We start from the raw sequence: 57,671 nt of genomic DNA, 5'->3' as shown, positions 1-57,671 counted from the left end.
GGGGCTAGGACCATTCCGGGAAGGAAGAACCACATCGGAGAGCATTCCATCATCGGTGCAGGCAGTCTCGTCACTGGCGAAATCCCCGCCCGCTCCGTCGTCAAAGGCACTCTCACGCAAGTCCTGAGACCAGAGCCTCTGGTGTCAGTCATCTGCACCACTTTCAACCACGAGAAATACGTCAGAGAATGTCTGGACAGCATTTTGGCACAGGAATGTAACTTCCCTTTCGAAATTCTGATACACGATGACGGCAGCCGTGACAACACTCCTCAAATCCTCAGCGAATACGAGAAGTCACATCCGGACATCATCAGAATCTTCTGCTCACACGAGAACCAAAGCAGCCTCGGACGCGACCCGTGGGTGGACATACTGTTCCCGAAGGCACACGGAAAATTCCTCGCAATCTGCGACGGGGATGATTACTGGACCGACACGAAAAAGCTTCAGAAACAGATAGACATCCTAAAATCTGACCATTCTCTTGCCGGCTGTGCCGCCAATATATCCATCGTTGACGCAGACGGGCAAGCACTCGAAGAGAGGCATTGCGTCGAAGGCGGCCGTTATACAATCAGGGACTTCTTCGCCAAAGGCGTGAGCTATCCCACATCGACAGTCGTACTCCGTAACAGTGGGATGTCGGACATCACCAGACTCACCCATATCATGAAGAACAAGTATATGGCCGACTGGCCGCTTTGGATTGCGGCGCATCTACAGGGAGATTTCCATTGCATCGGAGATGCACTGTCGGCATATCGCATGAGCCCCGACTCCCTCACCCACACTAATGCACGACAGCGCCGACTCGGCCTGGCCAAGGACAATTTCAGGCTGATCCGTCAAGTCCTTGGAATCCTCCCGGAAGAGTACGCAGACATTCGCGGAAAGCTCATGGACAAGTCCTGGATGTGGATGGAGCTGGCCAAGGCTTATAAGCATTGCGGAAAATATCTGCGATGCATCTACTGCCTGATCCGTTCAAAAATAGGATAATGCGCGTCATAATTTCAGGTTGGAATTTCGTTCACTTTTGCATTCCTCTACCACGTTTTCACCATAGACTGAGAATCTATGAGTCAGAACAATGTGCATTTATAGCAGAGTATCAGTAGATTTCAGGTCTTTATTGTGACTTTTAGTGCAAATGTTGGCTGGTCCCCTTTTATTGCGCCAAGCGTAAAAACAGCTTGTTTTTAGATTTCGGCACAGGATATGCAACCGAGTACAACGGAGTATACTTCAGCCTTTCAATTGGATATGCCATAAAAAGACTCGAAATTGACACAAAACTTTATTTTGACGGTTGCGCATCGGCAAGCATAGATTTCCGCTATCGTTTCAATTTCAAACGCTAAACGACAAAAAGCCTCCCGAAATGTTTCGGGAGGCTTTTTTGTGTTTTATGGCTTCAACGTTGCCAGCGGAATAATCTTAACACCGTCTTGCCTTGTGTAGGCCATCGGGCCACCTGTCAAGACCATCAGCAAATCGGGCTCGCGGATAGGCACTTGCTGCGGCTTCTGGTTGTGTTCGCGAATGAGGCGGCAGATTTCCAGTAGGTGCTGCGCGCCTTCGTCAATTTCACAGCTACCCAACTTACACTCTATCAAGGCGAACTTGCCATTATCCAAATGCAGCACCGCATCAGCTTCAAGGCCATAACGGTCGTGATAATACGACAAGCGACCACCTAAAGACTGCGAATAGACCCTTAAATCACGGAAACACATGGTCTCAAAAAGAAAACCAAAAGTCTTCAAATCCAAGTGAAGCATTTCGGGTGTCAAGCCCAATGCCGAAACCGCAATGGAAGGATCGGTAAATTCGCGTTTCACACTGCTACGGATTGAGGTTGCCGAGCGAATGGCAGGGCTCCAAGCCTCCATGTCTTCAATCACAAAAAGACGCTGAAAAACCGTCAGATAATCATCAAATGTCGGCATTGACAATGACTCGTTATTAGCCACAACATCAGCCAAAAGACTGGTTTTTTTTGCCAAAGTGGAGCTATTCCGTGCGTAGGCTTTCAATATGGCACGAGCCGTCGATTCGCTACGCGACACGCCATCAATGGAAGAAATGTCATTCTTGCACAAACTGTTGAAATAGTTTTTCGCGGTTTGCAGTTGAACAGATTTCTTCTGCGGTTTCAACGAAGCCGGCCAACCGCCACGGCAAGCGGCAAAAATCAAGTCCTCGACCTTCATGGGGGAAGTCACGCCGTCAATGTTTGCATTGACATCTTCAAAGAGGTTTGCCAATGAAATGGCACCATTCGACTCTCGCGATTCATACAGACTCATCGTGTACATTTTGAGCGAAGCAATTCGGCCTGTACCAGAATGCATGATTTGAGATTTGTCAACGCTGTTTGAACCAGTCAAAATGAACTGGCCCAAATCTTCGCGCCTATCAACAGCCACACGCACTGCATCCCACAAAACAGGAGCAACCTGCCATTCGTCAATCAAGCGAGGCGTAGCACCTTCCAAAAGCAACGACGGCTTTGTTGCTGCCGTTGCCAAATATGCCTCCCTCGTATCAGGATCCTGCAATTCCAAAACACTTGCCGCCTGCTGCCTTGCAGTCGTGGTTTTTCCACTCCATTTCAGGCCTTCAATAATCACCGCTCCAGAGGCTTCAAGAGCATCTCGGAGAACTTGGTCTGCAACACGAAAATAATAGTCCATTTTTAACACATTTGAAAAACGCCGCAAAAGTACTCATTTTATTTGAATTACAAAACATATTTTGTGTTTTTGGGGCATTTCACTTTGTGTTTTTGCGGTAAAATCAGCACAACAGCTTTATCTCACTGGTCGTATTATTAACCTTTTCAACTGAAATCTTGACAGGAATCCTTTCGCGCAAAGTCTCGACATGACTAATAATGCCAACACGCCGGTTTCCTATTTCGTGCAGACGGTTCAAGGTAGCCATCACATCTTCCAAAATGGAAGCATCCAAAGTGCCAAAGCCCTCATCGATAAAGAGGATGTCAGCAGAGAACGTGTTGTTATTCAACGAGGACAGGCCAAGAGCCAAAGCCAGCGAAACCACAAAACTTTCGCCACCCGAAAGCATGTCGGCAGGACGCTCCACATTGCCGTTATAGCGGTCACGCACCAAGATAGTTAAGGAATCAGGCGGACAATCCATCTCGTAGCGCTCAGAAAGCTGATTGAGATAAAAATTAGCCTTTTCCAATAACTCACCCAACACATAACTTTGCGCGATTTTACGGAATTTTGTGCCTTCCTTATCACCGAAAATCTTCGACAGACTTTCCCATTTATTTGATTCCGAAGCCAATGCTTCAACATTTTTCTGCAATTCAGCAAACTGCCGCTTGTTCTTTTGGTCGATATTTAAACGCTCGCTTACGCGGCCAATCTGTTCCATGACAGCAGAAACCGAAACATTCAAGGCTTCAATGGCATCTGCCAAAGATTCCAGATTCTCCCCTTCCGCAAAATCCGGTTGTTTTTGCAAATGTTTTTCAAAATCAGACCGAATTTGATTCATAGCACCTTTGAAAGTATTTAAAGTTCCTTCATGGTGCTTGACAACACTCTCTTTTTCATCAATTTGAGCATTCGTAACAGCTGCAAGCAATTTCAATTGCTCCGCGTCAATCTCAGGATGAGAAGCATAAAAATCATTCAAAATTGCTTGACATTTTTGCATTTCATCAGAAGCAGAATCCATTTTCGTCTTCAGTCGAGCCGATTCGGTTTGCAAACCCGTCCATGCTTCGTTCAGGTTTTTCACTTCAACAGCCGTTTTGTTCGATGTCCAATTCGGGAAAGACCTCATAATCAAGCCACACTGCTGACGAGATGCGTTTTGCGAAATGCGTTCACGCCCCAATTCGTTCTGCAAATCCTGACACTGTTTTTCACAATTTCTGTAAGTTTCAGCTTCTTTTTCCAAAACATCCAAAGTCGAGTTGACATCCTTTTGCCAATCAGGATAAATGATTTTTCCACTCACCTGCTTCATGGCTTCATTCGCCTTTGACGCATTTTGCTTGGCAAGACTATCGAATTTTTCAACATTTGCAGCTTCGGCATCCAGAAACTTTTGAGCCTTTGTCACACTTTCGATAGCTTTTTTCACATTTCCATTCAAATCAGCCAATTCCCGATTTAAGCCATCAATCCGTTTTTGCAAGACATTTGTCTGCCTGATTTGGGTGTCTTTCAGGCTTTTTCCCGTTTCCAACTGATTTTTCAGTTCATCCATCTTTTGCGAGACTTGTTCGTCAGAAGCATCCAAATTCAGTTTCTTGCAAGCTGTTTGGGCATTTTCCGAGACCTCTGCCACTGATTTTTCCGCAGAATCCCTTTCCTTATTTGCATCTGCCAACAGTTTTTGATTAGCGTTGATTACAGCAAGCAGCTTATTAAACTTCTCATTCAGAACATCATACTCGTTTCTTTTGGTTTCCATCGACTGCTGAATAGGCTTCAAAGCCTGCTCAAAAGCCTCGTCATGTTCGACCGACTCCACGATTTGACCACACACAGGACATTTGTCGCCAGCATGAAGTTTGGCACGCATGGCTTTTGCGGCCTTATCTACACTATCTTTCAATTGCTCATACAAAGCCTCCGCCTCGGTTTTCGCTTTTAATGCCAAATCAATTTGAGGTTTCAAGGCCTCCTTTTGTTTTTCCGAATCAGAAATAACCTGCTGAATTTCAGCACACTTCACTATTGCTTTCTGTAAGGTTTCCGTTACATTCCGAGCCGTATTCAATTTTGTCTTTGCCTCAGCAATAGCGCCCAACATATCGTTGATTTCCGACAAATCATCCATCAGCCTTTGACGGTCAAGGGCATCAAGTTCGGCTTGTTTTTCCTCGATTTCACTCTGTTTATCAGCTGCTTTTTTTTCGGCCTCGGATTGAGTCTTCTCAGCAGCTTTCAATGAACTTTCAAGATTTGGGAGCTTGCCTTTACACGCCAAAGCCTTATTTGCATTTTCCTTTTCAAATCTCTTTTCCCTTAAATACGATTTCAAAACCTCAGCAATCGACTGACTTTCAGTAAACATTGCTTTTTTGTCCTCCTGTTGTTTCAGCCAATCCAAAAGATTTTGCAATTCAGCATTTTTCCGATTTATCATTTCTTCGCGGAAATGCTCGCCGGAAACCAATTCAGCAAAACGTAACGACAAATCCGATTCATTGCGTTGATTTTCATCTATTTGTTTCGCAATTTCGCCTAAATTCAGCAAAGCCACACGCGCATCAGCTGCATTTCGCCAACGCGCAATCAAAGCCTTTGCCTCGGCATCAGCATCGGCCAAAGCCTGTGCTTTTTCAACATTTTCCTTAGTCGATGCAACAGCTTTTTCCAAATCCTGCTTTCTGTCCATCCATTCCTTTTTCGACTTGGCAATTTTCAATTCACTGTCTTTCAAATCTTTCTGTTTAGTCAAATCGAGCAAATTTTCGTTGCAAGCCGCAATTTCTTCATCAGAAAGCAAGGAAACGCCCTCCATTTTGGCTTTTTCAAACTTATAAGCGTCATCCTTTTCCTTATAAACAGCATAAATCTGCCTGCCAATTTCGGAGTAAATCCCAGTACCCGTGAGTTTTTCCAAAATGCCCGTTTTTTCGGCATCCGAACTCTTCAGGAATTTTGTAAATTCACCTTGAGCCAACATGGTCGTCCGGCAGAACTGGTCGAAATCCAATCCTGTAACTTTCAACACTATAGCATCGATTTCCTCTTTTTTAACAAAGATTTTACCATCAGTTTCAAGCGACCAATTGACAGGCTTAAGATTGTTGGTCCGCGTATAGCCAAACGACAAGCAAGCCTTATATTCTTTGGCATCATTACCCTCGAAAGTCAGAAAGACAGAACCTTCAGAAGCGCCTCGACGCAGATACTGACGCGGGTCATCCACCTTAATGACCTGCTTTTCGTCATTCTTGATAATAGTCAGTGAATCATCAATATACGCTTCACTTTTAGACTGCTCCATGCGAGGCGTTTTCTTGTATAAAGCCAAACAAATGGCATCCAAAATGGTGGATTTTCCTGCTCCCGTTTCGCCACAAATCAGGAAAAGCGGCTCGTTGGCCAATGTCGGATTTTCAAAATCGATGGTGGCATCGGCAATAGATGCGATGTTATGGATTACTAAAGTCTTGAATTTCATAATTTTATTGTTTTATTATTGTCTTTTCATTTCATTCAAACTCTCGATGGCTTCAGCCAGCATTTTTTCTTTTTCCTGATCCATTTCGGTGCCAAACCGACTCTTGAAATAGATTTTGGCTAATTCCAACGGATTGATTTCCTTCATTTTATCGACATCAATTCTTCTTCTCTCGCCTTGCGCAAAAGAATGTTCACGTTCCAACTTGACATAACAGAACTTCAAATGCGGGAATTCGCTCATCACAGACTGAATCTGAACCAAGTTGTTGCCAGGCATTTCGCCTTTAACCATAAGCCGCACATAACCAGGCTCTTTCGGAGCATTGTCTTTCAAATATCGAATCACTTCATCGAAAGGTTTAGACTCGAAAGGAATACTGTACAAGTGCATTTTCTGGTTGATACGGCACTCATTTACAACAGGTTCCGCGCCGTGGGAAGCTATCTCGACAAGCGAAATCGTATGCGGGAAAGCCTCATCGAAACTGACATGAATTGCGCTCCCGCTGTAACGCGCTTTTGCATTGGCAAGCGTTTGCGGACGGTGAATGTGACCCAAGGCCAAATAATCATAACCATCGCCAAGATTTTTCAAATCTTCCGACTCGAATCCGCCGACCAAGCGCGACACATCGTGCCCCTGAAAATCACAACCGCTGACTGCCATGTGAGCCATCATTACGACGGGAAGATTATTCACATTACGTTCATTTACAACATCTTGAAGTTTAATAAAAACATCATTGAATTTGCTGTTGACAAAAGGAACGGCTATAATGAAGCCTTTGCCCTTAATTTCGATAATGTGACGTTCCAAATCATAATCATCGTCAATTCGCCCAACACCACCGATGACGGTCACATTTGCCAAACGCCAGACTTCGTCAGTAGATTCAAGCCGCGAGCAGCTATCGTGGTTTCCCGCCGTGACAATAATTGCCATCGATGGACAACATTCGTGAATCCTGACCATATTGCGCGTGTAGAGTTTCATGCTCGCGTTGGAAGGCGTTGCCGTGTGATAGATGTCGCCACTCACAAGCAAAGCGTCAGGTTGTTCATTTTCAACGAGTTCGCAAAGTTGGTCAAAGAAAAATTCGTGTTCTTCGGCACGGTCGTAATGATAGAAATCCTGTCCGAGATGCCAATCAGATGTGTGGATGATTCTCATATTTTTTTATTTAGGTTTTGCAAAAATAACGATTTAGTGAGAATTAAAAAATAACCTGTAACGATAATAGTTGTTTTTTTCGCTTCGCTGAACGCAAATTATCATAAATGAATCATAAATTAGTAAAAGCTGTAATTAGATGTATATCAGTTAATTCACATTAATTTTTTGAATAATTTGTGGCGATTTGCGTTTAACAAGAAAAACAATTGCTAACGTCGAAATGTGTTACAACTTATTTTTTAAGCGTTACTTATTCAGATTATACCACCTGATTGTTGGAATTGCAAGGACGAAAGAATACTTTTTTTTACTAATTTTGCAACAATTATAAATATCAAATATCATGGCATTAAATTGTGGAATCATTGGTTTGTCGAGCACTGGCAAGACTACCATATTCAATTGCATATCAAACACTAAGGCGGAAATCGGTTTTGCATCGAAGTCAAACATCGGCATGTGCGAAGTCGTTGACGACCGTCTGAAACTGATTGACAACATCTCACATTCAAAGCGTATCGTCCCTGCAACAGTCGAAATCGTCGATTTGCCAGGCTTGAGCAAAGGCGGCCAAGGCGTGGGCAACAAACTGCTGGCCGAAGTGCAGACCATGGATGCCCTCATCCACGTTTTGCGTTGCTTCGACGACCCGAACATTCCGCACAGCGAAGGCAGCATCGACCCCGTCCGCGACATGGAACTCGTTGACCTTGAACTGCAAGTGCGCGACCTCGACCTCGTCACCCGCAAACTGCAACGTGTGGAAAAACTGCTGAAAAACGGTGAAAAAGACAACAAGAAAGCCTTTGAAGTGCTGACGGTTTACAAGGAAGTGCTTGAAAACATGGGCAATGCACGCGATGCCAAAGTCGCCGAAGAAGACAAGAAATATGTGCAGGACATCCAACTGCTGACTGCGAAGCCAATCATTTACGTCTGCAACGTCGATGATGCTTCGGCAACAACCGGCAACAAGTATTCCGATGCCGTAAAGGCCGCCTTGAAAGAAGGTCAGGACATGCTAATCATCGCCGGCAAACTGGAAGCCGAAATCGCCGAACTCGATGCCGACGACCGCGCCCTCTTCATGGAAGACGCTGGATTGACAGAACCCGGCGTAAACAAACTGGTCCGCACTGCCTATCACACTCTTAACCTTCATTCTTTCTTCACCACCGGTCCCGACGAGACCCGCGCCTGGACCATTCATGTGGGCGACACCGCTCCTATCGCCGCCGGCGCCATTCACTCCGACCTGCAACGTGGATTCATCCGTGCCGAAGTCATGAGCACCGAAGACTTCCTGCAATACAAATCGGAAGCCGCCGTTAAGGAAGCCGGCAAGTTCCGCGTTGAGGGAAAGACTTACGTCGTGCAGGATGGGGATATTCTGAATATTAGATTTAATGTATAAAAATTAAAAACTACAGATTTTACAGATTAAACAGATTTTGTCAGCCCAAATGATTTGATGCGCAAGCGCATTAATTTATACAAATTTTTGGTTCGAAATGCAGGAACAGACTTTTATATATTCAAAAGAAACCTATGCCATCAACGGCGCAGCCATGGAGGTGCATTCAACCCTTGGCCCTGGATTTTTGGAGTCTGTCTATCAAGAAGCGTTGGAAATTGAATTGACGAAGCGAAATATTCCTTTTGTGTCGCAGCAAAAACTACAAATTCAATATAAAGGAATCCAACTTCATCAGTATTTTATTGCAGATTTGGTTTGCTACGGCAAAATTATTGTAGAATTAAAAGCGGTTTCGTCTATTCTTCCGGAACATCAAGCTCAAATAATCAATTACCTGCATGCGACGAATCTAAAGATGGGAATACTTTTCAATTTCGGAGAAGAGAGCCTGTACTTTAAAAGATTTCCCAATTATTTACATTAAGGCCGCAATCTGTAACAATTTCAGCGAAGCTGACCAAAATTCTATCTGTACAAATCTGTAAAATCTGTAGTTTCATTCAAAAAACAGCAAAAACATGGAACAAGTAATCCTCGTTGACGAACAAGACCAGCAAATCGGGCTAATGGAGAAAATGCAGGCGCACATCACGCCGCACCTTCACCGCGCCTTTTCCATTTTCATTTTCAACAGCAACGGCGAACTGCTCTTGCAGCAACGCGCTTTCTCAAAGTACCACTCCCCCGGCCTTTGGACCAACACCTGTTGCAGCCATCCACGCGAAAACGAGACGATTGAAGAAGCCACAAGCAGACGGCTGATGGAAGAGATGGGCATGAAATGCGACATGAAAGAAGCCTACACATTTATCTATCAGGCACCTGTGGGGCAAGGCCTCACCGAATACGAACTCGACCATGTCGTCATCGGACACAGCGACGACACACCTATTATCAATAAGGAAGAAGTCGCGTCATGGAAACACATGAACCTTACCGACCTTGAAAACGACATCCGGCTGCATCCGGAACGTTACACCGAATGGTTCAAAATCACTTTCCAGGATTTGTTGAAACATATTTGATGACTGAAACCGCAAATTGACATATTTTGGTCAGATTGGCCTTATCGGCACACCTCATCCAACAGAAACGAGCTGCCAAACCGACAAAAGGCCCATCTACATCAAGCCAACCTTGGAGTGGGAACTCGGATAGTATCAATCCAATGGTTCAGGTTCGTCTTCAACAATATTCTCCCCGACCGAGGCATCGAAGGCCAGGAAAACTTCCAGGAATGCCGTTTCGCGGAAGAAATAATTGGGGTCGTCGATAAGCTTGTCTTCCATGAAATGGAAACCCCAGAAAAATGAATTAATTATTTATGCACCTCTCCACCAAACTTTTCGATAACAAACTATTATATATATTATTTCCTTGTAACAATGTAACAATGCGTTTCCTTTCAAATACCAAATAATCATTTTCTATTTCATTTTCATAAAATTTACCGACAATGACATTAATTAAAGAGTACGGAATAAACAACGTATGCAGTGGTTTCGTTCTATAAAATTTGAAATAGTTTTCAAATCTCCTTGTGTCATGTTGTTTTGGGCTATATTGCTTCCCACAGGCGCATTGGCCTAAAAACACCACCTTATTTTGACAATTATCTTCAAAAGGCAACCATCCAATAACATCAAGTCCTCTTTCTTGATGATTTCTATCTCCGATTTGATCTACTTCATAATCGTCTATATCAATCCCAACATCTTCTGAAAGTTTTTTGATTTTTTCTTTTGCACTGCCTTTATATTCAGTGTTTTTTCCAAACTGTTTAACAATCGCATTGGGAAGATATGCTTTTAATGTCTCAAATGAAAGGGTTTCAAAATCTGTTGTTAAATCAGAGTTAAACGAATCGAATATGCTGAGTTGCGAAGCTGTTAATAAAAGCACATAGTATTTCTCATTTTCAGAAATATTCTCTTTCAGTAACAAAGTATTGTCTTTTTTTTCAAAAGGATAGGAATTAACATATAAAGAAATCCTCTCGTCAATTCTTGAGAATACTTCTTTCAAAAAAGCCTCGTCTTTATCTCTTATTTCTGCATCTGTTTTTTCATCTGGCTCTCCAAAAAATTGATCTTGAATATCTCCATAAGAAACACCATCTTTTCCAGAAAAAAGTGCCAACAACTCTACGAAATCCGCATAATAATCTAGTTGATGACGTGGATAATCAGGCTTTCCAATCTCCTTCAACCGTTTAATTGCATCTGTATATTTTTCATCAAAACTCATCCCCATTTTCTTCTCTTTTTGTTTTGAAATCATTGATTTTCTTTGCAATCATTCGGATTCCCTTTAAATCTTCATACAAATCATCATAAAACATCTTGACCTTATTCGATAATCTGTCAGCTTGTTCAAGGGCTTCATAAGCATCTTTGATTTTTTTCTCAAATTGATTGTCAAGATCATTAGTGAGCTCATATGCTTGTTGAATATTCAATCCATTTCTAAACGCAGACAAAGCATCAGCGTTCCCTACAACTTCATTTAACAGCCTCATACCCTCACTATCACCTATCACACGAGATACTCCCTCTGTCTTTTTGAACCACCAAGTGACAATTTCTTTCAAATGCTCATCATTTATATGTTGTGTCGGATTCTCAGAATCAAAATCGACATTCAAAAAAACTCTAATATTTTCTTTTTGCAATCCATCAGAAAAATAATTCAAAAAGAAAGATTCATCCGACAAACCATCAATATTATAAAACTTTTCGTCCTCAATTTTTAGGAATAACAGGTAACTAACTAGAAGCTTTTTTACGTATGGGGATTTGCTGCCTATTATTCTTGCAATTTCGACACATGCATTTTGAAAAGACAAATCACGAAATTGTTCACTTTCTCTAATTTCGGATAAATACCGAGCTTTTTCCAGCATTCTCCATGATTTCTTTCCTGTAATATGAACAAAACCGAGATACTTTTGGATGTCTCTCCTTTCGCTAAAAACTAAACATGGTATTTCGTGAGGATGATATTTTGCCTTATCATAAATCTCCTTTGTTGCCACTTTTTTAACTGTAGTGAGTTCTGGATTATTTAACAACAATACTGCTGTTAAACGCCTATTGCCTTCAACGACGATATACTTACCTTCATTTGCCGAATCAGGAATAACCAGCAGCATCTCACCAGCGAAGAAGTCGTTTTCTCCGATGGCTTCCATTAGTTCCAAAGTGGCGGCTTCCAAGAGCAAAAACTCTATTACAGTGTTTTCATCAGTTCCTTGTTTTGATTTTGGAAGACGAGGATTAAATAAATCCAACTCCAGATTGCTAATGCCTATTTTTTCTATTCTTTGCTCCATCTTTTAGTCTTTATAAAATTGTTTGATTTCAAACAATTCACCTTTTGTGAACTCTTTGATGTTTGATATGGCTTGCCCTTTTTTTATTTTTTCAAGACTACGATATGCCTTGTTTCCATCAGAATCGCTTAAACCCAAAAACTTGTTTATGGCTTTAGTGTTGTTTTTATCCTTGACATCAAGCATAAAGGACATTTCGCACATTGAAGAAAAATCAAATGAAGATTGGTTATATTCTTCAACACCTTGAGAAAGCAGAACGACAGAGACCCCTTTAGAGCGTATTTCTCTAAGAATTTTTTCTAGTATATCGTGATACTTTTTTTCTTTGAAGATAACATGCGCTTCATCTATTAAAAGTACATATCGCATCGCTCTACATCCATTTTCCACTACTGTGTTTTCCATATTCATAAATATATTATACAAGTAGTTTACTATCAAAAACAGCGATGTGAATCTTACTGAAGCAGATAAATCACCTGATAGCGATAAGTAAATATTTTGGTTGATGAATTTGTTGGCATTTATTTCTGATGAAAATATATTGTATCTTGACAAGTCATCAATTATTTCCGTCAGAGAATCCCTTTTATCGCCAACATTTTCGAGTAATTTTTCATTGATTTCAACAAAATTAGGATATTCACCTGGTTTCTTTTCTTCAAAACACTCCTTAATTGCCGAACGAAGACATCCCTTCTGCTTTTGTCCTAAATTTGAATATTTGCAAATTATATCCGTGAACTTGTCTATTCCCATTGATTTATTTGTATCATTAATACAATCAATGAACGATAGCGGATTAATCGGGAATGGATTGTTGGGAATGTCGATGAATGTAGTGTGTGTTCGCTCAAAAAATGAGCTCATTTGTTTGACGTCGTCATCTTTTAATCCTTTAAAGTCAAGGTAAATGAAATTGACAAGGTGATTCGATAATTCACTTATTTCTCTTAATAAATAAAGTGCGAATTGAGTTTTACCAGTTCCCGAGTTTCCAGCAATAGCAATGTGATTATTGTTGTACAGTTCGGTATTGTTGAAGCCTAAGACTATTTCTTCATTTGTATGCAAATTGTTACCGACTGATATTCTAATAGGTTCGTTAAATGTGGATTTTTCAACATTTTGGCTTATGTTTTTGACGGAGCTGAAAGCCGACGTTCCCTCCAAGTGTGCAATTCCTTTTTCCAAACTTTCTATTAAGAAATCAATAATCGTATAATTATTGTTATTGCTGAACAATTTGTCCATCAGTTCAAGTCCGTGGTCAATATGCAACTTTACATATTTTGGAATATTGTCATCAGTTTTATATATTCCGTAATGCTGGCAAATGAGAGAAATATATAAGTCTCTGTATCTGGGATCAAAAAGAATATGTTCTTTGTATTCCTTGCCTTTTGAATCGTAATTGTTGAATTCCGATGAGGAGAATTTTTTCCCACTCTGTAAAGAATATCCTAAAGCGATTCGTGCTATCACATTTTCACTTGTCCCTGTTGGAAGCTTTGCTGTTAATCGCCGTACAACTTCTTTATTTTGTTCCGATGTTTTTATATTAATTTGCTGCATATAACTTGTTATATTCTTGAATTAAATCACTCGGCTCTATTTCAATAAATTGAGATTGATAATTATTAACGTTGTGGATTATATATGTCTTGCAAACATTTGGTTTTAATAATCCATACTCAAGTTCTGTTAACTCTTTATGGATTAATGGAAAAACAACCACTTGTTTAGACACATTGGGATAATACTCTTTGATGACGTTTTCTGCATGCTCCTTGTCAAATTTTTGCATTGGGCTGTCAATAAACACAGGGAATTCAATGTCTGATTCATCAACCAACGATTTCAATAAGGCAGAAGCGTACATCTGGCTTTCTCCTTTTGACAAGCTGCTCTTGTCTATTTTATGACCGTTCCCGTCCAAAAGATTTATATCCACATCATTACCTTCTTGATTAATATCAACAACAACTTTTTTTATGAAACCCTTCTTATGCATCAAAGCATTCAATTCATTTAGAATATTCTCTGATAACTTTTCTTTGGTTTCATTTCTATATTTGTTTATGAAATCTTTCAAAACGGCAACAATCTCAGCCGTCTTTTTATCTTTAGCAGTATAACTTCTTGTTTCGTCTAGCTTTTTCCTTAAGTTTTCCTGTTTCTTTTTTGCGGCAGTAATTTCTTCGTTGACATGCCTAATTTCCGATTCCAAGCTGCCGATTTCTTTGTCGATAGTTGTTATTCTTTCATCTAAATCAAATTTCTTTCGTCTCAAATTCGCAGTATATTCATCATCAGCATCTTTTTCAGCTTTTTTAATGTTTCGGCGAATTTTATCTATTTCAGTTCGAGCTCTTTGATAAGCTCCTGTGATTTTGTTAAAGTCGTTACTAAAACTACCTTTTAAGTTGTTAATTAAAGTTCCTGTTTCATTTATTTGTGTATCAGTAAATTCATGTAAAGTCTGGAAATCAGATGGCAAATCAGGGACTTCGGAATAAAAGTATTTTTTCACCAACTTCCGTATCTGTTGTTCATAAAATTCACGAGCTTGAGCGGGAATTACACCATCTATTTTTTTCTTTTCAAGTTCAATTTCATCTAAAATTGAATTCGTTTTTTCTTCTACATCATCTTGCTTGAACTTGTTATCAATATATGTTTTTTCAATCCGAACTTGATTATATACTTCGTTTAATATTTCGCCTGAAAGTCCGAATGGAATTAAATCGAATAGCTCCTTCAACTTAGATTGTAAAGCTAAAATTTCATTTTCCTGTTCTTGCTCATCTTTCTTTAGTTGGGCAAGCTGTTCAGGAGTAATAACGCTCCCATCTTGAATTAAACGAATCTGTATTTCATTAGATTCGCCTTTCTTCTCTACCTTTTCATTGTGTAATCTGTGGATAGTTGATGTTTTATTCTCGATTTCAATCTGTTTGTTCTTTATATCTGTCTCAATTTGGTTGAACTCTTTTTGCTCCTCTTTTGTCGCTGATTTTTTTCGGTAGTCATCTTGCAAAATTTCGAGTTGTTCTTTTAAGTCCTCGTATTTTTTTATACCTAGAACTTCAGTGTAGGCTTTACTTAATAATTTCCGTTGCTCCGGTGAATTGTTTTCTGCAATAGATACAATTTTCTCTGCGTCAAAGAAGAAAAACTTAGCCACCTCTATCGGTAATATGAAATCACGTATAAAGATCTCTTCGCCATCTTGCTTACCTTCAGTTGTCAATTCTCTAATCAATTCATTAGGATAGCCGTCAATAAGGACTTCAACTTTATCATTACTTGTAAAGTCGTCGTATGTTCTTGTAATACGCACTTCATTACAAGTAATTTCCGGTATCTTTACATCTTGAAACACTATAGAAACTGAAAATTTTGAGTGTCCTTCTATTCGGGCTTGATTATTCAGCGTTTTAGTTATGTATTTGGTATAACCGCCACTTTCATCAATAACTTTTTTGTACATCTCGTCAACATTTTCCATTTGACGTCCGTACAAACACCACACGAGAGACATTAAAAATGTTGTTTTTCCAAAACCATTTTTACCACTAATAATAATCACGTTCTTATCGCCATTTGGCAATAGATTTATCGTGTTTGTCCCTTTGTACAGCCGAAAATTATTCAGTGTTATCTCCTTAATCAGCATCGTTTTCTTTATTTAAATAGTTTTCGATACGAGTTTCAATGTCTGTTTTAAGCCCCCGTTTACGATTCAACAGTGACTTGCTTTTCTGAAGAGTCAGTAACTCTTGTATCAAATCATAATTATCCTGATTGTCCTTGCAAGATTCTTTCAACAAGTCAACTTCCTTTTGAATTTTATCATTACTTTCTTTCATGTCGAAATTGCTTTTATATGTCTTATGATAAACCTCCGATACTTTATAGTCAAAAATAAAGTCGCGATACCAGATTGTTTGGATTGCAATAAGTTCCTGATTTGTTATAAGTTGTACATTCGGATGATTTTGCTGTATTTCTTTTTGTGTTTCTAATAATTTTTCCAACATTAAAGCCCTAAATGAAGGAGTATAGCACCCCATATCATTAATGGCTTTTGTTCCATTTCTTCTAGTGTTCATTCGATTGCTTATGTTGTTTCGCTCAAAAACAATCCAATCTCTGTATATCAGCAAAGGTTTTAACCACTCGAAACCATTGCTAATTAGAGCAGCCATAGATTTATCCTCTTTTACGACTGTGCAAAGCCAGCAGCCGAACCGGCTTTGGCCACAAGACACGTGTGTTGTGTCCGTAACGACCTCTGGGCATTCATAATCATCAGCAGATGCATTAGCGTAAATCTTAAATAATTGATGATTGTCTGCACCCCATGGAGAAGCCATTGTGTTAATAACATACCATACTTGTTCCAGCGACAAATATCTTATGGGTGCATACATCCATGTATTAGGCTGAATAGGATGTTTGGTTAGCCGTTTTCCTTTTATCGAATGGCTTTTCATCGTTTTAGCTCGATTAGCACTTTCTGAGTAACGAGTGCCTATAAGAATAATTGCCTCACCAAAAGCATCAACCTGTTCCGTAATAAAACGAGCAGTTGGCTTTATTTTTAATCGTTCCGTACACCAGCGAAATGCATTGTTTGGCGCAGGATAACCTTTCCCTATCATATTCACCCATAAAGAATCCTCTAGCCGAGGAATCGTTCTAACCACATGGATTGGCATGTCTTGTTCTACGGCGGCTTGTTCAATCATATCGAGGATTCCGCAGAGATACTCAACGATAATTGGATTTTCAATCATTGTATCATTGCTTACAACATAGACATCCCGACCAACAAAGCCATGAAAATGCTTCGCCTTTTCCAAAGCTTTCCAAATTAATTGAAGCATGACTGTCGAGTCTTTCCCTCCACTAAAACCAATAATCCATGGACGTTTGGAAGAATCTGCAAACATATATTGGTCAAGTATTTCGTCTATGATGTTTTGTACAAAATCCATGATTTTTAATTATATCAATTTTGGCATAATGGATATATATCTTTCGTGTTTTCGTTTCTCATTGCTAAAGGTCCAACTCCCATTCGCCCTGTTGTGTATTGTGCAATTACCTCATCGTTGTCATCAAGAATGTATAATCCATAGCAGTCACAAGAGTCCAATCGTTTTCCTTGATACAATTCTTTCAGCTTTTTTTGAGCTAATTCGAAGCATAACACGATATGAGGATCTACATCCCCAAAGTCAAAAGGCTTATATTCAAGTATTTTAGAATAATCCATCTTATGGAGCTTTTTATCAAAATAAACTGCAAATTTACAAATTCATTCAAAATAAATGCAGTTTTGCTTTGTTAATTTTGAAAAAGATGGTAATTGCCACAAACCAGTAATATTTATATGTAGCCGTAGTGTTGCTGAATATTCCCGCAAGGCAGGAAATCGGAAGCCGGTTGTTTTGCGGTAGTGCCATGGTCGCGTTTTATTTTGATATTCCCAGTATATGTCTAACGTTCGTCATTCCAGGATTTTTTTTAGGTCGTCAATATCCGGCAATGCTTTCCTTAAGTTTTCCGGAACATCGGCAGAGGTGGAATATGTTGCAACACCCATAGGTTTGTTATAGTCGCGAATCACAAATTCCACATACTCGCGTTTCGCCGATTTGCAAAGAACAATTCCTATTGTTGGATTTTCATGCGATTTCTTCACTTTGGCATCAAGAATGCTCAAATAACTCATCAGTTGTCCCAAGTAAGAAGGTTTGAATTCTCCTGTTTTTAACTCAACGACCACCATGGCATTCAGCTCCCGATTGAAAAATAGCAAGTCGGGAAAATGTTCAATGCCATAAATTTCCAGATGGTATTGATTGCCGATGAATGCGAAATCATGACCAAAGGTCATAATGAAATTTTTTATGTTTTGAACGATTTGTTGTTCTATAACCCGTTCGTCAACATCCGCCATGTCTCGTTCTCCTATCTGCTCTGTATTTATGAAATCTAAAAAATAAGAATCCTTAAACATCGTTACAGCTTTCCGCATCGTGACAGTACTGTGTATGGTCTGTTGGAAATTGGAAGGAATATTTGTCTGATGGCTGTAAACATCTTCTTTTATCAGTTTTTTAAGAATATCCACAGACAAATGTTCTTCTGCTGTGCGCCGGATATAGTAGTAGCGGGCGGAAATATCATTGAGTTTATTGATTTCAATGTGATGGGTAAAAGGTACACGGAAAAAATCATCAATGGGGAAATCCTTGGTGGCTGGGATATGTAAAGTGTGATAGACATCAATCTTTGTTGATTCATCAGTTGCAACTGATGAATTTACAATTAGTTGATTGTTAATATATTTTGTTTTGGTATTTGTATTCTTCGAGTTTTCATCAGTCATAACTGATGAATTTGAATCAAGCATTTGCCATGATTCATAAAACAGACGCATGTTTCTCAAATTTGTTGCCGAATATCCTCGCAGTCCCGGTAATTCCTTATGCAAGTGTTCACTGATGGATTCCAGAATGTTAGTCCCCCAACCACCTTTACGAGTATGGTTGGAGATATACTTGCCTATGCTGAAATATATAGTAAGCTGGATGCGATTCACATCTTTTGATGCTTCATATTGCCCTTGTAAAATGGCGGTTTTTATAATCTCAACCGCTTCTCTTATTTCTGATGTTTCAATGTTCATTCTCTGTTCATTTTCTTGTTTGATATTTCCAAAAGCGTGCAAATGTCCACATTGTCATTCACGAAATATTGCTGTTTCAGATAAATGGCAAGTGCCGCACTGTCTTTTCCGCGTGATATTCCCAATATATGTCTAACGTTCATTATTATTTGTTTCAGAGTAATTGTTTTTCAGATATTCACAATATACGGCAAGCCATTGCAGGCGACATTTGTTTTTCTTTGCTCATAACGGACTCGAAAGTGTGGTTGATTATGCAACGGCGCAATTCCTCGGCTTTCAGATGATTATGAGCCGCATACAATATGTAGAAAATTCGTTCATCGAAATTTTTGCAGCGGTTGAATATCTCGATGTGATTGGTGAAAGTTGTAATACAAAGAATTTTAGGCAATTGGATATTGCTTAATTGTGCAGTCGGCAACTGCATAATTGGCGATGATATTAATTGTGCAGTTTGCGACTGCACAAATTCATCTAATTCAAGTTTGCCTATGAAAACTGGAAATTCTGCGACAGAATATGTGTCGAAGAACTTCACCATATTATAGAGATTGCGCTTGCTGTAACCACGTCTGTGTGGATTATGACGTTTAAGGTAATCGACCAATTCGTCAACAATGTGTGTGCCCCACGCTGAACTTTTCAGGCGCTGTGAAATATATTCACCCACTTCCCAATATGTTTGCAGAGCTTCAGCATTAACTTTTGCAATGGCGCTATTGGTGTGTGTCGATATGATGGAATCGATATAGGCGAATTCCTGTTCTATTTGCTTGGTTATTGCCAAATTCATATTGTCATTCTTTTGCTTCATTGCTTCATCTTTTTATTCAGAATCTCCAAGAGCACTTTCAAGTTCTTCAATTGCGGGAAGCGACGACTTGAAGCTCTCAGGTAACAGTTTGGATAGCTGATATGCCGAAACGCCTATCGGTTGTGACGAGGATTCCAACGCATATTGGGCTTCCACACTGTCTTTATACTTGCAAACCAGAAGTCCGATGGTCGGGTTGTCATTTTCGCCCTTTAGTTGATGATTTACGGCAACAATGTATCCGCCAAGTTGTCCGACATTTGAAAAATCAAACTTCTCCACCTTCACTTCCAACACCACATAACAGTGAAGCTTTATGTTGTAAAACAACATATCTATGAATTTTTCAGTTTCTCCAACTTCAATACGAACCTCTCTGCCTACAAAAGCAAATCCATTACCCAGTTCGAGTAAGAACCTTTGAATGTTATCCATAAGGGCATCCTTGAGTTCCTTTTCGGTATATTTTTTCGAGATAGACAGAAAATCAAAGCAATAAGGATCCTTGGTCATTTGTTGAGCCAAATCACCATTGGGTGCCGGCAGTGATGTTTTAAAGTTTGTTATTGCCTTTCCTTCGCGTTCGAAGAGGTCCGTATCAAGGAAATTGAGCAACACAGCCCTGCTCCAATTGTTTTCAATGGTCTTTTGCACAAAAAACAAGGCTTGGGGCAAATTGTCTTTGCATTTGTTGATGATTTGGACATGATGTCCCCATGGAATACGAAACAACATTTCAAAATCGTCAACAGCCTGTTGACGATTTTTGCTAATTGCAGAATCGTCTACATGTTGTAGACAAATTTCAGCATCTTGAGAATCAGCAAAATCATGCTCATTGGTTGCGCCAATAGATTTTTCACATAATTCATCCGCAGCTTGCGGAAAATTTCCAAGTAAAGGGGAATACAACTCGTAAAAATACTTGCAGTATTTTATGTTTGTAGGCGAAAGTCCTTTTATATCAGGAAGTTCATTTCGCAAATCAGCACTGACTTGTTTGAAAAATCCACTTCCGTATGTGTTCAGAAATTGCTTTTGGTTCAAATCCCTGCCAATGCTCCAATAAAATTCGAGCATGGTGCTGTTCACCCTCACCGCTGCCTTAACCTGACTTTGGCGGAAACGGCTGCTGAGTTCGCTAATCCATTGTTTGTAATCTTTGTCGATGAGGGTAATATTGTTCATTCTCTGTTCATCTTTTTATTTAAAATTTCCAAAAGCGTACAAATCTCCATTCAAGTCCATTTAACCCCGCAAATATACAAAAAACTTCATATTCCATACATGAACCAAATCTATTTGAATCAACAATTAGAAAGACACGTCGATTCCCATTCATAGCAATTCCCCAACAGCGTCTTTCGGGCGGAATGGCAATTCAATCCCGCCGCCTTTTCCCCTGTTGTTTTCAACAAGATTGAAAATGTACATGCGACATTTTTTGTTGAAAATTTGCAGCATTTAATCGAAACATGGGAAAAATGGTGGTTTTGCAAAAGGCAGTCCGTTGCTTTTAACGTTTTAACATTTTAACATTCCGTAGCCCTGAAAAGGCCAAAAATGATTTTCCTAGTTAGAGAAAAAAATTTCTCTAGTTAGAGAAATGAAATTCGGCTGTTTTCCAATGCAGCAGGATAGATGTTAAAACGTTAAAATGTTAAAACGTTAAATGGCCTCATTTAACGCTTTCAAAATCTGCTTACGGACATTTAACTATCTTTTTATCAATATTTTACAAATACATTCTTCTTCTTTTCTTTCTTTTAATCGGAATTACATTATATATATCGCGCGCGCGAAAACCAGTGTCAATTTATCAATTTAACGCATGTTGTGCCGTTTTTTTGGAGGTCGATTTAACATTTTAACATTTAACATTTGGTGTGTAAGTAGGTGAGTAAAATTAGTTTACATATTAGTTCGGTGCTTCGACATCGTCACACCCTTGGAGAAGGGTGTCAACAACTTAATTTGCAGCTCATTGAGCCTGTCGAAATGAGTAGATATTTATGCAGTTTAAATGAATGTTTATTTATTAAAACAGACTATTCAGTATCAATTCAGCATATTTCATTATTTTTGCCCAATCAAATCATCGACATAATTCTTATGGCCACAAAATACGGAAAAACATGGTGGGGCGAGCAATGGCTTGGCGCACTGAAGAATATAGATTACAGCAACCGGTTGCCGCGCGGCGCGTCGTATGCACGCAATGGCATGGTTCGGGAGATAAATTTCAATGGAAATGTGATTAATGCCAAAGTGCAAGGCAGCCAGCGGACGCCTTACAAAGAGACCATCAAGTTGCCGGAATTTACGGAAAAAGAAATTGACACGCTCATCGAAATGATTCAGCAACAGCCGATTGTGCTGAGCAAACTTTTCAACCGCCAATTAGACGAATCATTGGCTAAGATGGCTGCCAAGGCAGGAATGAACCTGTTCCCCAAGCAGTGGAAAGACCTGAAAATGGAGTGTTCATGTCCCGACTGGGCTGTGCCCTGCAAGCATCTGGCCGCCGTCATCTACAAGACAAGCATGGAAATCGACAACAATCCTTTCCTCGTTTTTTCACTCCACGGCATTGACCTGATGAAGGAATTGGAAAAACGCGGCATTACTGCCGCCAGCTCCATCGATTTAATGGAAGTTGAACACATCTCGGCCGTGTATGGTCAGGACGAGGCTATGCAACTCAAGGAAACGACATCGCAAATGCCCGACTACACCTTGCTTTCCAACCTTACGCTTCCGCTTTCCAACCTCCTGCCCTCCTCCCCTGCTTTCTGCCATGAATATGACTTCCAACAGGCCTATCAGAAAGAATTGATTCATATTGGCAAGTCTGCCACGAAAGTACTGCAAGGCAAACTGAAGTTTTCCTATGGCTCTTCGGAACCTATTGGCAGACACGACATCGTCACCGTCGACAACACACAACAAGCTGTATTTCAGCAGTTGCTTGACATCGACACCGATTTACTCAACGACTATCATCCGTCCGTCATCGTCCTTCGCAGTACACTAATCTGTGCCTTACAGCTAATCGCTCACGGTTGCATCGTGCCGCAGATTTACCATGATTTGATGACGATAAAAGGGCGCGGACGCAAACCATCAACTGAAGAAAAGGAATATTGCATCGTGTGGCAGCCAGCCCTAATCGACGAAGCCACACGGAGCATTGTCAACAGATTGGGGCAAGACGAGAAACTGCTGTGCAAAATCATTTCAAACCTTGTCCCGTTGCTTTCGCACGAATATTTGAACGACCAGTTGCTTGCAATGTTCTTCAATGCAGAGCGTTATTTCTTCAAGGCCATTGGCGAAACAAACACTCCTGGAGGCATACGCTCGTGGCTCGACCGCTTTTTCATGCAAAACAAACATCAGGTGACATTCCTCATCAACGAAGCGGATGATGGCTTTGCCGTGGACGTGTTGACTGACAACGTTCCCCTGCACGACGTTATGACGGAGAAGACCTTTGCTTCCTCGCGCATGGAAATTTTGCGTCAGCTTGGCATTCTCTGCGACATTGTCGACGGACTTGACAACTACATCAACGGCAATGGCAGACATAGCATCCTTTTTTCCATGTCCAGTTTCCCCGAGTTTCTGTTTCAGGTGATACCTGTCACGCGCTTGCTCGGTGTGAACGTCATCATGCCAAAGGCATTGCAGACGCTCATCCGCCCTCAGGTTTCGGTGAAGCTGAAGTCGAAATCGAAAGAGTCAAACGGATTCCTCTCCATGGAAGATTTGCTCTACTTCGATTGGCAAGTGGCTGTGGGCGACGAGTTTCTCTCGCCAGAGGAATTCGACGAATTGCTCGGCCATGCCAACGGCCTCTTGCGTTTCAAGGAAATGTATGTTTATATCGACGAGGCTGAATTGGCCAAACTGCACAAGGTGCTCAATGCACCGCCAAAATTAAAGCCCGGCGAATTGTTGCAGACGGCTTTGTGCGGCGAATACAAAGGCACGCCCGTGGAACTCAGCGATGAGGTGCGCGAACTCATCCGACGGTTCACTACGCAAAGTGTGATTCCTTTGCCCGAAGGCATCAATGCACAATTGCGCCCATATCAGGAACGCGGCTATTCATGGATGTACCGAAACATGAAGATTGGCTTTGGCAGCATCATTGCCGACGACATGGGTCTTGGAAAGACGCTTCAAGTCATCACATTACTGTTAAAGATAAAGGAAGAAGGTGCTTTGGAAAAGAAAAAGGCACTTGTAGTAGTGCCTACAGGATTACTCTACAACTGGCAGTCGGAAGTGAAACGCTTTGCCCCACAGCTGCTTGTGGGCGTTTATCACGGTCCGTCACGCGACCTTAAAAGCACTGATTGCCAGCAGGCCGACATCATTCTTTCCACCTACGGTGTGGTGCGCTCCGATGCCGATTTGCTCAAGAAACAGAAATGGCAGGTGCTTGTCATTGACGAGGCGCAAAACATCAAGAACAGCGATACCGCCCAAAGCAAAGCCATACACAGCATTCCTGCCGACACCCACATTGCAATGAGTGGCACGCCTGTCGAAAACCGCTTGTCGGAATTCTGGAGCATTATCGATTTCACCAACAAGGGCTATCTTGGATCGGCAAAGGATTTCTCAGAAACCTACGCCCAACCTATCCAAAAGCTCGGCGACGCCCGAGTGGCCGAGCGTTTCCGCAAGGTGACGGCACCTTTCATGATGCGCCGTCTGAAAACCGACAAGAACATCATCAGCGACTTGCCCGACAAGGTTGAGCGCAACGAGTTGGCCACGCTCACTCCCGCACAAGCCGCACTCTATCAGGAGACGGTGAACACTTGCATGACGGTGATAGAAGGATTGGAAGGCGATGACAATCAGACACTTTTCAAACGTCAAGGCCTCATTCTGCAAATGATGCTCGCGCTGAAACAGATTTGCAACCATCCGACGCAATATCTGAAAGACAACCAGTTGGAAGCCACGCTTTCAGGAAAGACGGTAATGCTTTTGGATATGCTGAGAAGCATCATTGATGCCGATGAGAAAGTGCTTGTTTTCACCCAATTCAAGGAGATGGGCGAACTTCTCCAGCATTTCATCCGCACAACGCTCGACGAAGAACCGATGTTTTACCACGGCGGCTGTTCGCTGAAACAGCGGCAGGAAATGGTCGACCGTTTCCAGAACGTTCACAACGACCGCATCTTCATTCTTTCGCTCAAAGCCGCAGGAACGGGCCTTAACCTTACGGCAGCCACACACGTCATACACTACGACTTATGGTGGAACCCGGCAGTGGAAGCCCAGGCAACCGACCGCGCCTACCGTATCGGTCAGCACAAGAATGTACAGGTGCATCGTTTCATCACGCAAAACACCTTTGAGGAACGCATCGATGCCATGATTCAGGAAAAGAGACACCTTGCCGACCTGACCGTTTCAACCGGAGAAAACTGGATTGGCAAACTCTCGAACAAGGAACTTAGGGAGATTTTCCGATAGGAAACAAAAATGGATATTCCAAAGTTCAACATTTTTCCAGCCTATGCCCGCAAAAGGCACACCTAAAACACTATCTTTGCAGTCGCAAAGCGCAACACATAACAACGACACATGGCACTGAACCAGACAAACAAACTCGCTTGGATTGTGGAGACCATCCATAAAGCCCGCAAGATCACCTTCGAGGATCTCAACCGCAAATGGCAGGAGAATGAAGACCTTAGTTTTGGCGAGCCTTTGCTGAAACGAACCTTCCACAAGTGGCGGCAGAACATCGCCGACACCTTCGGCCTCGACATAGAATGTGAAAAGGCGGCACCCTACCGTTATTACATCGAAAACGCCGATGATTTGGAACAAGGCAGCATCGAGAAATGGCTGCTTAACACTTACGCCGTCACCAACTCGCTGATTGAGAGCAAATCCATCAAAGACAGGATTCTGCTTGAGGAAATCCCAAGCGGTCGCGAACACCTCGCCCCCATCATCGATGCGATGAAGAAAAACCGTTTCATTCACATTACCTATTACAACTATTGGCGCGAAGACGAGAGGGAGCATTACCTCATGCCCTTGTGTGTGAAGCTTTTCCGTCAACGATGGTACATGGTCGGACGGAAATGGCCCGCCAACGAAGACCGCGTGTTTTGCCTCGACCGCATCCGCGATTTCCGGCTGTCGAGCCACTCATTCGAGTATCCAGAGGATTTCAAGTCGAAAGAGTTTTTCGATGGCTGCTTCGGCATCATTGCGGGCGGCAAGACCAAACCCGAAACCGTGGTGCTCAAGGTGTCGCCAAAGCAAGCCAACTATCTGCGCGACTTGCCCATGCACGAATCGCAAGTGGAAACCGAGCGCAACGAACAATTCAGCATTTTCGAGCTGAGAGTCCGCCCCGAATACGACTTCATTCAGGAGCTGCTGTGGAACAACGAAGAGTTGGAAGTTCTTGAACCTCAATGGTTACGCAAGGAAATAGCAGGTAAGATAAAACGGATGTGGAATAAATATAAGGAGGACAAGAAATGAAGGTTTATACTCACTATGCAGAAGTGGACGGTACAGGCTTTAGGTGGAGAACCTTATTGCAGTTCGGCAATACTTGGAATATAATAGGTTCTGTAGTGATGAAGAATCCAGGCACAGCAGCACCCAATAACATGGTTACAGATAAGAATGTGTTAATCAAATTGTCAGCATTTAGTGATGATTCTTACGACTGGTTCGAGTTTACGGCAGACTCGACCATGAAATGTGTAGGAGATTTGTTTGCATACTATTATGAAAAAAATAGCAAGAATGAATTAGAGGGTGTAATACAAATATTCAACCTATTCTATCTCCGAGAAGGTGATTTGGGCAAAGCTTTGGAATTGCACAGACAGAATAAGTTCCCTTTTGCCTCTGAAACAGAGATTACAGAACAGGACATAAGTCATTTGAAGGCTCCTGTATATCTTGGATTTGCCAATCTGGCTTCTGATGCCAATTATGCTAATAGAGCTAAACAATTTCTTGATGCATCTTTGTCATTGGGAATGAATTATCTTACTGAAAACATAAAGGACAACAAGTTTGTTCACCCACAATATCTGATGCTATTTGGAAAATATACTCCAACAAGCATTAGACAAAGAATGCAATTTAAGCAAAACACACTAAGTCCAGAAGGAATAGAGAATGCGTTAGCAAATCTTCCTATCGGTCTCACAAAAGCAGATAAAAAAACAATTGCAGAGATGAGCACAACCCAACTTAGGGAGAATCAGTTCGATGAATATGAAACTGGTCGTTTTGTAATCAATGATGTAATTGGAGTGTCTGTTATGAAAGACGGCACAATAGGTTATCGTCCTCAAAAACAGAGGCTATTCAACTACAATTCAGAAGGTGGCTATAGTAAATATACAGAATTTCAGCCGATTATAGATATATTGAATAATTTTGAATTTGATACATCTGAGGAACAACAGAAACACTCCTGGTTGGGGAAAAAGCATTTTTCTGACTACGGTCATTCAAGAGAGAGTATTGTTTCCAACATCATGAAGGAAATTTCAGAAATAAGAAATACATTAAATGTATAAATATGAAAGACTTTGCAGCCATAGATTTTGAGACCACCAACTGCGAGCGTTCCTCCGTTTGTTCGGTTGGCGTCGTCATCGTTCGCGACGGCGAGATTGTCGATAGATTCTATTCGCTCATCAAGCCCGAACCGGATTATTACAACTACTGGTGCAGTCAGGTGCATGGGTTGTGCGCCAAAGACACCGAAGATGCCCCCGTCTTCCCTTTCGTGTGGGAAAAGGTGGAAGCCCTGCTTGAAAAGTACGGCATCGAAGGCGTCAATAGCATGAACGGAGAGCGCGGTCTGCCTCTTGTGGCTCACAACAAATCCTTCGACGAGAGTTGTCTGAAAGCCGTCTTCCGCGTCTATCAGATGGATTATCCCGATTACGAGTTTTATTGCACCTGCATCGCTTCGCGCAAAGTCTGGCCGGGCGGCCATCATAATCTCGACATCATCGCCGCCCGCTGCGGCTACGACTTGCAGAACCATCACAATGCCTTGGCCGATGCCGAGGCTTGCGCGGCGATTGCCAAGGAGATTTTGTGAATGAGAAAAATAAAGTCGTAGATTTGCAGCATCTAATGATATCAAATAAAACAAAATATCAAACAATGATGGAAAACAAAATCAAACTTTTCGAGAGTAAGAAAATCCGCACTGCATGGAACGAAGATGAAGAGGAATGGTATTTTTCTGTTGTGGATGTGGTTGATGTACTGACCGATAGCACTAATCCTTCTACATATTGGAGAAAGCTGAAACAGCGATTAAAACAAGAAGGAAATGAAACCGTGACAAATTGTCACGGTTTGAAAATGCAAGCTATTGATGGGAAAATGCGTATGACAGATGTAGTTAGTACATCCAATCTTTTGCGTCTCATCCAATCCATACCCTCGCCCAAAGCAGAACCTTTCAAGATGTGGTTGGCACAAGTAGGCAGCGAACGCCTCGATGAAATTGCCGACCCTGAAAAAGCCATCTTGCGCGGTGCTGACTTTTACCGAGCCAAAGGCTACACAGAAGGTTGGATAAACCAGCGTCTGCAATCCATCGAAATGCGCAAGGAACTGACCGATGAATGGAAAGCGCGTGGCATCGAACTTGAAAAAGACTACGCCATCCTGACCAACGAGATGACCAAAGCTTGGAGCGGATTTTCGGTAAAGCAATACAAGCAATTCAAGAATCTGAAAAAGGAAAATCTGCGCGACAATATGACCAACATTGAACTGGTGCTGAATATGTTGGCTGAGGTTACCACTACCGCCATTTCCAAATCGCGCGATCCTGAAACATTTGAAGAAAGCCGACAAATTGCAATTGAAGGCGGCAGCGTGGCAAAAGATGCCAGAGAAAACATAGAAACTCGAACAGGACAATCCATTATTTCACCTTTGAACGCCAAAAACAAGAATGCCCTTGAAATCAAGTGAGATAATGAAGCGACAAACGCTCATCATTATCTCAAATCGCGAAAAAAAAATAATGACAATATAAAACTCGAGATATTCATCAATCCAACAGAGGTGCGCCCACATTTGGCACACCTCTGTTTTTATTTTGCAGCCGAAAAAACATCGAGACGATGGACGCGGTTCCGAAAAGCGTACAACAGAGTAGGAAATAACAGAAGTTGCGCCCGACACGGATTTAGGGCTGAAATGATGTACACTTTAAATTTTCCAAATGGCAATGTCCAAACTTACAGTAGTTCAAGTGAGTTAAAAGAAGCCGCTCATCTGCTCGGCGGTGAGGCAAAATTGATAAGAGATAAGACTTACGCTTTTGTGCCTAAAAAGTGAGTTGCTGGCTTGGGAAGAGTATTCATAGTACTCTTCCCTTGACATTATCCCAAAGAAGACGCAAAAATGCAAATGTTTTTCAAGACAATGTAAAGGAAAGTAGTATTTTGTTATTTTTGCACTTATTACGAAAATAGCTGTTGCATTAAGAAAACCATAACTTTATGGAAGAAAAGATAAAAGATATTGTTAATCAGGTGCTTCTTATTTCACAAAAAGAAAAAATCCTCAAACAGGAAAAATTCAAACGGGGGGATTGCTTCAATATATTCGAAATAATGCGTGCTCAGCATGATGAAGTTACGACCCATTCCGCAATGCTTGCATCGCTTCTCAATCCCAATGGCTCACATGGTGCCGGATGCGTATTCCTCGACTTGTTCATGGAACATGTCGTAACACCACTTGTCAAAGGCGAATCATCCAACGGCAACAGTTTCTCCTTTGACATGGCCAATTCAAAAACAAAAGTGGAATATCAAATCGGAGATAAAACAAATGATTTTGAGGAAGGCGGCCGTATTGACATTTTAATTGAGAACGAGGATTCGAAGAAGGCAATAATCATTGAGAATAAGATTTACGCAGGCGACCAGAAAAAGCAACTGTACAGATATTATAAATTTGCTGAAAAATATGGTCTTGGGAATTACATCCTGTTGTATCTGACGCTTGATGGCCATGAACCATCCGAAGAGTCTATTAAAAGTGATTCGAAAACGCTTGAAAAAAACAAAGACTTCTATTGCATTAGTTATGCTGATGATATAGCCAAATGGATTGGTTCTTGCAGAGAGAAAGCAGCAGCAAGACCTGTTGTCCGCGAAACAATGACACAATATCTCGATTTAATCCTAAAACTCACTAATCAAAATATGGAAAACACAACAAAAGAAGAACTTGTTAAATACTTGGCGAAACGCGAAAACTATGATGCCGCATTCAAAATCCATGAAGCTTATGATGCTGTTCGAAACGAAATTCTGAATACCGAATTAGAGCGGCAAGTTATAGAAATAGCAGAAAAAGAGGGCATGATACTCCAGCCTGAATTCCCAAAAAACGAGAACTGGTGCAAAGCGTATGAAGGACAATTCTCCTTCTACAAGCCTGTATGGGAAACATTCTGCATCTGTTTTGAATTCATGAGTGATGGCCTTAAAAATTTCAATTATGGCATTAAGTATCGGAATGAAAATTTGCTTGGAACCAAACCAGAAGTAATAAATAATAAAGCTTTTAGTAATTACGCCTCATGCCGTTCTTCAAAATGGTATGTTTTCTATAAGCCTTTCCCAATACAAGATTGGAATGATGAAACTATTTTTGAAAAACTGTTTAATGGCAAAATAAAAGAACTTATCGAAGAAAAAGTAAAGGAGTTGAAGGATTTGCTGGATAACCCTCCATTCGATATAAAGATAAAGCTATAATTTCTCATGAAAAAACAGTTGTAATGGAGGTGTACCCACATTTGGCACACCTTTGTTTTAGTTTTGCAGCCGAAAAAAAACACTTCGTTACGATGATACTGAGATGCAATTATATTTTAGCGGCACAAGCGAAAACAGAAATTTTTGTATTTTTGCAACCATTCAAAAATTTGAAATAAAAATGTATGATGTTAATATCAAAAACAATACGTGAAAACATGAGCACCATTAATTTAACCACAAAAAAAGTTGGAGAAATCACCGGTGATTTCATCATCCCTTCGTATCAGCGTGGATACAGATGGCAAGTAGAAGTGAAAATTCTTCTTGATGACATAAACGAAATTCCTGATGGAGAGAATTATTGCCTTCAGCCAATAGTCGTAAAAAAAATAGATGATAACAAGTACGAATTGATTGACGGACAGCAGCGATTGACTACCTTGTTCTTGATCTTAGGCTACATTCGTACTTTTAGGCCAAAACTACAACAGAAATACACGATAGATTATGAAATAAGAGAGAAAAGCAAGGAATTTCTATCAAATATTGATTTTGACGACATCAATGACGATGCGGAAAACATTGACGAATATTTTATAAAAGAAGCTGCAAAAACAATCAAAAACTGGTTTGACAGTAGCACTGATGCCGACAATACGGCCAGTTTGATTGCAAATAAACTGAACAACAAAATAAGTGTCATTTGGTATGAGATAAACGGCACTGAAGATGCCATATCGCTTTTTACCCGCCTTAACATAGGCAAGATTCCATTGACAAACGCAGAACTGGTAAAAGCCATTTTCCTAAGCAGGAACAACGGCATTGACGAGCGTTATCAGCTTGAAATTTCAACACAATGGGACGATATTGAGAAAGAACTCCACGATGAGAAACTCTGGTATTTTATCACAAACAAAAAAGCCGAAGATTTTTCTACACGTATTGAATTGTTGTTTGATTTGATGGCTAATAAGACTGACGGAGATAAAGAACGCTACAGAACATTCTTTTGGTTTATGGAACAATCAAAATCTAATGATTACAAAGAAAACAAGATTGAACTTTGGAAAAAGGTTGTTGAAACCTTCCAGCGGATTAAAGAATGGTATAACGATTCTGAATTGTACCATAAGATTGGTTATCTGATTTTGGTTGACCAATGTTCTCTGCAAACTATGATCGAAGAATCCTCCCAAAAAGGCAAATCCGATTTTAAGTCGACACTCAACGAATATATTGCCAATAGTATCAACTTCAATAAAGAGTATCATGATTTGTCATACGACAACAAAAGCGACTACCCAAGCATCGAAAAACTTTTGCTTCTTTTCAACGTGCAAAGTGTTTTCCAAAACGGTGACAAATCAATGCGGTTTCCATTTGACAAACACAAAAACAAAAAAGGCGGATGGTCGCTTGAGCACATTCACGCCCAGCAGTCGGAAGGTTTGAACACAAAAGCATTGTGGAATGAATGGCTTGACCTGCATGTGCAATCGTTGAAAAACATTGACGGCACACAAAATGCTGCATTAATTGAGGAAATTGAAAGCAGAAACAAGGAAAACATCACAGAAAAGTCGTTTGATGCATGGTTTAAGAAGATGATTCAAGCATTGAATTTGGAGCAGAATATTGATTATATTCACATGCTCTCAAACATGGCTTTACTCGGAACATTTGACAATTCGGCATTGAATAATTCAACGTTTGACGTTAAACGGGATAAAATTATAGAAATGGACAAAAATGGCGACTACATTCCGATTTGTACGCGTCGTGTTTTCTTGAAGTATTATACTCCTTCAGACAAAAACCAGCTTCATTTTTGGGGTAAAGCCGACCGTGACGCTTATGTCGAAGCGATGAACGCTACATTAAAGCCATATTTATCAATCATCAACAAACAAATCTAAGATGGAAACAAACCAATATTCATTTCGAAGCCTATTCCAAGAAATAAAGGAAATAGAAATACCAATTATCCAGCGAGACTATGCCCAAGGTCGCAAAACCGACAAAGTCAATCGTGTCAGGGAGCGTTTTTTGGATACAATTTTCGAAGCTTTAAACAACAAAAAACCACTCACTCTGGACTTCGTTTATGGCGAAGTTGAAAATGGAAAACTCATTCCTCTCGACGGACAACAACGTCTGACCACGTTGTTCTTGTTGCATTGGTTTGTTGCAAAAAAGGAAAACATTGAAGAAGACGATTATGAGTTTTTAAATCATTTTTCCTATTTCACCCGTCCGAGTTCACGAGATTTTTGCAAGAAATTGGTAACACACACACCTACTTTCAGCACGACAATTTCAGAAGAATTGAAAGACCAATCATGGTTTCAGTACCAGTGGCACAATGATCCGACAATCAATGGAATGTTGGTAATGATTGATGCTATCAATCAGAAATATGGCAATTCGTCTAATTTTTTATGGGGGCAATTAGAGAACATAACCTTCTACTTTTTGCCAATTTCTGATATGGGACTTACCGATGAACTGTATATTAAAATGAACTCCCGAGGCAAACCGTTGACTGAATTTGAACATTTCAAGGCGGAATTCGAGGGGATGATTAAAGAGTATGATGAAGAAATATCGAAAGAATTCAATCGCAAATTCGATTTAGATTGGACGGACATGCTTTTCCCATATCGCGGTGAAAACAGGATAATAGATGATGAATTTATGCGGTATTTCTTCTTTATCAGCGACACAATCTGCTATAAAAAGCAAATACCGTTGGAGAAAGACGCATTTAAACTGTCGAAACTGCTTTATGGCAAAGATAATCCCGAATCGAAAGCAAATCTTGATTTCCTGAAATCATCATTTGACTGCTGGTGTGGATTCGATATTGATGTTTTCTTCAATTCGATTTTCGCCAACAACACATACGAATCGGGCAAGGTGAAAATCTATCAGGAAAATCTGAATATATTCAAACAATGCTGCGATGATTATGGTGACGACAATGGAAGAAACCGTAAATTTCCATTGAACCTGACTTTGCTGTTATATGCAGTCGTCGTTTACTTACAAAACAAACAAGATGTTCAAGATGCTGATTTCAAGCGTCGCATACGAATTGTAAGGAACCTGATATGGAATTCACGAGACGAAATTCGTGCTGATGGACAGAGAAATAACATGCCGCAATTGTTGGCTGAAACGGAGGAAATAATTCTGAAGGGGACAATTCCAACAGGCATTGGCTATAATAAACGCCAAAAAGAAGAAGAGCAAGCTAAAATAGATTGGTTGCCTTCTAATTTAGACAAGCAAGATGCCTTGTTCCATTTGGAAGACCATTCACTTTTGTATGGCTGCATTGCTGTTGTCGGGTTGGATAACTTCGCCAATTTTGATAAGTTCAGAGAACTTTTCAACAACTGTAATTGGGATTTGGTTTCACGAGCGTTACTTGCAAAAGGTGATTATTCACAAGGGGTTGGTTGGCGTTGGCAATTAGGAACAGAGAACGATTCAACTTGGGAAGATTTATTACATCCGTCCAACCAGCGTACAGGATTTGAAGTCCATACCAAAGCAACGTTAAATGCCTTGTTATCATCATTGACAAAAGTTGATGAACCTAATCTTCAACAAATAATTGACAATTTTTTAAGTGATGAAAACACACAAAAAGATTGGCGTTATTATTTTGTAAAGTACAATGACACGATGTTGTCATACACATTCGGTTATTATTATACTTATGATGGTGATTATCATATTTTGAGAATGCATACTAAAGAACGTCTTAGTGGAAGGAACTGGAATGTGTTTATTTTGGCTTTGTATTACCAAATGAATGAGGAGTATGATCTAGGAGATTATGCTTATCAAGGTGATTGTCTAATGCTATCAGACACTTTGGCTTTAAATTGTGAAAATGATAAGTACATCTTGTACGAATATATTAATGATGAATGGAAGGTTAAACAAAAATTCCTTATTCCGCAACAAGATGGCATCGACACGGAGGACAGAGTCGAATGGATGAAAAATAAATTGAAAAAATTAGGATATTAAATGGGCAAGCATTGCAAAACTTGCAAACGACGCGAGTTTTGCGGCGACCCGATAGCATAGAAACCGCTTTTTTTCAGCAAAACAAACATTCAACAGAGGTGTGCCCACAAATAGCACACCTCTGTTTTTATTTTGCAGTAAGTATTAACGCAATAAACATATCATTATGAACACAGAAATTAGCAGGGATTATTATTTCGTATTGTTTCCCAATGAAGATGGCTGCAACTATCCCGTCGAATTTTCCATCACCGAATTACTTGACTCTCAACTTGATGATGACTATTCAAAAGAGCAGAAACTCTCTATCATCGACGGCTTGATTCTCGACATTCAGGATTATCGGAAGAAAATTGAAGAACAAGAACAATAAAAACATAATGCACTATGATAGAACAAGATAACAGAAAACGCTATCGTCACAACGAAGACTTGCTGTTTGAAGAACTCAGCGGAGCTGTCGAGACCATCGATGCCGTAGCCCATGCCACGGGCAAAACCTTCAACCAAGTGTCGAGCGTATATCACTCGCAAGCCATCAACCGCCTCACTGAAATCCTGATTGATGCCGGAGATGCTTTCGACTGGAATGTGGACGACATTAAGACATTCATTTCCGAACAGATGTCATATCATCGCAATTGGTGCTACGACAACCAACCGCTGAAGGTGGAAATAAAGAAAAATTGAGTGATTTTTAGCATAAAAATGTGAAAAAAACAGGAATATGATGTATGTTTACAGTTCGCTTTTCCACGCCAACTTTTGTCAAAGGATTCTTCGAAGGTTTTGGAAATGAAAAAAACGACAAAAAATAGAGACCATATAAATTTTTAAGGTTCTAGTTTAGTTAATGACTGATTTTTCTGTCATCACAATTATAGATTCCCGCCGCAAGCGTCGGGAATCTATATAAATTCTATTCGCTATATAATCAGTCATCTGTTATAGTACAGCCATCATTTTTAACGCACAAACAAACTTTTCAACGGAAGACTCGGAATAACCGCAAATCCTACAGTTTCACCCGATAAAGACTTCTTCTGTCGCCGTTATGTTTCCTTGAATCCAGAAAGAGATAATAGGCGTAGCCATCGTAAACCTGAATCTTTGTCGGGAAATAATGCTGGTCCAATTTATAGGCCTCGCCGACATTGCCGTTTTTCAGGTTGATTTCTTTCAGCGTCACCATGCCGTCCGTGATGAACTGTCCGTAGCATTTGCCTTTGGCGACATCCACAATCACGTTTTCATCCCAAGGGTTGGGATTGTTTATTTTCAGATTCTTTCCATAGCCAGATTTTCTATGAAAGGCAATGACACTTTTCCACAAAAACTCGCCCAAATTGTCGTAGACATACAAATTATCATTTTCAAAATCAAACAGATAAAGCCGATTATTGATTGAAATCACGGGGCTATAGACAGGCTTAAAAAACAATCGCATTTTAGGATTATCCCGATAATCGAATTTCTTTGCCTCTTCCTCTTGGGTAATTGGATCAAACGCCGCCGGATTATTATAAAATTCTATTGGCTTGTTGGCGTTAGCATATATTTTCCCTGACCTGATTTGCTCTTGTTCGGCTTTAATCACTTGTATCCATTCTGTTCCCAGCCCTTTCTCTAACGCACCTCCTTTCAAAGCTTTCGCTTCACGCAAATTATCCGATCCCCAGTTTTCCAATATTTCAAGTTTCTCACCCTCAATAGGTTCAAGCAAATGTTGTTTCCTTGTATTTTTATTTGCGACCACATAAACGATATATTGGTTAAGCATCATATAGTTTTGCTGCACAATGACGCTATCGGTCGCGGCAACAATCGGTTTCAACACCTTATTATATCTGTCGATGTCGTTACCATAGAGCAGATGCAAATCCTTGCCGTCGCAATAAACCTGATAGATTGAGTCGGCACTCAAGACCTGCACATTGCCGAAAACATCGCGATACAGCTCTTCGTATTTCTGCGCCAAAGGGCACTGCGAAATGGTGTCCTGTTCAAGACTCAAATGCAGCAAATTCGATTTTGTGCCCGTGCTCGTAATGGCATAAATGCCATCCGAACCCACCAGATAGTCAATCACCCAGACGATTTCATTATCGTAAGCCAATTGCGGCACATTGGCCGTAACCGTCACTTCCTGAATGTTTTCCACCTTGCTTTTCAAAGTGACGACAGTTTTGTATACGCCTTTTTCATCGGCCTGCAACTGCTTTGGATCCATTTGGACGACTTTCCTATCATAGCCGACGTGCGAAAACACAAGCGTCGCCGCCGATTTCAAATCGACCCTGAAAATGCCGTTTGCATCGGTAATGGAGAGCAACAGATTCTGCGAATTGTAAACGCCAACGCCTTCAACACATTCGTTTTTCGCATTGACCACAACGCCTTCCAATTTGAAGGCGACATTCTTTTGGGCAAAAGCGGAAATGCCTGCAAAGCCCAGTAAAAACAAAGTAAAGAGCAATTTATTCATAGTAAATAAGTTTTAGGATTACGGCTTATTCATTACAAAAATTGCGCCAAAACAAGTATTTATCTACTGATTATCAATTTCTCCAAACTCAGGATGCAATTCCGCAAACTTACGTTCATACTGGCGGATGCGCGTCAGAGTGCGGCGCGTCCATTCCAAACGGAGTTGGTCTCGGTCTTCATCAGGCAGATGCCAGTCAATGTCGGTGGATTGGTGCAGACGTTCCGTCAAGGCATACATCATCAAGGCTGCCGAAACACTGATATTGTAACTTTCGGTAAAGCCGAACATCGGGATACGGACGTGCATATCGGCGTTTTCAACAGCATAATCGGAAAGGCCAAGTTTCTCAGTACCAAACACTAAGGCAATCGGTTTGTCCAAAGGCAAGGTATCGGGCGTAAAGTCATCGCGATGCGGGCAAGTGGCAACAATTTTGTATCCTTTTTCGCGCAATCTGGCAAAAGCAGCCGGCGTGTTAAACTCCTCGCCATTATATTTATAAAGGTTGAGCCATTTCGTGCTGCCCATCACCACATCAGGATTGACATCATACTCGTAACGGTTTTCGATAATGTGAATATCCTGAATGCCACGCAAATCGCAACTGCGCAAAACGGCACTTCCATTGTGCGGCTGAAAAATATCCTCAAGCACCACGGTCAGGTGGCGGGTACGGTAATCCAACACTTCTTCGAATCTTTGCTTGCGCTCATCCGTAATGAACTGACTCAGAAAATCATATAAGGCTTTGTCTCTTGGCGTCATCGCATTTTCTTTAAAAACGGCTGCAAAAATAAGACTTTCTGCGATAGAAAGCAAAAAAGCAATTTTCAAAAACATAGCAAACAACTATATATCAACACATTGCAAAGAAAAATCAAAAATTAAATCCAAAAAATGAAAAAAATGTAATTCGTATAAGTAAAAAGCGTAATTTTGCAACTCAAAATTTTGAATTGATATGGCAACAACACAGAATGTAAATCAAGGAGACGAAAGACTCGAAAACGTAGAAGAAGCATTAAGCAAAACTGAACTTTGGATTGAAAAGAATCAGAAGACTTTATGGATCATTTTGGCAGCCGTAGTGGTCATCGCTTTGGCCATTTGGGGCATTTCGAAACGCAACCAAAAGCGTAACGAAACCGCAAGTTCACAGATTTTCACAGCCCAGCAGTACTTTGAAAACGAGCAATACGAAAACGCTCTGAACGGCGACGGCAACAACCTCGGTTTCCTTGACATCATCAGCGACTACGGTTCAACAAAGACCGGTAAACTCGCTTCATATTATGCAGGCATCAGCTACATGAAGTTAGGCAACTATGCCGATGCTATCAACTACCTCAAGAAGTTTGACAGCGACGACCAAATCATTGCTCCTATGGCTCTCGGCGCTATCGGCGACTGCTACATGGAACTCGACGACATGAACAGCGCTGTCAGCTACTATGGCAAAGCCGCTGCCAAGAACCCTAACGATTTCACCTCGCCAATGTTCCTCCTCAAGGAAGGCATGACCTACGAAATCATGGGCAACTACGCCAAGGCTCTCGAAGTTTACAAGAGCTTAAAGAGCGACTTCCCTCTGAGCAACGAAGCTTTCGACATCAACAGAAACATTGCCAACATGGAAGAAAAACTGAAATAAGTTAGACTGTAATCATGATACTTTTTTAAAGCCTGACTTTCGAGTCGGGCTTTTTTGTTTAAACAAACCTTAGTAACAATAAAAAAACAAGTTGAGACAATTCTAAAACATATCAATTTCGCTTTTATAAACATGAATTTCCATAAATTAACTGATATATAAACGATTATAATTTTTGATAATTTACGATAATTGACTACGTCGAATCTTCGATTTTGTGTTCAGCAAAGCGAAAAAAACAACTGTTTTCGTTACAAGTTATTCTTTAATTCTCACTAAATTTGCGCCATGGAAAAAATGAGAATCGTATATTTCGGTACGCCCGAATTTGCCGCTTCGCAGTTAGAAGCGATTTTGGCAGCAGGATATGAAGTTGCCGCCGTAGTCACCATGCCCGACAAACCTGCCGGAAGAGGGAAAAAAATACAGTTTTCGGATGTCAAGAAAACCGCATTGGAACACAACCTGCCTTTGCTACAACCCGAAAAACTGAAAAATTCGGAATTTTTGAAAGCGTTGGAACCCTATCAGGCGAATCTGTTTATCGTGGTGGCATTCAGAATGTTGCCTGAAACTGTCTGGAAAATGCCAAAATACGGCACCTTCAACCTTCACGCCTCACTCCTGCCCCAATACCGTGGCGCAGCACCCATCAACCACGCCATCATCAATGGTGAAACCGAGACCGGCCTGACCACGTTTTTCCTCAACGAGGAAATCGACAAAGGAGCCGTCATCATGCGCGAGAAAGTCGCCATCCGCCCCGACGAAAATGCCGGTGAACTGCACGATGAGCTGATGCTTTTGGGCAACAAGGTCGTTGTTGAAACCATCCAGAAAATCGAAAAAGGCGAATATCAGACCCTGACACAGGAAGAACTGGCTGGCGACACCTTATTAAAAGATGCCCCGAAAATTTTCAAGGATTTCTGCTACATGAAATGGGAATCCGACTGCCAGACGGCTTACAACCACATTAGGGGATTGTCGCCTTACCCTGCCGCCCATGCCACGATTTGCTCGGAAAGTAACGACAGCATTGACCTGAAAATTTATGCTTCCGAAATTGAAAGTTGCGAACCATCAGAATCCATCGGCACAGTTGTCACCGACAACAAGAAATATCTGAAAATTGCCTTGAAAGACGGTTACCTGCATCTGACCATGGTTCAACAAGCCGGCAAAAAAGCCATGCCGATTGCCGATTTCCTTCGCGGCCAACACCTTGATGGAAACTGGAAAATCGTTCCATACTCGACTCTGAATTGATTAAAACTCTGTATAAAACAGGACTTTTTAGAGAAATATTGCATTTTTTTAGAAAATATGATGTTTTTCGGCAAAAAAAGCTTGGAATATCGAAAAATAAATTACTTTTGCCCCGTAAACGTTAAACCTTTAAACACTTACAAAATGAATAAAGTAGAATTAATCAGCGCAATTGCTGAAAAAGCAGGAATGACAAAAGTAGATGCCAAGAAAGCTCTCGATGCTATGGTCGAAGTTACAAAGGCCGAATTGAAAAACGATGGCAAGATTACTCTCGTTGGTTTCGGCACATTGGGAGTTTCTGAACGCCCAGGCAGAAAAGGCCACAACCCAAAGACTGGTGAAATCATTGACATTCCAGCTAAGAAAGTGGTTAAATTCAAGCCAGCTACAGACCTCATCTAATCGATTTGCGATGAGCTATTCATAAAAAGGAACTGAATATCAGTTCCTTTTTTCATTTCTTAGACTTTATGTAGCCCATTTTGTCTATCGACAACACACCTTCGTCAACAAGCAAACGAATCGCATCAAGGATTTCCTCATCGGAATTTCCGGCACACAACTTCACGGCATCTTTCATGTAAAGATTGCCCTCATGCGCCGCAGTGACAATTTTACTGCTCATTTGCTCATAATTCATGCCTGAACGACTTGATTTTCCATGCTTCAGGCACACATCGCAACGGCCACAACGCTTGTTGGTCTTTTCGTTGAAATAACGCAACAGCTGCACACTCCGACATTCATCATCATTGTTGACAAACGCAATCACCGCCTTGATGCGTTCTTCAGCATCCTTCTTCCTATCGTGATAGTTTTCCTTTGAAAGGTTAAAATGCTTTGTATCAACAAATTCATGCAAGAAAAGAATCTGAGGTTTATCGTTTCGCGGTGCGTAGGAAAGGAAGTGATATTCATCGAGTTTCTTTAGTTGCGAAATCACTTTTTCAAGCGGAAGACCCGTCTTTCTTGCCACGGTTTCCTCGTTGATTTTCACAAAATCAGTCAAGACGCCCGGCAGATTGCGCAGCAGATATTGAATCAAGACATCATATTGAGCATTAGCAAGTTGAAAGCCATAAATATCATCGCGCGAAGCCTTAATCATAACTTTTGAAGGTTCATCGAAAGCCTCGGAAAGCACGAAAAAGCCTTCTTTTTCAAGGATTTTCAAGGCATGGAAAACCTCCAAAACCGAAAAACCGTAACGGTTGGCAAAATCAGCAATAATGAAAGGATATGAAATGTTTTCGCCTGCGCCGACCGGAATATTGAAATAATTTCCTAAAGCAGTATAAATCAATTTAATGCGCTCAAGCTCAGGAAAAGATTGTACAAAATCGTCCTTCAGTTTCTGAATGTCGGCTGGCGAAACCAAAAGGAAAGCCTCCGACGGCTGCAAATCGCGTCCCGCACGGCCTGCTTCCTGAAAATACGCCTCAATGCTGTCGGGCAAATCCATGTGAATGACCAGACGCACATCCGGCTTGTCGATGCCCATGCCAAAAGCATTGGTCGCTGCTATGACTTTCACCTTGCCTTTCATCCACAAATCCTGACGCTCGTCGCGCAGTTTTGAATCCAACCCCGCATGATAGAAAGTCGACGGAATGCCAACGGAATTCAGCCAATCCGAAATGATTTGCGTTTTCTTGCGGTTTCGGACATAAACGATAGCACTGCCCGACTTCATGGCACTCAGTTTACGGAACAAAACGCCATATTTATCCGCCTCATGGACAACATTATAAGTCACATTTTTCCGTTCAAAACTGCTTTGAAAGACATTTTTCTGCTTGAAGCCGAGACGAAACTGTATGTCGTCAACGACTTTTGCCGTAGCCGTGGCCGTCAAAGCCAGAACAGGTGTTTTCGGAATATATGGCCGAATTTCAGCAATTTTCAGATACGGCGGACGGAAATCATAGCCCCATTGGGAAATGCAGTGCGACTCGTCGACAGCAAGCAGGCAGACTTTCATGCGTTTCAAAGCCTCCATAAACTGGTCAGTTTGAAGCCTTTCGGGAGAAACATACAGGAATTTCAAGCGTCCGAAAACCGCCTGATTGTAAGCCAAGGCAATTTCATCAGTGTGCATTCCCGAGTAGATTGCCATGGCAGAAATGCCTTTTTCAACCAAATGAGCGACTTGATCCTTCATCAAGGCAATCAAAGGCGTGATGACAATGCAAATGCCATCCATTGCCATCGCCGGCACCTGAAAGCAAATCGACTTTCCGCCGCCCGTGGGCAAAAGTGCCAAGGTATCGCGACCGCCAACCACCGCATCCACAATGTCTTCCTGCATGGGACGGAATGACGGATAGCCCCAATACTGCTGCAAGACCGCTCTTGTTGTTTCGCTCATTGTTGTTCGTTTTTGCAAAAATAGGCATTTTTGGCAAAATTTGATTTCACAAGCCAAAAAAAAGTAAAACACACATTCGCCACAATTCCAATTTATTGACTATTTTTGCGCAATGATAATTCGCATCTCGCAATGGAAGAAAGCAAGAAAATAAGGTTTTCAGTGTTCGTCATACATCAGTTAGCCGAAAAATGGCACAAACTCCCGACAGAAGTCTACGCCATTCTCGACCGAACAGGAATCCTTGACAATTACATCATCAAACATTACGACACGCTTCACACTTTAGGCATGGAGTATCTTACCGAAGACATTAGCGAATACGTTGAAGAAAAGGGAGTTAGGTTATGAAAGGCATGAAGTCATGGTAGACCACGAAACACTCACAAAATTCTATCGCGAAAGGTTGGCAGAGAACATCATCAATTGCATAGCCGAAATCAAGCAAATTTCCGAACGGGAAGCAATGAAGATTTATTACTCGAGCCGTTTAGCCAAGATGATTGAAATCGGGAAATATGGCATCGACAACCTTGATTACAGAAATCTCGCCGAAGATCTTATTGAAAACGAACCGGATTTATTTGCTGAATAAATCAAACTGCAAACCTCAACAAAACTTTTCCTTTCAAATTTCAGTATTTTCCGCCAAAAATCACTACCTTTGCAGCTTCAATTTTTGGAGAAATAATTTTTACAATATGCAGAGTATTAGAAACATAGCCATTATTGCTCACGTTGACCACGGCAAAACCACTTTGGTTGACAGGATTCTTCACCAGTCGAAACTCTTCAAGGAATCGGAAGAAACGCCCGGTCAGCTCATTCTCGACAACAACGATTTGGAACGCGAACGCGGCATCACCATTCTTTCGAAGAACGTTTCAGTCAGATATAAAGACGTAAAAATCAACATCATAGACACTCCTGGCCACGCTGATTTCGGTGGCGAAGTGGAACGCGTTCTGAATATGGCCGATGGCGTGCTGCTTTTGGTTGATGCTTTTGAAGGCCCGATGCCACAAACCCGTTTCGTGTTGCAGAAAGCCATCGAATTGGGTCTGAAACCTATCGTCGTCATCAACAAGGTCGACAAGCCGAACTGCCGTCCTGACGAAGTTCAGGAAGCTGTTTTCGATCTCATGTTCAACCTTGGCGCCACCGAAGACCAGTTGGATTTCCCGACCGTTTACGGCTCATCGAAACAAGGCTGGATGTCAGACGATTGGAAGCATGAAACGAGCGATGTTTCACACTTGCTTGATGTCATCATCGACACTATTCCGGAAGCCAAATATGAAGAAGGCACACCACAAATGCTGATTACCTCTTTGGATTATAGCTCCTACGTTGGCCGTATCGCTGTGGGCCGTCTGAAGCGTGGGACTCTGCAAGCTGGTCAAAACGTTTCGTTGGTGAAGCGCGACGGTTCATTGGTGAAATGCACCATCAAGGAACTTTACACTTTTGAAGGTCTTGGCAAGGAGCGCACAAAGAATCCGGTTCAAGCCGGCGACATCATCGCTTTAATGGGTCTCGACGACTTTGAAATTGGCGACACCGTTGCCGACTACGAAAATCCTGAAGGCCTCCCGCCTATCAAGGTTGACGAACCCACGATGAGCATGTTGTTCACCATCAACAACTCACCTTTCTTCGGCAAGGAAGGCAAATACGTTACTTCGCGTCACCTTCGTGAAAGACTTTACAAGGAAACCGAGAAGAACCTTGCCCTGAAAGTTGAAGACACCGATTCGCCTGATTCACTGATGGTTTACGGTCGTGGTATTCTGCACCTCAGCATTCTGGTTGAGACCATGCGCCGCGAAGGTTACGAATTCCAGTTGGGCCAGCCTAAGGTCATCATCAAATACATCGACGATGTGAAATGCGAACCAATCGAATGTCTGACGGTTCTCGTTCCTGAAGATTTCTCAGGCCGCGTCATCGAACAAGTCACCACACGCAAGGGCGAAATGACCCAAATGGAGCCAAAGGGCGACCGCATGTGTCTGGATTTCGACATCCCGTCAAGAGGCCTTATCGGTCTGAGAAACACGCTGTTGACAGTTACCGAAGGTGAAGCCATCATTTCGCACCGTTTCAAGGATTACGAACCTTGGAAAGGCGAATTGCCGACCCGCAACAATGGTGCCTTGATTTCGATGGAAACTGGTCAAGCCATTCCTTACGCCATTTGGAAATTGCAGGACAGAGGCATTTTCTTCGTCAATCCGAATGAAGACGTTTACGCCGGTGAAGTCATTGGCGAGAACACACGTTCCAATGATATCGTATTGAATATCAACAAGGAAAAGCATCTTACCAATGTGCGTGCATCAGGTTCAGATGAAGCCATCCGACTGATTCCGCCTGTCAGATTCTCGTTGGAAGAATACATGGAATACATTCGCGACGACGAGTATCTCGAAGTCACGCCAAAGAGCCTACGCCTGCGCAAAATCATCCTCGACGAACTGGAACGCAAGAGAGCCAGCCGTCACAATGAGGCATAAGATTATCAAGGCTTTATTTTATGGAAAAATAATTCCAAAAGTCGGATGTTTCATCCGACTTTTTTGCGTAATATTGCAAACTTATTGAACACCGCCTGGCGACATTTATCGGCAGTCATAGAGATTTTATTGGAAACTATTGATAATCAAAAAGAAAACACCATGTCAAGAATAAGAAGGACACTCATTATCGTTTTCATAGCATTAGGTCTTTCATCATGCGAAGCACTTATCGACCTCGCTGACCAAGCATCACAGATGTACAATATGGTCAACTGCACGTTTGATTTCAACAACGTCAACAACATCCAGATGTTAGGCATCAACCTAAACAAAGGCATGACCAAAAACGACCTGAACGTTTCGCAATTGCTCAGCCTTACCAACGCATTGATTAACAAGAGTCTGCCGGTATCATTTAATGTAAATCTAGATGTCAACAATCCCAACTCCATTGCTGCAGCCATGACGAAAATGGACTATGTCCTCACCCTCAACGGGAAGCAAGTCGTCAGCACCACGCTCAACCAAGGCGTGAACGTTCCAGCCAATTCGAAAGGTTCGGTCTCAATTCCGATTACCACCGATTTATTCCAGCTTTTCAGTGGCGAATCGGCTGATGCCATTGTAAATCTGGCATTTAAACTGGCCGGTGCAAGCAGCGAGCCTGTCAATGTCGGCCTGAAGGTCAAGCCTTACATCAACATCAATAACCAACAGTTGGCTTATCCGGATTTCATTACCTTAAACAAGACCTTAAAATAACCCCAAACAAAAGAGACAAAAATGGATAAATATTCTGAGAAACACTTCTGCATCGATGCCGGTGATGGTGAAAAAATGGACGGCTGCCCATATTCACTCTACGAAGACGGTCACGATGTACAAGATTATATCATACCACCTAAAGGATTCAAATTCACGGGCTTCAAATGCGTCATGCTGCCCGAGAACCGCATTTATGATGGCAAACTTATTGCACAATACGAGAAAGAGCCACTTTCAAACCGAATTCAATCAAACCTGAAATACATCATCCTCGGCGCAGCAGCACTTGTGATCATCATCGTCCTTATCGCATTGGTTGCAAAGCCTTCGGGAAGCAAAGAAAAGGCAAATAAAAAACAGGATGTTGTAGAAGTCGTAGAAACGCCTGAAACAGTTGAAGTCCCTGAAACTACAGAAATTGAAACTGTAGATTCAGATAGCATTAATGTAATCGAAAACACACCAGAAGTTGCTCCTGTAGAAGAACCTGTAACACAGACACCAGATGAAATGTTCAAGCAGGAATTCTGGGGATTGATTCACCAAAAGACACTTCAAATGGATCCTTACACCGATTTATATAATAAGTACAAGAGCGAAGGTGTCAGCGGAGAAGAATTTGAATATCTGAGACTTACGATATTGAAAGATTGGTCTACCTATAAAGAATGGTATCCGAAACTCAAGAGAATTCCAGATTCCGACCTGACCAGCATTAACACTGTAAACGATTTGATTACAAAACTCAACGAATAATAACAATTCAAAACATAACACAATGATTAACAACAACTTCATCAACCGCCACAATGGTCCTACCGCATCAGATGCTGAAAAGATGCTGAAGGTCATCGGCGTTGCATCACAGGAACAGCTCATCAGCGAGATTATTTCTCCTGAAATCCGTCTGCCACAAGACCTTAACATCGGTCGCGGCATGAACGAATACGAGTGCATCAGTCATCTGAAAGCCATCGGTGCCAAGAACAAGCAGTACAGAACCTACATCGGCTTGGGCTACTACAACACCATCACTCCAGGTGTCATCATGCGCAACATCCTTGAAAATCCAGGTTGGTACACCTCATATACTCCTTATCAGGCTGAAGTTTCACAAGGCCGTCTCGAAGCCCTGCTGAACTTCCAGACCGTGATTAGCGACCTCACCGCCATGCCTCTGGCTAACGCTTCCCTCCTCGACGAAGGTACGGCAGCGGCCGAAGCTATGCTGATGTTCTGGCACGCCCGCAGCCGCGCTCAGGTGAAGGCTGGCGTGAAGAAATTCTTCGTTGCTAACGACGTGTTCCCACAGACCATCGAAGTCATCAAGACACGCGCTCATTTCATTGGCATTGAAGTCGTTGTCGACGACCTCAACAATTTCACCTGCGGTGAAGACTTCTTCGGCATCCTGATTCAGTGTCCTAACCAGTTCGGTGAAATCGTTGACAACCGCACCAAGGTTGCCGACTGGAAAGCCAAAGGCATGCAAGTTGCCGTTGCCGCCGACCTGCTCAGCTTGACCCTCATCACCCCTCCAGGCGAATGGGGTGCTGACGTCGTCCTCGGTTCCAACCAGCGTTTCGGTCTGCCAATGGGCTTTGGCGGTCCTCATGCCGGTTATTTCGCCACCACAGAAGATTACAAGCGCGAAATGCCAGGCCGTATCATCGGTATCTCGAAGGATGCCCTCGGCAATCCAGCTTACCGTCTCGCCCTGCAAACCCGCGAACAGCATATCAAGCGCGAAAAAGCCACATCCAACATCTGCACTGCACAGGCTCTGCTGGCCATCATGTCAGGTTTCTATGCCGTTTACCACGGCCCGGACGGACTGAAGGAAATCGCCCAACACATCAACTGCCTTTCTTGCAAGCTCACTACCGAAATGGAGAAATATGGTGTCAAGCAACTCAACAAGAACTTCTTCGACACCTTGTTGTTCGAAATGCCTGAAGGTGTCTGCACTTGCAAAGTCAACGAAATCGCCTTGCAGCACAAGATGAACTTCCGCATCATCGACAAGCAGCATTTCGGCATCAGCATCGACGAAACCACCGCTAAGGAAGACATCAACGAAATCGTTGCCGTGGTTTGCGAAGCCATGAACGTGAAGCATGAAGACCTCGTTTGCGACGGTTCATACAAGAGCATGTGCGGCATTCAGGAAGGTATGCGCCGTACATCAGCCTACCTGCAAGCTCCTTTGTTCTTCAACTACCGCAGCGAGACCGACATGATGCGTTACATGAAGAAACTGGAAAACCGCGACCTCAGCCTCAACCGCTGCATGATTCCGCTCGGTTCATGCACCATGAAACTGAATCCTGCCACATCAATGTACGCCCTCAGCTGGCCTGAATTCGGCAACATTCACCCATTCGTTCCTACTGACCAAGTGGAAGGTTATCTCGAACTCATCGACGAAATGACCAAAGACCTTTGCGAAATCACTGGTTTCAAGGGCATGAGCTTCATGCCTAACTCAGGTGCAAGCGGCGAATATGCAGGTCTGCTCACCATCCGTCGTTATCAGGAAGCCAACGGTGAAGGTCACCGCCACATCTGCCTGATTCCTGCTTCGGCACACGGCACCAACCCTGCTTCGGCTGCTATGGCTGGTATGCAAGTCGTGGTGGTTGCTTGCGACGAACACGGCAACATCAACCTTGAAGACGCTAAGGCCAAGGCTGAACAATATAAGGATGAACTGGCTGCCTTCATGGTAACATATCCATCAACCCACGGCATTTATGAAGATGGTATCCGTACACTCGTGAAGATCGTTCACGACAACGGCGGTCAAGTCTACATGGACGGTGCCAACATGAACGCTCAGGTCGGTCTGACCAGCCCTGGTTTCATTGGCGCTGACGTCTGCCACCTCAACCTGCACAAGACCTTTGCCATTCCTCACGGCGGTGGCGGTCCTGGCGTTGGTCCTATCGGTGTGGCCGAACACCTCAAGCCATATCTGCCTTCACACATCCTGTTCCCAACCGGCGGCGAAAAGCAGATGAGCGCAGTTTCAGCTGGTCCTTTCGGAAGTGCCCAGATTCTCACCATCACCTACTGCTACCTCAAGATGTTGGGCGGCGAAGGTCTGAAGAAAGCTACCATGGGTGCCATCATGAACGCAAACTACCTGAAGGACAGACTGAAGGATTACTATCCAATCCTTTATACCGGCAACAATGGTCATGTTGCTCACGAAATGATTCTTGACATCAACGCCATCAACAAGGCCACAGGCGTTGCCGCTATCGACATTGCCAAGCGTTTGATGGACTTCGGTTTCCACGCTCCAACCGTAGCATTCCCAGTCCACGAGACCTTGATGGTTGAACCAACCGAAAGCGAACCTCTGGCCGAACTCGACCGTTTCGTCGATGCCATGATTCAAATCCGTAAGGAAATCGCAGCCATCGAAGAAGGTAAGGCTCCAAAGGGCGACAACATCATCTCACACGCTCCTTACACAGCCGAAATGTTGATGAGCAGCAACTGGGAATTCCCATTCACCCGCGAGGAAGCCGGCTTCCCGATGAAGAGCGATGTTCAGGACAAGTACTTCCCGCATGTCACCCGCATCGACGATGCATACGGCGATAGGAATTTGGTTTGCAAGTTCATTGAAAAATAACCGCATTGTTTGTTTGACTTTGCAGAGATGCACGCATCTCTGCAAAGTCAAACGACTAAACACATAAACAAATGAAGAAAAACATAATCTTTCTTTTCTTATTATCATTTACTTCAATAGGAATTCATTCTAATTGCTTCAGTCAAGAGATTAACTCTAGTATTACATATGGACCCTATGGTGAGTTTTATATCAATGGGATTTGTTCGACTCAAGATATTGGTGGAGTTGAAGCAGATTTTGTTTATCGTCAAGAAGATTGCCTAGAGTTAACAAACTACAACAATTGTATGGTAACGGTTTTATGCGCAATAAAGTATAGAGTATATTGTGGTGGTGGCGACTTGGGAGGTGGAGGAAAACGTGAGTACATAGAAAAAGTATTAAATGTTGTTCTTGATGCAAAAGAAAGCAAGAGTTTTCCCCTTCCAAAAGGTTTTTGTTTTAGCATTGATCGTGAAACTGTCGAAGGCATGATTGTCAGAAGAGTAAACAATTAGTCATACATTATTAACTACATCGACGATGCCTATGGCGACAGAAACTTGGTCTGCAAAATCACTATGGAATAAGTTTCATCAACACATAAACTGATGACTTCGGGGCGAAGTGTTTTTTCGTCCCGAAGTTTTTTTGTGGATCGTTTAATGTTCGTTCTTATCAAACGCCTTTTACCGGACTGCCTATTAATTAATAAGGTGTAAATTCAAGTCATGTTTGGTGACTTACTGTGGTTGAAAAAAGAAAAGGAAATGCTTGTCATGCTCAAGTGAGAGAAGCTGAAACAAACCCCTCGGAAGCGCAAGCCGAAAAGGCCGCCAGCTTTTGAAAAAAGCACGAGCGGCAAATTTTAAAAGCCCGCCTGCTTTTTCAAAAAGCAGGCGGGCTTTTGGGTAAAAGGCGGCGTGCTTTTCACCAAAAGGCCGCCGCCTTTTTACCGAAAGGCCGAAAGCACTTAACAAACATCCCCATTCAAAATTTCTCGGCGTAGAATTGCACCAATTGTCTTATTTTGTAGTTTTGCATACTCAAACATCCTTTCTATGGCAACTCGTTTTTTCACCAACAGAAGAGATAATACATTGATGAATGAATTTGAGAATATTCTCTCAAATAATCCTCATATTCAGAATTTCGATGCTGTCGTCGGATTTCTTCGGGCTTCAGGCTATTTTTCTTTAAGGCCTTTCTTAGACAGTATCCATAAGGTACGAATCCTTATCGGTATTAATGTTGATAAGTACATTGCAGATGCTGCAAACAGAGGTCTCTTGTTTTTCGGAGATAATGAAAAGGTGAAAAGCGATTATCTTCTTCAATATCAGAAAGACATTGAATCTTCCGAGTATTCGGAGCAGGTGGAACAGGGAATGTTTCAAATGGTTGAGGATATTATTGAAGGAAAATTGGAACTTAGGGCACATCCGAGCAAATCCATTCATTCCAAGATATACATTCTTTATCCTGATGGACTGAATGAGCATACAATAGGTGCAGCCGCCATTACTGGCTCAAGCAATCTGACAGGCAACGGACTTGGTGTTTCTTCGGAAAGCCAATATGAGTTTAATGTTTTGGTGCAAGAAACAAATCTTGTTCAAGATGCGGAAAAGGAATTTGAAGAATTGTGGAAGGAAGCAGAAAACTGTCCGATAGAGGCGGTTGACCTTCAAAACGCCAGAGACAAAACCTACTTGAAAGGAGATGTAACCCCATACGAAATATACATCAAAATGCTGATGGAATATTTTGAAGACAGGGTAAAGTCAGCCGAAATGGAAGATCCGCTTTTGCTGCCTCAGGGATATACCCGATATGAATATCAAATAGATGCCGTAAATGAAGGCTATCAGAAATTGCTCCGTTACGATGGTTTCTTCCTTGCTGATGTGGTTGGCTTGGGCAAGACCATTGTCGCTACTATGATTGCAAAAAAATTTCTCATTGAAAACGGAGCGGAAAACACGAAGATTCTTGTGGTTTATCCTCCTGCGGTTGAACAGAACTGGAAAACTACATTTGCCGATTTTGGCATAGATAAATATACCAAGTTTGTCAGCAATGGCAGTCTTAGCAAGGTTCTTGACGAAGATAATTTCAACTATTGGAATGCTGAAGATTACGACCTTGTGTTAGTTGACGAAGCGCACAAGTTCCGTAACCATGACACGGGAGCGTTCAACCAGTTGCAGGAAATCTGTAAAATGCCGAGAGTGGAAACTGGCAATATAACAGGATACAAGAAAAAAGTCATGCTGATTTCTGCAACACCAATGAATAACTCGCCTGAAGATATTTATCATCAGATATTGCTTTTCCAAGACCCGCGCCGTTGCACCATTGATGGTGTGAGCAACCTGACCAATTTCTTTAGTCCGCTGGTCGTTGAATTTAACAAACTAAAGTCGAATCCCGAATATGATTTGCAGGCTTTCAAGAAATTGGCTGAGAAGGTTAGAGACAGAATCATCAAGCCGCTGACGGTCAGGAGAACCCGTACCGACATCGGAAAAATAGAACGTTATAAGGTTGAAGTAGGCAATTTCCCTAAAGTGGCAAAACCGAACCAAAAGAGCTACCAGTTGAATGAACATCTGGCCAATTTGTTTGAGAATACAATGAAGCATTTGGTGGAAGATTTGGTTTATGCACGTTATCAGGCAATTGCTGGTTTGAAGGAAGAAGTTTCACAGGGATTGTATGACAATGCGGAATTGGTATCCAAGTCATTGGCCTCCATTCGTAAAAATGGTATGGTAAAACGGTTGGAGAGCAGTTTCCATGCTTTCAAGATTTCCCTTGACCGATTTGCACGGGCAAACCAAAACATGATTGACATGTTTGCCAATGGGAAAGTGCTGATTGCCCCTGACATGGATATTAACACTTTGCTTGAAAAAGGACTTTCCATTGATGAGATTGAAGAAAAGCTGAATGAAAAAGCAGTTGAAAATCCTAAGAATGCGGTTTTCACTCCAGATGATTTCAAACCAGGTTTTTTAGAGGATTTGAAAAAAGACCAATCAGTTTTGAATGTTTTATGTTCGGAATGGAACGATGTTTCAGATGCGGACGATTCCAAGTTTGATGTGTTTCAGGATATGTTGCAACACGAACTGTTTAATAGGAAAATCAATCCCGACCAGAAATTGGTCGTGTTCTCCGAATCGTTAGACACCGTGAATTATCTTGCCGAGCGTATCAACAGAAAGGATGTACTTGTCGTTTCATCCGACAACCGTAATGCCTTGTTTAAGACTATCCGCGCCAATTTCGATGCCAATTTCAAAGACAAAAAGGACGACTACAACATCATTCTTACTACTGATGTACTTGCCGAAGGCGTCAACCTGCACCGAAGCAGCATAATTGTCAATTACGACACGCCTTGGAATTCCACCAAACTCATGCAACGCATCGGGCGAGTCAACCGTATCGGTTCTGCTCACCCTTGGATTTACAATTATGTGTTCTATCCCTCAAGGGAAGGCGATAAGGAAATCAGGCTGAACCGCACGGCCTTGTCGAAGATCCAGACTTTCCACACCACTTTTGGCGAAGACAATCAAATCTACTCTACGGAAGAAATCATCGATTTTGACCTTGACAAACTGTTTACAGAAGGAATGTCAAGCGAAGAAATCAATCAGGAATTGGCTTTCTTTGAAGAATTGCGCGATTTGTATTTCAATAACAGAAAGGAATACAACCGCATTCGTAGGCTTTCGCTGAGAAGCAGAACGGGCAGGGAACCGAAAGAATTCGATGGCATCACTTTGAGCAACGACACCATCGTGTTTTTCAAGACCAATTTCCGCAAGGCGTTTTATCGTGCTAATGATGTTGGAGAACCAAATGAACTGACGGTTGTGGATGCACTAAACTTCTTTAAGGCATCGCCTGATGAACAATCTGTGCCGAGAATCCAGAACCATCATGCCCATGTGCAAAAGGCGTTGCTGAAATTCCGCACCGACATGAATAAGGAAATTGTGATGGAAGATACGGCGGCAACTTCAGCAAAAAGCAATCTGGGTGCTCAGGTGACAGTGGCGACAAGCCTTCTTAATGCCTTTATGAATGAGATTCAGGATGCCACCATGCGTTTACAGGTCGAGCAGTTGCGTATATTAGCGGAAAGGGGCGTGATTTCCACCATTGCCAAAAGATTGCAACGCATGTCGAAACAACTGAAAAGTGGAAAAATAACCCACGATGATGCTTTGGAAGAGGTCATAGAGATGTCCAATAAATATAACGCATATTTCGTCTCGGAAGAGAATGACGAAAATAAGACAGAAACGGAAGCCATCATTATACTTTCGGAATCATTCAGATAATAAGGAAATTATGACAATTGACGAAATAAAAGAACTTATCAAGATAGACGAGACCCGCACGCTGGAATTGAAGAAAACCACTGGCGAGTTAAAGGATGGCAAGCATTCTGTTTGCGCGATGCTTAATAGCGATGGCGGTTATGTCATTTTTGGCGTTGCTCCGAAGTCTTTGAAACTTGTCGGTCAGCAAGTTACTGACAATACTCGACAGGAGATAGCCCGTGAAATTCGCAAGTTGGAGCCATGCGTCAATATGCCTGTGGAGTACATCGATGTGCCTGATGGCAATGGTAATCAACTCATAGTCATCCATGCTGATATTGATATTTTCAAAGAAGCTCCTTACGCATTTGACGGCAAGCCTTATTACAAATTGGAGAGTACCACAATGCCCATGCCTCAAACCATGTATGAGGAACGGCTTCGCCGGCGAAGCCCTGAGAAATACCGTTGGGATGCCATGATAACTGAAGATTATACCGTTGACGATATGGATGAGGACATTATTCGCCGTGTGGTAAGGAGTGGTATCAACAACGGACGCATTCATGCTTCGGCTGCCAACGATTCCACGGAACAGCTGCTTGACCGTCTCGAACTTATGAAGGAAGGCAAACTTATCAATGCGGCAATGGTCTTGTTTGCCAAGAAAATACGCGATTACTCACAGATAGAACTTGGCATGGCTTGTTTTCGTGGCAAGACGAAAAACATATTTGTAGATGGCAAATTCGCAAAGGGCAACTTCTTCTATATGCTTGATGCAGGAATCACTTTCCTCATGAATAACCTGAAGATAGGTGGTGAGGTCGTCGGTCTGTTGAGAGAAGAGAGGTTGGAACTTCCGATTGAGGCCTTGCGTGAAGCCCTTATCAACGCCCTTTGCCATCGTCAAATAGAGCGAACCCTTGGCAATGTCACGCTTGCCATTTTCGATGACCGTGTCGAGATAAGCAATCCCGGCTGTATGCCTCCTGAACTGCCCATTGAGAAAATCAAGGAGCCTCACAAATCCTATCCGCGCAACAAGTCCATAGCCCGTGTACTGTACCAAACGGCTTTTCTTGAGCATTGGGGTACGGGCGTGCAGCGTATCATTCGGATTTGCAAAGAATATGGCGTTTCGGAACCCACATGGACGGCAACGGATTTTGAGGTGACGGTCACTTTCTGGAGAAAAAACGATGGCTTTGTTTTGCAAAATGGCGAGAATCGTGGCGAGAATGTTGACAAGAATCAACTTACAGAACGTCAGAGGATTATATACAATATTCTGAAAATAAATGGCGAGAATACTGCCAAAAGTTTGGCGAGAATACTAAATATGTCTCAACGAACCGTTGAACGTGAAATTTCTTTCTTGCGAAATCAAGGATACATAGACAAAGACGGCACCAAGAATGGTGTATGGAAGATTTTGAGATAAATTGTAAATTAACAGATTATGGACTACAAACCAATCATAGAATCAAGATACAACCGCCAAAACTGGCAGAATTTGCTGCATGATATTTTCCAAAACCGTATTCAGTTTTGGGCAAGCCCTTTTCGGGTCGATATTAACAATGACACCGCAAAATGCGCCTACTATTTAGGAAAAATCCAGCTGGCTGATGGCAAAGCCCTTGCCATTTACGAAGTGTCTCTTTCCGATAGCGTCATCATTGAACGTAACAAGGTGAGCATTCGAAATCTGTTGGTTTCCCACTGGAAAAGCAATGGCTTTGCCGGCGCATTCATGTTTTGCTTCAAGCAAAACGAATCAGTGTTGCGTTTCTCGTATGTCAGCGAGATTTTGGCTTTCAACGCGGATGGAAAATTAGGAACGGAAGCCACCGACACGAAGCGTTTCACCTATTATTTGGGCGAAGGCCATAGAAGCAGAACGGCAATCGAAAGGTTTACGAAACTGAAAAACAGCACACAGACATTGGATGATGTTACGGATGCTTTTTCCGTTGAGGCCTTGACGAAAGAGTTTTACAACAAATTGTATAATTGGTATTTATGGGCTGTTGACGATGCCACAGGTGTGACTTTCCCCAATAAGCCCAGTACAGCGGACGATGATAGGGAAGGAATCAATGTGAAAATCATCCGTATGATTACCCGTCTGCTTTTTGTATGGTTCGTCAAACAGAAGAACTTAGTGCCTGAAAAACTTTTTGATGAGCAATATCTAACAAGTGTATTAAAAGGCTTCGACCCGAAATCAAGAACGGTGGGCAATTATTATAATGCTATTTTGCAAAATCTTTTCTTTGCCACATTGAACCGTGCCATTATTGATGATGAAGGAAATCCGCGCCGATTTGCCATGCTGAAAGACAAACGCGATTTGAGGAATCTGTATCGTTATGCTGAAATGTTTTCCGTTTCGGAAGATGAAGTGTTGAAGTTGTTTGAAAGAGTTCCTTTCCTGAATGGCGGTTTGTTTGAATGTTTAGATAAATTTGCCATTAGCGATATTTTGCAGGAAACGGATAAATATTTTGATGGTTTCAGCCGCAACGATTCCAAGTTTGCCAATGGCAGTTACAAGTTTCGTGCTTTTGTGCCTAATGTATTGTTTTTCAATGATGATGAAACCCACTTGGGCTTGATTAACCTTTTGAAACAATACAATTTCACCATTGAGGAAAATTCACCAAACGATGTTCAGGTTTCTCTCGACCCAGAATTGTTAGGTAGGGTTTTTGAAAATCTTCTGGCATCGTATAACCCTGAGACACAGGAATCGGCACGCAATGCCACGGGTTCTTTTTATACGCCGCGCGAAATTGTGGATTACATGGTTGATGAATCCATTGTGGCGCATTTGAAGCGTAAATGTCCAACCATTCAGGAAACGGACATTCGGTCGTTGTTTGCAAGTGGCAGCGTTCCGGAAAGTTTTTCCGTTGATGATTGCGAGCAGTTGTCGCAGGCCATGTTGGACATGAAGATACTTGACCCAGCTTGTGGCTCCGGCGCCTTCCCGATGGGTTGCCTGTTGCGGTTGGTGAACGTCATTGAAGTATTGCAGCCTGAAAAGTTTTCGCGTTACGACTTGAAACTCAAGATTATAGAAAACTGCATCTATGGTGTCGACATACAGCCAATAGCCATGATGATTTGCAAATTACGTTTCTTCATATCCTTGATTTGTGAACAAAACGACATTGACTTTAATGCACCGGAGAAAAACTTTGGCATTAACACCTTGCCAAATTTGGAAACTAAGTTTGTTGCGGCAAACACATTGATAGGCGTGAAAAAACGTGCTGAGCAACTGGATCTTTTTGAAAATCCCGATATAGATGCAACCAAACAGCAACTTATCACTATTCGTAAGCAACATTTCTACGCCAAAAACACTTATCAGAAGCGGAAATTGCGTGACGACGACAAAAACTTGCGCGAAAAACTGGCTGCATTGCTAAGGGAGAACCACAATTATGCACCCGAGGATGCACGGCAGTTTGCACAATGGAATCCATACGACCAGAACGCTGTTTCGCCCTTTTTCTCTCCCGAATGGATGTTTGGCATCGAAAACGGCTTTGATGTGGTGATTGGCAATCCGCCGTATATTCAATTGCAAAGCAATGGAGGTGCTTTAGGTGAATTGTATGCTCCGTGTGGATATGAGACGTTTGTTCGTACAGGTGATATTTATAGCCTATTTTATGAACGCGGATGGCAATTGCTTAAAGAACATGGACATTTGTGCTTTATTACATCAAACAAGTGGATGAGAGCGGGGTATGGTGAAAAAACACGTTCTTTTTTCGCCAATAAGACAAATCCTATACAATTAATTGATTTTGCTGGAGTAAAAGTTTTTGAGTCAGCTACAGTTGATACGAACATCTTGTTGTTTGCCAAAGAAAAAAACAAAGGGGAAACGCTTTGTGCGGTTGCAAAAGGAGAGACCAAAGAAAGCCTTCAAAATATGAGCGTTTTTGTGCTGCAAAAGGGCATGGAATGTGGTTTTGTTGGAGATGCAAGTTGGGTTATATTATCACCGATAGAACAGAGTATTAAGAAAAAAATTGAATCCATTGGCACTCCATTAAAGGATTGGAATATCCAAAT

General features: G+C 41.9%; 45 protein-coding genes (1 of these 45 running past the window's edge). 27 read left to right on the top strand and 18 right to left on the bottom strand.

Annotated elements, in window-relative coordinates:
* Window positions 1-1,002 carry the 3' portion of a glycosyltransferase gene (locus AC06MN_RS12135; protein WP_475672649.1) on the top strand. The gene continues 114 nt to the left of window position 1, outside the view, so the window shows 1,002 of its 1,116 coding nt (coding positions 115-1,116); its start codon lies beyond the left edge, outside the window; its stop codon occupies window positions 1,000-1,002.
* Window positions 1,003-1,409: 407 nt separating this feature from the next.
* On the opposite strand, the gene AC06MN_RS12130 is transcribed toward AC06MN_RS12135, so the two are convergent.
* From AC06MN_RS12130 to AC06MN_RS12120, 3 genes are all read right to left on the bottom strand, one after another.
* Window positions 1,410-2,699: an ATP-binding protein gene (locus tag AC06MN_RS12130; protein ID WP_475672648.1), complete on the bottom strand. Its 1,290-nt coding sequence runs from the start codon at window positions 2,697-2,699 to the stop codon at window positions 1,410-1,412.
* Window positions 2,700-2,802: 103 nt separating this feature from the next.
* The gene (locus AC06MN_RS12125) at window positions 2,803-6,183 is read right to left on the bottom strand and encodes an AAA family ATPase (protein WP_475672647.1); all 3,381 of its coding nucleotides are present in this window, start codon (window positions 6,181-6,183) and stop codon (window positions 2,803-2,805) included.
* Window positions 6,184-6,198: 15 nt separating this feature from the next.
* The gene (locus AC06MN_RS12120) at window positions 6,199-7,356 is read right to left on the bottom strand and encodes a metallophosphoesterase family protein (RefSeq protein WP_475672646.1); all 1,158 of its coding nucleotides are present in this window, start codon (window positions 7,354-7,356) and stop codon (window positions 6,199-6,201) included.
* A gap of 346 nt (window positions 7,357-7,702) precedes the next feature.
* Here AC06MN_RS12120 and ychF point away from each other — a divergent pair, with 346 nt between their 5' ends.
* The 3 genes from ychF to idi all read left to right on the top strand — a co-directional run bounded on the left by ychF (window position 7,703) and on the right by idi (window position 9,861).
* On the top strand, window positions 7,703-8,773 hold the full coding sequence (gene ychF, locus AC06MN_RS12115; RefSeq protein WP_475672645.1) for a redox-regulated ATPase YchF: 1,071 nt from the start codon (window positions 7,703-7,705) through the stop codon (window positions 8,771-8,773).
* Between the two features lie 97 nt (window positions 8,774-8,870).
* Window positions 8,871-9,260, top strand: a complete 390-nt coding sequence (locus AC06MN_RS12110; protein WP_475672644.1) for a GxxExxY protein — start codon at window positions 8,871-8,873, stop codon at window positions 9,258-9,260.
* Between the two features lie 94 nt (window positions 9,261-9,354).
* Entirely contained in the window at window positions 9,355-9,861 is a 507-nt protein-coding gene (idi, locus tag AC06MN_RS12105) for an isopentenyl-diphosphate Delta-isomerase (RefSeq protein ID WP_475672643.1), read from the top strand.
* Window positions 9,862-9,996: 135 nt separating this feature from the next.
* Here the strand turns inward: idi and AC06MN_RS12100 are convergent, their stop codons facing one another.
* From AC06MN_RS12100 to AC06MN_RS12050, 11 genes are all read right to left on the bottom strand, one after another.
* Window positions 9,997-10,125 (bottom strand): hypothetical protein, encoded by a 129-nt coding sequence (locus AC06MN_RS12100; RefSeq protein WP_475672642.1) that lies wholly within the window; start codon window positions 10,123-10,125, stop codon window positions 9,997-9,999.
* Window positions 10,126-10,150: 25 nt separating this feature from the next.
* Window positions 10,151-11,116 carry a hypothetical protein gene (locus AC06MN_RS12095; RefSeq protein ID WP_475672641.1) on the bottom strand — a complete coding sequence of 322 codons (966 nt, stop codon included), beginning with the start codon at window positions 11,114-11,116 and terminating at the stop codon, window positions 10,151-10,153.
* Window positions 11,073-12,167, bottom strand: a complete 1,095-nt coding sequence (locus AC06MN_RS12090; RefSeq protein WP_475672640.1) for a hypothetical protein — start codon at window positions 12,165-12,167, stop codon at window positions 11,073-11,075. The genes AC06MN_RS12095 and AC06MN_RS12090 overlap by 44 nt, the downstream gene beginning before the upstream one ends.
* A 3-nt stretch (window positions 12,168-12,170) precedes the next feature.
* On the bottom strand, window positions 12,171-13,745 hold the full coding sequence (locus AC06MN_RS12085) for a DndE family protein (protein ID WP_475672639.1): 1,575 nt from the start codon (window positions 13,743-13,745) through the stop codon (window positions 12,171-12,173).
* Window positions 13,732-15,849 carry a DNA sulfur modification protein DndD gene (dndD, locus tag AC06MN_RS12080; RefSeq protein ID WP_475672638.1) on the bottom strand — a complete coding sequence of 706 codons (2,118 nt, stop codon included), beginning with the start codon at window positions 15,847-15,849 and terminating at the stop codon, window positions 13,732-13,734. The genes AC06MN_RS12085 and dndD overlap by 14 nt, the downstream gene beginning before the upstream one ends.
* Window positions 15,839-17,173 (bottom strand): DNA phosphorothioation system sulfurtransferase DndC, encoded by a 1,335-nt coding sequence (gene dndC / locus AC06MN_RS12075; RefSeq protein ID WP_475672637.1) that lies wholly within the window; start codon window positions 17,171-17,173, stop codon window positions 15,839-15,841. Before dndC ends, dndD begins: the two co-directional genes overlap by 11 nt.
* 14 nt (window positions 17,174-17,187) lie before the next feature.
* Entirely contained in the window at window positions 17,188-17,454 is a 267-nt protein-coding gene (locus tag AC06MN_RS12070) for a hypothetical protein (protein WP_475672636.1), read from the bottom strand.
* A gap of 234 nt (window positions 17,455-17,688) precedes the next feature.
* A complete protein-coding gene (locus tag AC06MN_RS12065) occupies window positions 17,689-18,873 on the bottom strand; it encodes a PDDEXK nuclease domain-containing protein (protein WP_475672635.1) in 1,185 nt (394 codons plus the stop codon).
* Window positions 18,870-19,016 (bottom strand): hypothetical protein, encoded by a 147-nt coding sequence (locus tag AC06MN_RS12060; RefSeq protein ID WP_475672658.1) that lies wholly within the window; start codon window positions 19,014-19,016, stop codon window positions 18,870-18,872. The genes AC06MN_RS12065 and AC06MN_RS12060 overlap by 4 nt, the downstream gene beginning before the upstream one ends.
* 35 nt (window positions 19,017-19,051) lie before the next feature.
* Entirely contained in the window at window positions 19,052-19,690 is a 639-nt protein-coding gene (locus AC06MN_RS12055; RefSeq protein ID WP_475672634.1) for a DUF1016 N-terminal domain-containing protein, read from the bottom strand.
* Window positions 19,691-19,702: 12 nt separating this feature from the next.
* On the bottom strand, window positions 19,703-20,878 hold the full coding sequence (locus AC06MN_RS12050; RefSeq protein ID WP_475672633.1) for a PDDEXK nuclease domain-containing protein: 1,176 nt from the start codon (window positions 20,876-20,878) through the stop codon (window positions 19,703-19,705).
* A 924-nt stretch (window positions 20,879-21,802) separates the two neighbouring features.
* Between AC06MN_RS12050 and AC06MN_RS12045 the strand changes: the two genes are divergently transcribed.
* The 10 genes from AC06MN_RS12045 (at window position 21,803) to AC06MN_RS12000 (ending at window position 35,238) form a co-directional block, all read left to right on the top strand.
* Entirely contained in the window at window positions 21,803-25,189 is a 3,387-nt protein-coding gene (locus AC06MN_RS12045; RefSeq protein WP_475672632.1) for an SNF2-related protein, read from the top strand.
* A gap of 111 nt (window positions 25,190-25,300) precedes the next feature.
* The gene (locus AC06MN_RS12040; RefSeq protein ID WP_475672631.1) at window positions 25,301-26,218 is read left to right on the top strand and encodes a helix-turn-helix transcriptional regulator; all 918 of its coding nucleotides are present in this window, start codon (window positions 25,301-25,303) and stop codon (window positions 26,216-26,218) included.
* Window positions 26,215-27,276 carry a hypothetical protein gene (locus AC06MN_RS12035; RefSeq protein WP_475672630.1) on the top strand — a complete coding sequence of 354 codons (1,062 nt, stop codon included), beginning with the start codon at window positions 26,215-26,217 and terminating at the stop codon, window positions 27,274-27,276. Before AC06MN_RS12040 ends, AC06MN_RS12035 begins: the two co-directional genes overlap by 4 nt.
* A 2-nt stretch (window positions 27,277-27,278) precedes the next feature.
* A complete protein-coding gene (locus AC06MN_RS12030) occupies window positions 27,279-27,809 on the top strand; it encodes an exonuclease domain-containing protein (RefSeq protein ID WP_475672629.1) in 531 nt (176 codons plus the stop codon).
* Between the two features lie 65 nt (window positions 27,810-27,874).
* A complete protein-coding gene (locus AC06MN_RS12025; protein WP_475672628.1) occupies window positions 27,875-28,699 on the top strand; it encodes a BRO-N domain-containing protein in 825 nt (274 codons plus the stop codon).
* A gap of 533 nt (window positions 28,700-29,232) precedes the next feature.
* On the top strand, window positions 29,233-30,501 hold the full coding sequence (locus AC06MN_RS12020) for a PDDEXK-like family protein (protein WP_475672627.1): 1,269 nt from the start codon (window positions 29,233-29,235) through the stop codon (window positions 30,499-30,501).
* Between the two features lie 218 nt (window positions 30,502-30,719).
* Entirely contained in the window at window positions 30,720-32,423 is a 1,704-nt protein-coding gene (locus tag AC06MN_RS12015; RefSeq protein WP_475672626.1) for a DUF262 domain-containing protein, read from the top strand.
* Between the two features lies 1 nt (window position 32,424).
* Window positions 32,425-34,548, top strand: a complete 2,124-nt coding sequence (locus AC06MN_RS12010) for a GmrSD restriction endonuclease domain-containing protein (protein WP_475672625.1) — start codon at window positions 32,425-32,427, stop codon at window positions 34,546-34,548.
* Window positions 34,549-34,714: 166 nt separating this feature from the next.
* Complete coding sequence (locus AC06MN_RS12005; RefSeq protein ID WP_475672624.1) at window positions 34,715-34,921, top strand: hypothetical protein; 207 nt, start codon at window positions 34,715-34,717, stop codon at window positions 34,919-34,921.
* Between the two features lie 14 nt (window positions 34,922-34,935).
* On the top strand, window positions 34,936-35,238 hold the full coding sequence (locus tag AC06MN_RS12000) for a hypothetical protein (protein ID WP_475672623.1): 303 nt from the start codon (window positions 34,936-34,938) through the stop codon (window positions 35,236-35,238).
* A gap of 325 nt (window positions 35,239-35,563) precedes the next feature.
* On the opposite strand, the gene AC06MN_RS11995 is transcribed toward AC06MN_RS12000, so the two are convergent.
* Window positions 35,564-37,033 carry a hypothetical protein gene (locus AC06MN_RS11995; protein WP_475672622.1) on the bottom strand — a complete coding sequence of 490 codons (1,470 nt, stop codon included), beginning with the start codon at window positions 37,031-37,033 and terminating at the stop codon, window positions 35,564-35,566.
* Between the two features lie 63 nt (window positions 37,034-37,096).
* Window positions 37,097-37,801, bottom strand: a complete 705-nt coding sequence (locus AC06MN_RS11990) for a TrmH family RNA methyltransferase (protein WP_475672621.1) — start codon at window positions 37,799-37,801, stop codon at window positions 37,097-37,099.
* 196 nt (window positions 37,802-37,997) lie between these two features.
* On the opposite strand from AC06MN_RS11990, the gene AC06MN_RS11985 reads away from it, so the two are divergent.
* The 3 genes from AC06MN_RS11985 to AC06MN_RS11975 all read left to right on the top strand — a co-directional run bounded on the left by AC06MN_RS11985 (window position 37,998) and on the right by AC06MN_RS11975 (window position 40,361).
* Complete coding sequence (locus tag AC06MN_RS11985; RefSeq protein ID WP_475672620.1) at window positions 37,998-38,687, top strand: tetratricopeptide repeat protein; 690 nt, start codon at window positions 37,998-38,000, stop codon at window positions 38,685-38,687.
* A gap of 288 nt (window positions 38,688-38,975) precedes the next feature.
* Window positions 38,976-39,956 carry a methionyl-tRNA formyltransferase gene (gene fmt, locus AC06MN_RS11980; RefSeq protein ID WP_475672619.1) on the top strand — a complete coding sequence of 327 codons (981 nt, stop codon included), beginning with the start codon at window positions 38,976-38,978 and terminating at the stop codon, window positions 39,954-39,956.
* Window positions 39,957-40,100: 144 nt separating this feature from the next.
* Window positions 40,101-40,361, top strand: a complete 261-nt coding sequence (locus AC06MN_RS11975) for an HU family DNA-binding protein (protein WP_475672618.1) — start codon at window positions 40,101-40,103, stop codon at window positions 40,359-40,361.
* 52 nt (window positions 40,362-40,413) lie between these two features.
* Here the strand turns inward: AC06MN_RS11975 and AC06MN_RS11970 are convergent, their stop codons facing one another.
* A complete protein-coding gene (locus tag AC06MN_RS11970; RefSeq protein ID WP_475672617.1) occupies window positions 40,414-42,327 on the bottom strand; it encodes a RecQ family ATP-dependent DNA helicase in 1,914 nt (637 codons plus the stop codon).
* Between the two features lie 132 nt (window positions 42,328-42,459).
* Between AC06MN_RS11970 and AC06MN_RS11965 the strand changes: the two genes are divergently transcribed.
* The 7 genes from AC06MN_RS11965 (at window position 42,460) to AC06MN_RS11935 (ending at window position 49,754) form a co-directional block, all read left to right on the top strand.
* Window positions 42,460-42,678 (top strand): DUF3791 domain-containing protein, encoded by a 219-nt coding sequence (locus tag AC06MN_RS11965; RefSeq protein ID WP_475672616.1) that lies wholly within the window; start codon window positions 42,460-42,462, stop codon window positions 42,676-42,678.
* 13 nt (window positions 42,679-42,691) lie between these two features.
* Window positions 42,692-42,922 carry a hypothetical protein gene (locus tag AC06MN_RS11960; RefSeq protein WP_475672615.1) on the top strand — a complete coding sequence of 77 codons (231 nt, stop codon included), beginning with the start codon at window positions 42,692-42,694 and terminating at the stop codon, window positions 42,920-42,922.
* Window positions 42,923-43,028: 106 nt separating this feature from the next.
* On the top strand, window positions 43,029-44,843 hold the full coding sequence (gene typA, locus AC06MN_RS11955; RefSeq protein ID WP_475672614.1) for a translational GTPase TypA: 1,815 nt from the start codon (window positions 43,029-43,031) through the stop codon (window positions 44,841-44,843).
* Between the two features lie 162 nt (window positions 44,844-45,005).
* On the top strand, window positions 45,006-45,608 hold the full coding sequence (locus AC06MN_RS11950; RefSeq protein ID WP_475672613.1) for an LEA type 2 family protein: 603 nt from the start codon (window positions 45,006-45,008) through the stop codon (window positions 45,606-45,608).
* A gap of 21 nt (window positions 45,609-45,629) precedes the next feature.
* Window positions 45,630-46,367 (top strand): hypothetical protein, encoded by a 738-nt coding sequence (locus AC06MN_RS11945; protein WP_475672612.1) that lies wholly within the window; start codon window positions 45,630-45,632, stop codon window positions 46,365-46,367.
* 22 nt (window positions 46,368-46,389) lie between these two features.
* The gene (gene gcvP, locus AC06MN_RS11940) at window positions 46,390-49,254 is read left to right on the top strand and encodes an aminomethyl-transferring glycine dehydrogenase (RefSeq protein WP_475672611.1); all 2,865 of its coding nucleotides are present in this window, start codon (window positions 46,390-46,392) and stop codon (window positions 49,252-49,254) included.
* A 71-nt stretch (window positions 49,255-49,325) separates the two neighbouring features.
* Window positions 49,326-49,754, top strand: a complete 429-nt coding sequence (locus AC06MN_RS11935; protein ID WP_475672610.1) for a hypothetical protein — start codon at window positions 49,326-49,328, stop codon at window positions 49,752-49,754.
* 225 nt (window positions 49,755-49,979) lie between these two features.
* Here AC06MN_RS11935 and AC06MN_RS11930 read toward each other — a convergent pair whose 3' ends face one another.
* Window positions 49,980-50,216 carry a hypothetical protein gene (locus tag AC06MN_RS11930; RefSeq protein ID WP_475672609.1) on the bottom strand — a complete coding sequence of 79 codons (237 nt, stop codon included), beginning with the start codon at window positions 50,214-50,216 and terminating at the stop codon, window positions 49,980-49,982.
* 81 nt (window positions 50,217-50,297) lie between these two features.
* On the opposite strand from AC06MN_RS11930, the gene AC06MN_RS11925 reads away from it, so the two are divergent.
* From AC06MN_RS11925 to AC06MN_RS11915, 3 genes are all read left to right on the top strand, one after another.
* Window positions 50,298-53,594: a helicase-related protein gene (locus AC06MN_RS11925; protein ID WP_475672608.1), complete on the top strand. Its 3,297-nt coding sequence runs from the start codon at window positions 50,298-50,300 to the stop codon at window positions 53,592-53,594.
* 10 nt (window positions 53,595-53,604) lie between these two features.
* A complete protein-coding gene (locus tag AC06MN_RS11920) occupies window positions 53,605-55,020 on the top strand; it encodes an ATP-binding protein (RefSeq protein ID WP_475672607.1) in 1,416 nt (471 codons plus the stop codon).
* A gap of 18 nt (window positions 55,021-55,038) precedes the next feature.
* A partial coding sequence (locus tag AC06MN_RS11915; RefSeq protein ID WP_475672606.1) for an Eco57I restriction-modification methylase domain-containing protein occupies window positions 55,039-57,671 on the top strand: 2,633 nt, incomplete at its 3' end.

Source organism: Candidatus Limimorpha sp. (assembly GCF_056203535.1).
This window is presented reverse-complemented; position numbering and strand designations above follow the sequence as displayed.

Bases quoted from the DNA above. Each gene is read 5' to 3' on its own strand.
- AC06MN_RS12130 (WP_475672648.1), bottom strand. From the start codon at position 2,699: ATGGACTATTATTTTCGTGTTGCAGACCAAGTTCTCCGAGATGCTCTT.
- AC06MN_RS12125 (WP_475672647.1), bottom strand. From the start codon at position 6,183: ATGAAATTCAAGACTTTAGTAATCCATAACATCGCATCTATTGCCGAT.
- AC06MN_RS12120 (WP_475672646.1), bottom strand. From the start codon at position 7,356: ATGAGAATCATCCACACATCTGATTGGCATCTCGGACAGGATTTCTAT.
- ychF (WP_475672645.1), top strand. From the start codon at position 7,703: ATGGCATTAAATTGTGGAATCATTGGTTTGTCGAGCACTGGCAAGACT.
- AC06MN_RS12110 (WP_475672644.1), top strand. From the start codon at position 8,871: ATGCAGGAACAGACTTTTATATATTCAAAAGAAACCTATGCCATCAAC.
- idi (WP_475672643.1), top strand. From the start codon at position 9,355: ATGGAACAAGTAATCCTCGTTGACGAACAAGACCAGCAAATCGGGCTA.
- AC06MN_RS12100 (WP_475672642.1), bottom strand. From the start codon at position 10,125: ATGGAAGACAAGCTTATCGACGACCCCAATTATTTCTTCCGCGAAACG.
- AC06MN_RS12095 (WP_475672641.1), bottom strand. From the start codon at position 11,116: ATGATTTCAAAACAAAAAGAGAAGAAAATGGGGATGAGTTTTGATGAA.
- AC06MN_RS12090 (WP_475672640.1), bottom strand. From the start codon at position 12,167: ATGGAGCAAAGAATAGAAAAAATAGGCATTAGCAATCTGGAGTTGGAT.
- AC06MN_RS12085 (WP_475672639.1), bottom strand. From the start codon at position 13,745: ATGCAGCAAATTAATATAAAAACATCGGAACAAAATAAAGAAGTTGTA.
- dndD (WP_475672638.1), bottom strand. From the start codon at position 15,849: ATGCTGATTAAGGAGATAACACTGAATAATTTTCGGCTGTACAAAGGG.
- dndC (WP_475672637.1), bottom strand. From the start codon at position 17,173: ATGGATTTTGTACAAAACATCATAGACGAAATACTTGACCAATATATG.
- AC06MN_RS12070 (WP_475672636.1), bottom strand. From the start codon at position 17,454: ATGGATTATTCTAAAATACTTGAATATAAGCCTTTTGACTTTGGGGAT.
- AC06MN_RS12065 (WP_475672635.1), bottom strand. From the start codon at position 18,873: ATGAACATTGAAACATCAGAAATAAGAGAAGCGGTTGAGATTATAAAA.
- AC06MN_RS12060 (WP_475672658.1), bottom strand. From the start codon at position 19,016: ATGAACGTTAGACATATATTGGGAATATCACGCGGAAAAGACAGTGCG.
- AC06MN_RS12055 (WP_475672634.1), bottom strand. From the start codon at position 19,690: ATGAAGCAAAAGAATGACAATATGAATTTGGCAATAACCAAGCAAATA.
- AC06MN_RS12050 (WP_475672633.1), bottom strand. From the start codon at position 20,878: ATGAACAATATTACCCTCATCGACAAAGATTACAAACAATGGATTAGC.
- AC06MN_RS12045 (WP_475672632.1), top strand. From the start codon at position 21,803: ATGGCCACAAAATACGGAAAAACATGGTGGGGCGAGCAATGGCTTGGC.
- AC06MN_RS12040 (WP_475672631.1), top strand. From the start codon at position 25,301: ATGGCACTGAACCAGACAAACAAACTCGCTTGGATTGTGGAGACCATC.
- AC06MN_RS12035 (WP_475672630.1), top strand. From the start codon at position 26,215: ATGAAGGTTTATACTCACTATGCAGAAGTGGACGGTACAGGCTTTAGG.
- AC06MN_RS12030 (WP_475672629.1), top strand. From the start codon at position 27,279: ATGAAAGACTTTGCAGCCATAGATTTTGAGACCACCAACTGCGAGCGT.
- AC06MN_RS12025 (WP_475672628.1), top strand. From the start codon at position 27,875: ATGATGGAAAACAAAATCAAACTTTTCGAGAGTAAGAAAATCCGCACT.
- AC06MN_RS12020 (WP_475672627.1), top strand. From the start codon at position 29,233: ATGGAAGAAAAGATAAAAGATATTGTTAATCAGGTGCTTCTTATTTCA.
- AC06MN_RS12015 (WP_475672626.1), top strand. From the start codon at position 30,720: ATGAGCACCATTAATTTAACCACAAAAAAAGTTGGAGAAATCACCGGT.
- AC06MN_RS12010 (WP_475672625.1), top strand. From the start codon at position 32,425: ATGGAAACAAACCAATATTCATTTCGAAGCCTATTCCAAGAAATAAAG.
- AC06MN_RS12005 (WP_475672624.1), top strand. From the start codon at position 34,715: ATGAACACAGAAATTAGCAGGGATTATTATTTCGTATTGTTTCCCAAT.
- AC06MN_RS12000 (WP_475672623.1), top strand. From the start codon at position 34,936: ATGATAGAACAAGATAACAGAAAACGCTATCGTCACAACGAAGACTTG.
- AC06MN_RS11995 (WP_475672622.1), bottom strand. From the start codon at position 37,033: ATGAATAAATTGCTCTTTACTTTGTTTTTACTGGGCTTTGCAGGCATT.
- AC06MN_RS11990 (WP_475672621.1), bottom strand. From the start codon at position 37,801: ATGACGCCAAGAGACAAAGCCTTATATGATTTTCTGAGTCAGTTCATT.
- AC06MN_RS11985 (WP_475672620.1), top strand. From the start codon at position 37,998: ATGGCAACAACACAGAATGTAAATCAAGGAGACGAAAGACTCGAAAAC.
- fmt (WP_475672619.1), top strand. From the start codon at position 38,976: ATGGAAAAAATGAGAATCGTATATTTCGGTACGCCCGAATTTGCCGCT.
- AC06MN_RS11975 (WP_475672618.1), top strand. From the start codon at position 40,101: ATGAATAAAGTAGAATTAATCAGCGCAATTGCTGAAAAAGCAGGAATG.
- AC06MN_RS11970 (WP_475672617.1), bottom strand. From the start codon at position 42,327: ATGAGCGAAACAACAAGAGCGGTCTTGCAGCAGTATTGGGGCTATCCG.
- AC06MN_RS11965 (WP_475672616.1), top strand. From the start codon at position 42,460: ATGGAAGAAAGCAAGAAAATAAGGTTTTCAGTGTTCGTCATACATCAG.
- AC06MN_RS11960 (WP_475672615.1), top strand. From the start codon at position 42,692: ATGGTAGACCACGAAACACTCACAAAATTCTATCGCGAAAGGTTGGCA.
- typA (WP_475672614.1), top strand. From the start codon at position 43,029: ATGCAGAGTATTAGAAACATAGCCATTATTGCTCACGTTGACCACGGC.
- AC06MN_RS11950 (WP_475672613.1), top strand. From the start codon at position 45,006: ATGTCAAGAATAAGAAGGACACTCATTATCGTTTTCATAGCATTAGGT.
- AC06MN_RS11945 (WP_475672612.1), top strand. From the start codon at position 45,630: ATGGATAAATATTCTGAGAAACACTTCTGCATCGATGCCGGTGATGGT.
- gcvP (WP_475672611.1), top strand. From the start codon at position 46,390: ATGATTAACAACAACTTCATCAACCGCCACAATGGTCCTACCGCATCA.
- AC06MN_RS11935 (WP_475672610.1), top strand. From the start codon at position 49,326: ATGAAGAAAAACATAATCTTTCTTTTCTTATTATCATTTACTTCAATA.
- AC06MN_RS11925 (WP_475672608.1), top strand. From the start codon at position 50,298: ATGGCAACTCGTTTTTTCACCAACAGAAGAGATAATACATTGATGAAT.
- AC06MN_RS11920 (WP_475672607.1), top strand. From the start codon at position 53,605: ATGACAATTGACGAAATAAAAGAACTTATCAAGATAGACGAGACCCGC.